This window comes from Kutzneria kofuensis, from assembly GCF_014203355.1.
GTDB classification, from domain to species: Bacteria; Actinomycetota; Actinomycetes; order Mycobacteriales; family Pseudonocardiaceae; genus Kutzneria; species Kutzneria kofuensis.
Window position 1 is genome coordinate 971,913 of record NZ_JACHIR010000001.1, and the last position, 57,339, is coordinate 1,029,251.

Sequence of the window (57,339 nt, forward strand, 5' to 3'; positions counted from 1 at the left end):
GCGTGTCGGCGACCTTGTCCGCGGACAGCCCGGTCAGCGCCTCGATCCGCTCCCGCGCGGCGTCGACCGACGAGGCCGGCAGGTCGCGCCCGGTCAGCTCGGCGCGGACGCCGTCCCACCCGATCTTGTCGAGCTTGTCCAGGCCGATGAAGAACGTGGACCACGTCTCCTCCGCCAACCCGACCGCGGCGGCCAGGGCGGACAGGAAGCGCCGGTCGGACAGCCGCACGGTGGTGCCGGACAGCCCGACGCCGGCCAGCGCCTGCGCGGTCGCCTCGATCAGTTCCACCTCGGCCAGCACCGACGGCTCGCCGATCAGGTCGATGTCGCACTGGTAGAACTGGCGGTAGCGGCCCTTCTGCGGCCGCTCCGCCCGCCACACCGGCCCGAACTGGAACGACCGGAACGGCAGCGGCAGCGTCGCCTGGTTGTTGCCGTAGAACCGGGTCAGCGGCACGGTCAGGTCGAAGCGCAGGCCGAGGTCGACCAGCTCGGCCAGCGGCGTCCCCGCCTCGACGGTGCCGGGCAGGCCGCGGCGCAGCACCTGGAAGACCAGCTTCTCGTTCTCGCCGCCCTGGCCGCCGGTCAGCCGGGTGATGTCCTCCAGCGCCGGCGTCTCGATCCGCTGGTAGCCGAACCGGTGGTAGACCTCCGTGATCGTCGCGAGCACGTGGTCACGGGTGGCCACGGCCGACGGGAGCAGGTCACGGGTGCCCCTCGCGGGGCTGTTGTCCATCTTCACCTTGCGGTCCTTAGCGAGTGGTTACGAGTCGAGCGTGGCCACGAAACGGGTCACGGCGTCGGTCTGGATGCGTTGTGCCAGCTTGCCGGCCGGCACAGTGGTGGCCAACTGATATAGCGGTCGCCCGGCGGCGTCCTCGCCGCGGGCCTCGGCGCGCAGCTGGGCCACCAGCAGCTCGGCGAACACCAGCGGGGCGGGGTCGCCGGCGCCGGACAGGCCGTCGGCGAGCTTGCGCAGCGCCAGCACGCCCTGCTCGCGGCCGCCGATCGCGTTGTACATGGCCAGGGCGACGTTGATGGTGCGGCCCTTCGGCGCGCCGGTGATCAACAACCCGATCGTGCGGTTGCCGCGCACGTCGGTGACCATCAGGTCCAGGGCGGTCAGGCCGTGCAGGTCCACGGTGCGAGTGCCGAGCGCCCGCACCGACACCCGGGAGCCGTCCAGCCACACCCGACGGCGGGCCTCCACGACGGCGAGCACGATCAGCGGCGCCGCGACCACCACGGCCGCGATCCCGCCGGCGAGAAAGCCGCCGAGCAACGCCACCAGCTCGCCGATCACCAGGCCCAGCACCAGGGCGGCGACCACCACGAAGCGGGCGCGCTTGCGCACCACCGCCACGTCCAGCAGGTCAAGCGGGATGCGCTCGGGCACGCCTCACATCCCCTGTCGCGGCGCGGCCGGCCGATCGTCCAGGCCGAGCAGGAACGGATTGCCGGCGCGCTCCCGGCCGATGGTGGTGGTGCCGCCGTGGCCGGGCAGCACGACGGTGTCGTCGGGCAGGGTCAACACCTTGTCCCGCAACGACTCCAGCATCGCGGAGTGGTCGCCGCCGGGCAGGTCGGTGCGGCCGATCGAGCCGGCGAACAGGGTGTCGCCGGACAGCACCAGCCGGCCGCCCTCCTCGGTGCCGGCGCGGAACATCACCGATCCGCCGGTGTGGCCCGGGGTGTGGTCGACCAGCAGCCGCAGCCCGGCCAGGTCCAGGGTCACGCCGTCGGTCAGCTCACGGACGTCGGACGGCTCGCGCATCTCCAGCCGGCCGCCGAAGAAGGCGGCCGTCTCCCGGCTCACGCCCTTGAGCGGGTCGGACAGCATGGCGCGGTCGTCCGGGTGGATCCAGGCCGGCACGTCGTTGCCGTCGCACACCGGCGTGACCGAGAAGGCGTGATCGAAATGACCGTGCGTGAGCAGCACCGCGACCGGCGACAGCCGGTGCTTGCGCAGCGCCTCGGTGACCGGCTCCACGGCGTCCTGGCCGGGGTCGACGATGACACAAGCCGCGCCCTCACCGGCCGCGAGCAGGTAGCAGTTGGCCTGGAGGGCGCCGGTCGGGAACCCGACGACGAGCACGGGCGGAACCTCCATCCGAGGGCGGATCGAACCCGCCAAGCCTACCGGGCGGGGACCACCACACAGCGGTCACACCCCGTCGTCCTACACTCGCGGCAGTCTTGTCGTCACTACCAGGGGAGAGCGCAGGTGCCGAGCAACGAACAGCGCCGCGAGGCCGCGAAGCGGAAGTTGGAGCGGCAGCTCGTTCGTCGAGCTCAGCGGGCCCGCCGTCGCCGTATCACCAGCATCTCCGTGACCGCGGTGGTGGTGCTGGTGGCCGCGGGCGGCATCTGGTGGGCCGTGGCCGCGAGCGGCACCAGCTCCTCCGACGCGGCGTCGTCCTCCAACGCGCCCACGACGACGTCGAAGCCGCCGATCACCATCCCGACCGCGCTGGCTCCCGCGCCGAAGCGGCCCACGCCGCTGGCGGCGACGGTGAACTGCACGTACACCAAGGACGGCGACGCGGCCAAGCCGAACAACCTGCCCAACGGCGCCAACATCTCCAGCCAGGGCACCGTGTCGGTGACGCTGAAGACCAACGACGGCGACATCCCGCTGACGCTGGACCGCTCGCTGGCGCCGTGCGCGGTGAACAACTTCGTCAGCCTGTCCAGCCAGGGCTACTACGACAACACCAGCTGCCACCGGCTGAGCACCCAGGGCCTGCAGATGCTGCAGTGCGGCGACCCCAAGGGCGACGGCACCGGCGGCCCCGGCTACAAGTTCGACGACGAGGTGTGGCCGTCGCTGACCTACGGCCGCGGCTACCTGGCGATGGCCAACTCCGGCCCGAACACCAACGGCAGCCAGTTCTTCCTGGTCTACGGTGACGCGCAGCTGCAGCCGAACTACACCGTCTTCGGCACCATCTCCGAGGCCGGCCTGAAGGTGATCGACGACATCGCCAAGGCCGGCGACGACGGCGCCTTCGACAGCAGCGCCGGCGGCGGCCACCCCAACAAGAAGGTGACCATCACCAAGTCCCAGGTCGCGGCCTGACCCGAGACGACGAAGGGGCCCCGCCGAACGGCGGGGCCCCTTTTCGTGTCTGCGTCAGGAAGCCGAGGTCACGCGGTACACGTCGTAGACGCCCTCGACGCTGCGGACCACCTTGAGCACGTGGCCGAGGTGCTTGGGGTCGCCCATCTCGAACGAGAAGCGGCTGACCGCCACCCGGTCCTTGGACGTGGTCACCGACGCCGACAGGATGTTGACCTTCTCGTCGGCCAGCACCTTGGTGATGTCGGACAGCAGCCGGTGCCGGTCCAGCGCCTCCACCTGGATGGCCACCAGGAACAGCGAGGACGAGTTCGGCGCCCACTCCACGTCCACCAGCCGCTCCGGCGAGGCGAGCAGCTCGCTGGCGTTGGTGCAGTCGGTGCGGTGCACGCTGACGCCGCCGCCCCGGGTGACGAAGCCGAGGATGTCGTCGCCGGGCACCGGGGTGCAGCAGCGGGCCAGCTTCACCCACACGTCGCTGGCGTCCTTGACGACCACGCCCGGGTCGCCGGGCGCGCGCCGCCGGACGGCCGTCGACGGCGTGGACCGCTCGGCCAGCTCCTCCTCGGCGTGGTCGACGCCGCCGAGCAGCGCCACCAGCCGCTGCACGAGGTGCCGGCCGGAGACCTGCCCCTCGCCGACGGCCCGGTACAGCGCGCTGACGTCGGCCAGCCGCAGCTCGCGGGCCAGCGCGCCCATCGAGTCGGCGGTGACCAGCCGCTGGATCGGCAGCCCGACCCGGCGCACCTCCTTGGCGATCGACTCCTTGCCGGCCTCGATCGCCTCCTCGCGGCGCTCCTTGGCGAACCACTGCTTGATCTTGGCGCGGGCCCGCGGCGAGGCGGCGAAGGCCAGCCAGTCCCGGCTGGGACCGGCGCCCTCGGCCTTCGAGGTGAAGATCTCGACGACCTCGCCGTTCTCCAGCTTGCGCTCCAGCGCCACTAGCCGGCCGTTGACCCGGGCGCCGATGCACCGGTTGCCGACCTCGGTGTGCACGGCGTAGGCGAAGTCGACCGGGGTGGAGCCGGCCGGCAGCGTCTGCACGTCGCCCTTGGGCGTGAAGACGAAGATCTCGCGGGCGGCCAGGTCGTAGCGCAGCGCCTCGAGGAACTCGCCGGGGTCGGCGGCCTCCCGCTGCCAGTCCAGCAGCTGCCGCATCCAGGCCATCTCGTCGACCTCGACGCCACGGCCGGAGTGGGTGCCCTTGGTCTCCTTGTACCGCCAGTGCGCGGCGATGCCGTACTCGGCGGTGCGGTGCATGTCGTGGGTGCGGATCTGCACCTCGAGCGGCTTGCCGTCCGGCCCGATCACGGTGGTGTGCAGCGACTGGTAGACGCCGAACCGGGGCTGGGCGATGTAGTCCTTGAACCGGCCGGGCATCGGCTGCCACAGCGCGTGCACCACGCCCATCGCGGCGTAGCAGTCGCGCACGTCGTCCACCATGATGCGGACGCCGACCAGGTCGTGGATGTCGTCGAAGTCGCGGCCCCGGACGATCATCTTCTGGTTGATCGAGTAGTAGTGCTTGGGCCGGCCCTCGACCTTGGCCTGCAGCCGCGAGGACTCCAGCTGGCTGTTCAGCTCGTCGACCACCTTGCGCAGGTAGGTGTCCCGGGACGGGGCGCGGTTGGCCACCAGCCGCACGATCTCGTCGTACTTCTTGGGCTGCAGGATGGCGAAGGCCAGGTCCTCCAGCTCCCACTTGACGGTGGCCATGCCCAGCCGGTGCGCCAGCGGGGCCAGCACCTCCAGCGTCTCGCGGGCCTTGCGGGCCTGCTTCTCCGGCGGCAGGAAGCGCATCGTGCGCATGTTGTGCAGCCGGTCGGCCAGCTTGATCACCAGGACGCGGGGGTCGCGGGCCATGGCGATGACCATCTTGCGGATGGTCTCGGCCTCGGCGGCCGCGCCCAGCTTGACCTTGTCCAGTTTGGTGACGCCGTCGACCAGGTGCGCCACCTCGTCGCCGAAGTCCTCGCTGAGCAGCTCCAGCGAGTAGTCGGTGTCCTCGACGGTGTCGTGCAGCAGGGCGGCGACCAGCGTGGTGGTGTCCATGCCCAGCTCGGCCAGGATGGTGGCGACGGCCAGCGGGTGCGTGATGTACGGGTCGCCGGACTTGCGCCGCTGGTTGCGGTGCTTCTCCTCGGCGACGTCGTAGGCGAACTGCAGCAGGCCCAGGTCGGCCTTGGGGTGCAGCTCGCGGTGCACCGCGGCCAGCGGCTCCAACACCTGCTTGACCGGTGCGGCGCGCTGCGCGGTGATCCGGCGGGCCAGGCGCGCGCGTACCCGACGCGTCGCCGAGGGTGGCCGAGCGGCCACCGGCTGTGGCGATGCCGCGGGTTCGACGTCTTGGCTCAACCACTCTCCCGGTGCGACTGGAGCTGAAACGTTCCTGCACCGAGGATAACTCTGGATCGAACCGGACGTTCCCAGGTCGCGACAAGCGTGCCGCTCGACACGACGAACGCGGCCCGAATATCGGCCCAGCTAGTCAGCCCCGTTCAGCAGACCGCACCGCCCACCCCGGCGGGATCAGTGGGTGAGCAGGGCGGTGACGTCGACGCCGGGGACGCGGGCGCGGCCCTTGAGGCCGGCCAGTTCCAGGATCACCGACACGCCGGCGACCACTCCCCCGGCGTGCTCGACCAGCTCGCGGGTCGCGGCGACGGTGCCGCCGGTGGCGAGCACGTCGTCCACGATCACCACGCGCTGGCCGCCCCGGATGGTGTCCTCGGGCAGCTCCAGGGTGGCGGTGCCGTACTCCAGGGCGTAGCTGACCCGGTGCCGCACCGCCGGCAGCTTGCCCGGCTTGCGCACGCACACCAGACCTAGGCCGGCGGCGTACGCGATGGCGGCGCCCAGGATGAAGCCGCGGGCCTCGATGGCCACGACGGCGTCGGTGCCGGCCGGGAGCCCGGCGGCCATGGCGTCCGACAGGACGCGGAAGGCCGCCGGGTCGGCGAGCACCGGGCTGATGTCCCGGAACAGCACGCCGGGCTCGGGGAAGTCGGGGACCTCCCGGATGAGCCCGAGCGCGCCGTCGAGTGTGCTGGTCAGTGCCGCCTCTTCCCGCTGGGCCGGCCGCTCTTGCCGGACGGCCGGGCCTTGGGCGTGCGCGACGGCGTGCTCGCCGCCGCGGCCATGGCCTTCTCCTTGCGGATTTCGGCGGCCAGCGCCTCGTCGTCGGCCGGGTCGAAGTCCTCGCCCGCCTCGACGCCCTGCGCCGCCAGCTGGGCCTTGCGGGCCAGGTTGGCCCGGCGGGCCGCGACCCGCTCGGCCTGCAGCTTGTACTTCGGGTCGCGCATCTTCAGGTCCACCACCAGCGGGGTGGCCAGGAAGATCGACGACACGGCGCCGACCAACATACCGGTGAGCTGGATCAGGGCCAGGTCCTGCAGCGTCCCCACGCCCAGCAGCACGACGCCGACGACGAGCAGGCCGAGGACCGGCAGCAGCGCGATCAGCGAGGTGTTGATGGAACGCATCAGGGTCTGGTTGACCGCCAGGTTGGCGGCCTCGCCGTAGGTGCGCCGGGTCAGCTTGAGCAGGCCGCGGGTGTTCTCCCGGACCTTGTCGAACACGACCACCGTGTCGTACAGCGAGAAGCCCAGGATGGTCAGGAAGCCGATCACCGTCGCGGGCGTGACCTCGAAGCCGATGATCGAGTACACGCCGGCGGTGACGATCAGGTCGTTGGCCAGCGAGGCCAGCGCGGCGGCCGCCATCGCGCGTTCGAAGTAGAACGCCAGGAAGATGGTCACCAGCACCAGGAACACGGCGAGCGCGATGAGCGCCTGCCGGGAGATCTCGCCGCCCCAGGACGAGCTGACCGCGCTGTCGCTGATGGCCTGCTGGCTGGGCTGGCCGTTCGTGGCCAGCGGCTTGAACTTGGCGAACAGCGCTTCCTTGAGCTTGACGACCTGAGTGCCGTCCAGCGGGACCGAGCGCAGTTGGACGGTCTCGGAGTTGCCCGAGCCGACCGTCTGCGCCTGCTCGGCGTCGCGGCCCAGCGTCTGCTTGTAGACCTGCAGCACGCCGTCCACGGTGGCGTTGCCGCTCTGGCCCTTCACCGGCATCTGGATCTGCGTGCCGCCGGTGAACTCGATGCCGTAGTTGAAGCCGCGGATGGCCATCGAGCCGAGGCAGATGGCGATGACCACGGCGAACGCGATGTACCAGCGCTTGCGCTTGCCGATGATGTCGAACGCGCCGGTGCCGACGTAAAGGTTGTGCAGCAGGCCGTGCCGCGGCTGCGGGGTCACGGGAGTCGGAGTCGACACGTCACGCCTCCTTCACGGCGGGGTTGGCCGCGCGCTCGGCGGCACGCAGCTCCACGCCGGCCTGCTGCACGGCACCGAGGCCGGAGAAGGACGGCTTGGACAGGGTCTTGGAGCGGGAGGCCAGGGCCACCAGCGGGTGCGTGACCAGGAAGACCACGAACAGGTCGATCACGGTGGACATGCCGGTGGTGAACGCGAAGCCGCGCACGTCGCCGACGGCCAGCGTGTACAGCACGGCGGCGGCGAGGAAGCTGACCGCGTCGGCGGACAGGATCGTGCGCCGCGCCCGGACCCAGGCCCTCGGCACCGCGGAGCGGAACGAGCGGCCCTCGCGCACTTCGTCCTTCATGCGTTCGAAGAACACCACGAAGGAGTCCGCCGTGATACCGATGGCGATGATGAAACCGGCGATGCCCGGCAGGTCCAGGCTGTAGTTGATCCACCGGCCGAACAGCACCAGCACCGCGTACACGGTCAGGCCGGAGCAGACCAGCGACAGCAGGGTCAGCACGCCCAGCGCCCGGTAGTAGAAGAGGCAGTAGACGATCACCAGGAGCAGGCCGATGCCGCCGGCGAGCAGGCCCGCCTGCATCGAGGACAGGCCCAGCGTCGCGGACACCGTCTGGTTCTCGGACATGGTGAACGACAGCGGCAGCGAGCCGTAGCTGAGCACGTTGGCCAGTTCCTTGGCCGACTGCTGGGTGAACGAGCCGCTGATCTCGGTGTTGCCGATGATCTGCTGGTTGATCTTCGGCGCGGACTGCACCTGGCCGTCCAGCGTGAAGGCGGCCTGCTGGCCGACGTTCTTGCCGGTGTAGTCGGCCCAGGTCTTGGCGCCGTCCGGCTTGAAGGTCAGCGTCACGATCCACTTGGCCTGCTGCTGGTCGAAGCCGGACTGCGCGGTCGCGATCTGCCGGCCGTCCAGGAACGACGCGCCCAGGATGTACTTGTTCTGGTGGTCGGTGTCGCAGGTGACCAGCGGCTTGTCGGGGTCGTCGTAGCCGGCCAGCGGGTCGGGCTTGGAGCAGTCCAGCGCGGCGAACGCGGCCGCCTGGGCGTTCTGGTCGGTGGCCACGGCCGGGTTCTGGCGCAGCGCCTTCGCGGTCTGGATCGCCTTGGCCTGGTTCGGGTCCGCGACGCCGCTGATGCTCGGCGGCGGGGTGCTCGCGCTCGTCGACGAGGCGGCGGTGGACGACGGCGGGTTGGTGGTCGTCGTCGGCGCGGCCTGCTTCATCGGCACCGGCGCGCCCTGCGGCTTCGGCGAGGTGGTCGTCGCCGGCGCGGAGGTGCTGGTGCCGCTCGGCGTGGTCGTGCCGCTCGGCTTGGCCGTGTTGCTCGTCGACGGCTTGCCCGAGGTGCTCGGCGGCGTGGCCGGCAGGATCATCGGCTGGTTCGAGGACGGGTCCGTCAGCACGGGCCGGAACCGCAGCACGGCGGCCTTGCCCAGGGCCTTGAGCTGGTCGCCGTCGTTGCCCGGCGCGGTGATCACCAGGTTGCTGCCGTCCTGGACGATCTCGGCGCCGGTGACGCCGTTGCCGTTGACGCGGTCGGACAGGATCTGCTTGGCCAGGGTGAGGGAGTCCTGTGCCGGTGGCTTGCCGTCCGGGGAGATCGCGGTCAGCGTGACCCTGGTGCCCCCCTGCAGGTCGATACCGAGTTTGGGCGTCGGCTGTCCATTCCCGGTGAAGAACACCAAGGCATAGAGCACGACCACGATGAGGGCGAAGACACCCAGGTAACGCACTGGGCGGATCTGCCCGGCCGGAGGTGCCACGGTCGGTCGGTCTCCTCGTGCTGATAGTCGTTGTCGGTGTGCCCCGGGCGACCCGGGGAGCCCTCACGTGGCGGTCAGAGTGCGGGCGAGGGTGCAGCGTACTCCCCGCCGTGTGAGGCGCGCGTCACTGTGCGAGGTCGCCCCTGCTCGGGCGACCTCGCATCGGCCGGACGGCTCAGCCCTTGCTCTTGCTCTCCAGCGGCGGGGCCACCTCGGCGGTGCTCGCCGGCTCGCCCGCGACCAGCTCCTCGTCCTCGGACTCCACGACGTCCGACTCGGTCGTCGGGTTCACCTTCTCGCGGACCGCGGCCCGCAGCCACGTGGTGACCACGCCCGGCGCGATCTCGATGTCGATGTCGGTGTCCGAGTCGACGCCCGCCACCGTGCCGAACAGGCCGGAGGTGGTCATCACCCGGTCGCCGACCTGGAGCGAGGTCTGCAGCTTCTGCTGCTCGGCGACCGCCTTGCGCTGCCGGCGGCTGCCGAAGAAGAGCATGCCGCCCACCAGCACGATGAGCAGGGGGAGCAGCAAAGTCTGGGGGTCCATCATTCTCCGTTCGGTGTGACGGCCCATACCTTCACAGGGCGTCACATGCTGGGGTATGCCCACTGAGTCTGCCACACGGCTTATCGCCCATACGCCGTGGCAGGGGGCTCGCCCGGCGCGTGCTCCGGCGGCGTCAGACCCATGTGGTGCCAGGCCGCGGCGGTCGCGACCCGTCCCCGCGGAGTGCGGGCGAGCATGCCGGCGCGGACCAGGAACGGCTCGCAGACCTCCTCGACGGTGGTCGGCTCCTCCCCCACCGCGACGGCCAGCGTCGCCACCCCGACCGGTCCCCCGTTGAAGCTCCTGACCAGCGCGTTCAGCACCGCCCGGTCCAGTCGGTCCAGGCCCAGCTCGTCCACGTCGTAGACGGCGAGCGCGGCGCGGGCGACGTCGGTGCTGATCGAGCCGTTCGCGCGCACCTCGGCGTAGTCGCGGACCCGGCGCAGCAGCCGGTTGGCGATCCGGGGTGTGCCCCGGGACCTCCTCGCGATCTCGGCGGCGCCGTCGCCCGGCAGGTCGATGCCGAGGATCGCGGCCGAACGGTTGAGCACCTGCTCCAGTTCCTCCGGCGAGTAGAACTCCATGTGGCCGGTGAAGCCGAAGCGGTCGCGCAGCGGGCCGGTCAGCGACCCGGACCGGGTGGTCGCGCCGACCAGCGTGAACGGGGCGATCTCCAGCGGGATGCTGGTCGCGCCGGGGCCCTTGCCGACGACGACGTCGACCCGGAAGTCCTCCATCGCCAGGTACAGCATCTCCTCGGCCGGGCGGGCGATGCGGTGGATCTCGTCGATGAACAGGACGTCGCCCTCGACCAGGTTGGACAGCATCGCGGCGAGATCGCCGGCCCGCTCCAGCGCCGGGCCCGAGGTGATCCGGATGGCGCTGCCCAGCTCGGCGGCGATGATCATGGAGAGGCTGGTCTTGCCCAGGCCGGGCGGCCCGGACAGCAGCACGTGGTCCGGCGGCTGGCCGCGCATCTGCGCGCCGCGCAACACCAGTTCCAGCTGCTCGCGCACGCGGGGCTGGCCGACGAACTCCGACATCCGGCGCGGCCGCAGCGTCGACTCGACGTCGCGCTCGGCCGGTTCGGCGAGCGCGGACAGCGGCCCGTGCTCCTCGAAGTCGCTCATCGCTTACGTCCCAACGACGTCAGCGCCTGCCGCAGCACGGCCGCCGTGTTCTGGGCGCCGTCCTTGGCCAGCACCGCGTCCACCGCCTGCTCCGCCGCCTTCGCCGCGAAGCCCAGGCCCAGCAACGCCTCCGTGACCTGCGCGCGCACCAGCTCGGCGTCCGCGCCGACCTCGGGGCCGGGCGTGCCGCTGGTCAGCGCGCCGACCTTGTCCCGCAGCTCGATGATCAGCCGCTCCGCGCCCTTGCGGCCGATGCCCGGCACCTGCGTGAGCATCGAGGTGTTGCCCTCCGCCAGCGCCGCCCGCAGCTTGTCCGGCTCCAACACCGCCAGCGTCGCCAGCGCGATCTTCGGGCCGATGCCGGACACCGTCAGCAGCAGGCCGAACAGCTGCCGCGCGTCCGGGTCGGTGAAGCCGTACAGGGTCAGCGAGTCCTCACGCACGATCAGCGCCGTGAACAGCTGCGCCTCGTCGCCGCGCCGCAGGCTCGCCAGGGTCGTCGGGGTCGCCAGCACCGCGAAGCCGACGCCGCCGACCTCGATGACGGCATGGTCCAGGCCGATGGACAGCACCGGCCCACGTACCGACGAGATCACCGGGCGACTCCCCTGTTCGCGGCCTCGGCCAGCCGGGCCTTGTGTCGACGTTGCAGTTCCGCGGCACGGGCCTCCGCCTGCGCCAGCCGGGCCGCCAGCGGCGCCCGCCACAGGTGGCAGATGCCGAGCGCCAGCGCGTCGGCGGCGTCCGCCGGCTTCGGCGCCACCGCCAGGCCCAGCAGGCGCGTCACCATGGTCGTGACCTGCGCCTTGTCCGCCGTGCCGGAGCCGGTGACCGCCGCCTTCACCTCGCTCGGCGTGTGGAAGGCGACCGGCAGGCCGCGCTTGGCCGCCAGCAACGCCACCACGCCGCCGGCCTGGGCGGTGCCCATCGCCGTGCGGACATTGTGCTGGCTGAACACCCGCTCGATCGCCACCACCTCGGGGCGGTGGCGATCCAGCCAGTCCTCCACGACCTCGGACAGCGCCAGCAGCCGATGGGCGAGGTCCTCGTCCGCCGGGGTCCGGGCCACGCCCACGTCCACGCAGCGCACCGTGCGTCCCGGCCCGCCGTCGACCACGCCCAGACCGCACCGAGTCAGCCCAGGGTCGACACCCAGCACCCGCACTTCGTCCCGCCTCCGGAATATCGCCGAACACCCGTTCGAGCGGCGACATTACCGGGCGGCGTGATCAGGCTTCGCACCAACACGCCGCTACGCCGCCGGAGCGCTGTGAAAGCGACCTTCCTAAACCCCGAGTTGAGGAATGGTCCGTTCCGAACGTCTAGCGGACCGCCGTCAGGGAGTAGGTCAGCGGGATCTTGGGCCGGTGCGCCGGCAGCCGCCACCAGCCGGTGACCGGATCCCGCTCCATGCCCGGCCACTGGTCCCAGGCCAGCACCGGGTGTTCGTGCAGCTCGGTGACGCGGAGGCCGGCCCGGTTGAGCGTCGTCACGAGCTCGCCGAGCGAATGGTTCCACTGATAGTTCACGGTGTCGGCGGCCAGCTCGGGACCGTCGGTGTAGGTGCGCGACGAGTCGTAGCTGGTGGCCTCGGGCAGGTAGTTGCCCACGATCTCGAAGTCCTGGTTGAGCATCCAGGCCAGGGGATGGAACTCCACCAGGTACAGCCGTCCGCCCGGGGCGAGCAGGTCCCGCACGATCTCGGCCCAGCGGTACAGGTCCGGCAGCCACATCAGCGAACCCTTGCCGGTGTAGACCAGGTCGAAGCCGCCGCCCAGCGCCTCGACGGCGTCGTGCACGTCGGACTGCACGTAGGTGATGTCGAGGTCGCCAGCCAGCTCCCGGGCCGCCGCGACCGAGGACTCGCTGAAGTCCAGGCCGGTCATCTTCGCCCCGGCCCGGGCCAGGCAGCGGGTGTCCGTGCCGAGATGGCACTGCAGGTGCGCGATCCTCAGCCCGGCGACGTCCCCCAGCTCCGCCCACTCGAACGGGGCCAGCCGGTCGGTGTCGTTGTGCACGTCGTAGAACCGGCTCGCCAGGTGCACCGGGGTCCGAGCTTCCCAGTTGCGGCGATTGGTCTCGACCTTGCTCCGAATGTCGGCATCCACCGCGCCAGTATCTCGACCGCCGCCAGCCAATTACGCGCCGTCGACGCCCGGCCGCCACGACTCCGGGCGGCCGCTCATGGTCAGCACCGGCTGCCACTGCGCGAAGCCCTGCGGCGCCTGGGGATGCCACGGCCAGTACCCGCCCTCGGACGGCACGATCAGCTGCACCGCGGGGAAATCACCGGTGGGGTGCAACAGGAAGGCGCTGCCGAAGTACTCCGGGTAGAAGCCGCGCGCCACCCGCTCCACGGTGATCGGCACGCCGTTGAAGAACTGCCGGTACAGCTGCCCCGGCTGGAACCGCACGCCCTGCCGCGCCTCGTTCACGTACGCGGTGACGAGCACCCGCCCCAGTTCCAGCGGCAGCCCGATGACCACGGCCTCGGCGACGCCGAAGCGCCGCCACGCGCCGACGGTGAAGCAGTACGGCGCGCCGTGCTCGTCGCCGGCCACCTCGACCACCGCGTTGCCGTGGTCCTCCGCCTGCTTGAGCAACCACTGGCGCAGGTCACGGTCGGACTCGGAGAGCTTGTTCATCGCGGAGTGAGGGGGCACGGGCGTCATTCTGCCCAGAAAGGGCGTTAACTAAAAGTGTTGCCCGGCAACTTTCGTTACCGGGCAACGGAAAGCTGTGAACCTCAGGCGTCGACCTCGGCCATGACCTCGTCGGACACGTCGAAGTTGGCGTAGACGTTCTGCACGTCGTCGCAGTCCTCCAGCGCGTCGATCAGCTTGAACATCTTGCGCGCGCCGTCGGCCTCCAGCTGGACCGTCATCGACGGCACGAAGTTCGCCTCGGCCGACTCGTAGTCGTAGCCGGCGTCCTGCAGCGCCTTGCGCACCGGGATGAGATCGCCGGCCTCGGACACCACCTCAAAGCTGTCACCGAGGTCGTTGACCTCCTCGGCGCCCGCGTCCAGCACGGCCATCAGGACGTCGTCCTCGGACAGGTCGTTCTTCGGCAGCGTCACCACGCCCTTGCGGGTGAACAGGTACGCCACCGAGCCCGGGTCGGCCATGCTGCCGCCGTTGCGGGTCATCGCCGTGCGCACCTCGGACGCCGCGCGGTTGCGGTTGTCGGTGAGGCACTCGATCAGGATGGCCACGCCGTTCGGGCCGTAGCCCTCGTACATGATCGTCTGCCAGTCGGCGCCGCCGGCCTCCTCGCCGCCGCCGCGCTTGCGGGCGCGCTCGATGTTGTCCAGCGGGACCGAGTTCTTGCGCGCCTTCTGGATGGCGTCGAACAGCGTGGGGTTGCCGTCCGGGTCGCTGCCCCCGGTGCGGGCCGCGACCTCGATGTTCTTGATCAGCCGCGCGAACAGCTTGCCGCGCTTGGCGTCGATCGCGGCCTTCTTGTGCTTGGTAGTCGCCCACTTGGAGTGGCCGCTCATGAAACTTCCTCCGTCAGACTCGACGACTCGACGACCGTTCCCACGCCGTTAGGCCGCGCGGACAGTCTCCACGAACAGGCGGTGCACGCGCTCGTCGCCGGTGAGCTCGGGATGGAACGCGGTCGCGAGCACGGACCCCTGCCGAACTGCGACGATCCTACCGGCGGCGGCGCCGCTGGCCGGTATGTCGGGCACCCGGGCGAGGACCTCGACGCCCTCGCCGACCGACTCCACCCAGGGGGCGCGGATGAACACCGCGTGCACCGGGCCGCCGTCGACCCCGGTGACCGGCAGCTCGCACTCGAACGAGTCGACCTGCCGGCCGAAGGCGTTGCGCCGGACCACCATGTTCACGGCGGCCAGCTGCTGCTGGTCGGGGCGGCCGTCGACGACCGTCCCGGCCAGCAGGATCATGCCGGCGCACGAGCCGTACGCGGGCAGGCCGTCGGCCAGCCGCTTGCGCAGCGGTTCGAGCAGCTCGAAGGTCTCCAGCAGCCGGCTCATCGTGGTCGACTCGCCGCCGGGCAGCACGATGCCGTCGACCTCGGCGAGCTCCTCCGGCCTGCGCACCGGCCGGGCGATCACGTCGCACTCGGCCAGCGACACGAGGTGCTCGCGCACGTCGCCCTGCAAGGCGAGCACGCCGATGACGGGCTGGGCGGGCACGGGTGAGCGACCTCCTGGACGGGCAGTACCTGAACCTCCAGCTTATTGACCGGCGACGGGGACCGCGCTGGAGGGGTCGGACTCGGCCGCCCGGCGCCGGCGGCTGACCGCCCACCAGCCGATCGCGATGACCGCCGCGATGCCCGGGATGGAGAAGAAGGCGACCTGCTCGGCGCCGCCGGCGAAGCCCATCATCACCACGATCAGCGCCAGGAACGCCAGCGTCAGCCAGCCGGTCCAGGGCGCGCCCGGCATCCGGTAGCTCGGCCGCTCCAGCTCGCCGCGCAGCGCCGCCTGGCGCAGCCGCATCTGGCAGAACACCAGCGTGGCCCAGGTGGCGACGACGCCGAGCGAGGCGATCGCGGTGGCGATGTCGAACGCGGCGGTCGCGCCCTTGAACTGGTTGAGCGCGACACCGGCGACGTAGACGACGGAGGTGAACAGGATGCCGCCGTACGGGACGTGCCGGCTGCTCATCCTGCCGGCGAAGGCGGGGGCCTCCTTCTTGTCGGCCAGCGAGCGCAGCACGCGGCCGGTGGAGTACAGGCCGGAGTTGCAGGAGGACAGGGCCGCCGTGAGCACGATCGCGTTCATCACGTCGCCGACCCAGGGCAGGCCCAGCGCGCTGAACACGGTGACGAACGGGCTGGTGGAGCTGCTGTACATGATCGAGGGCAGCAGCATCGCCAGCAGGGTGACCGAGCCGACGTAGAAGATCGCGATCCGCCAGACGACGCCGTTGATGGCCTTCGGCATGACCTTGTGCGGGTCCTTGGTCTCGCCGGCGGCGATGCCGACCAGCTCGATCGCCGAGTACGCGAAGATGACCGCCTGCAGCGCGATCAGCGCGACGCCGATGCCGTGCGGGAAGAAGCCGCCGTCGGCGACCAGGTTGGCCGGGCCGGCCGGGTGGCCGGCGATGTTCGTGGACGTGACCACCAGGCCGATGCCGACCAGCAGGAACACCACGATCGCGGTGACCTTGATGACGGAGAACCAGAACTCCAGCTCGCCGAACAGCTTCACCGACACCAGGTTGATCACCAGCAGCGCCACCAGCGCGATCAGCGCGGTGATCCAGGTCGGCAGGTTCGGCAGCCAGCGCTGCACGTAGATGCCGACCGCGGTGATCTCGGCGACGCCGGTCATCGCCCAGTTCAGCCAGTACATCCAGCCCGAGGTGAAGCCGGCCCAGGGGCCGATGAACTCGCGGGCGTAGGTGACGAAGCTGCCGGACGTCGGCCGGTAGAGCACCAGCTCGCCCAGTGCCCGCATGACGAAGAAGGCGGCCAGGCCGCACAGCGCGTAGGACAGGATCAGGCCGGGGCCGGCGGCGTGCAGGCGGCCGCCGGCGCCGAGGAACAGGCCGACGCCGATGGCGCCGCCCATCGCGATCATCTGCACCTGGCGGTTGCCGAGGGACTTCGCATAGCCCTCGCCGTCACGGGAAAAATCCACGGAAACGGTCCCTTCGGTACTGCGAAAGGCGCGCGGAACCGCCCCGGCTCCGGCGCTGGAGAACTCGACCCCGGGTGAGGCGGACCACACCCGATGAGGTCGGGACTCTACTGAGCGAACGGAGCAGCGCTCTATTCCGTTTGAGCAAGCCTTGATGTGACGAATGCCACCGTTTAAGCGACGCCGACCAGTCGCAGTGCCGCCGTCGTGGCCGCCGCCAACACGACCACCAGCACGAACGGCACCTTGCGCCAGGCCGCCACGCCGCCGACAAATACACCGGCGGCCAGCGCCCAGCCGCCGAATTTGCCGCCGGGCACGAACGCGTTGACCGCCACGAGGGCAAGGAGCAGTGCCGTCGCGGCCATTGACAGCAGCATTTGCACGCGGGCCGGCACGGTGATGCGATTGCGCAGTTGGGGGCCGGCGAAGCGAATCCCATAGGTGCCGGCGGCAAGTGCGAGGACGACTGCCAGCGTCATGCCGTCACCGCCTTCTTCCGGGTGGGCAGCGCCGCGATCACACCCAAAGCCGCCAGCACCACCGGAATTCCCGGCGGCAGGAACGGCGTCGTCGCGACGGCGATCGCCGCCCCCAGCAGCGCCACCCGCAGCGTGACGCGGTCCTTCAGCGCCGGGAGGACGAGCGCGAACATCGCGGCGGGGAACGCGGCGTCCATGCCGAAGCGGTTCGGGTCGCCGATGACCTGCCCGATCAGGGCTCCCACCAGCGTGCCGCTGTTCCACGTGAGAAGGAGGGCCAGGCCGCAGGTCCAGAACGCCGCCTTGGCCCGCTTGCGGTCGCCCTGGGCCATCGCGAACGCCACCGACTCGTCGACGAGGATGTGGCTGCCGATGACGCGGGTCGCCAGCCGCTCGCCGAGCACGTCGCCGATGGCCAGGCCGAACGGCAGGTGCCGGGCGTTGAGCAGCAGGCCCGCGAACACCGCCGCGATCGGGCTGCCGCCCGCGGCGACGATGCCCACCACCATGAACTGCGAGCCGCCCGCGAAGACCAGCAGCGACATCGCGCAGACGAGCCAGATCGGGATGTGCGCGGCCACCGCGATCGCGCCGAAGGACGCTCCCGTGACGAACGCGGTCAGGGCTATGGGCGAGACATTGCGGATCAACGCCAGATCTAGTTGTCTCCGGTCTAATGTTCGCCAGATCGAACGAACCATAGCCCATACTGAACAGACGCCCCGGCGTTCGTCAAGCCGAACGTCCCGACCGATGGAACGAACACGTGGATCAGGACCGCAGTTCCGCCCCGCTGGACGTGATCGCCGCCGCGCTGCGCCGGGAACGCGACCGCGTCGGCCTGTCCCTCTCCGAGCTGGCCAAGCGCGCCGGCATCGCCAAGTCGACGCTGTCCCAGCTCGAGTCCGGCGCGGGCAACCCGAGCGTCGAGACCCTGTGGGCCCTGGGCGTGGCGCTCGGCGTCCCCTTTTCCCGCCTCGTCGATCCCCCCAAGCCCGCCGTCCTCGTCGTCCGCTTCGGCGAGGGGCCCTACGTTCGCTCCGAGCAGTCCAACTACTCCGCCACCCTGCTCTCCGCCTGTCCCCCGGGCGCGCGGCGGGACATCTACCTGATCACCATGAGCACCGACTCCGGCCGCCAGTCCGTGCCGCACATCCCGGGCTCCGTCGAGCACCTCATCGTCTCCACCGGCCGCGTGCTCGCCGGCCCCGCCGACGACCCCAGGGAACTCGGCCCCGGCGACTACCTCTCGTACCCCGGCGACGTCCCGCACATCTACCAGGCCCTCGACCCCGGCACCGTGGCGGTCCTGGTGATGGAGCACGTGTGAGCCCCGGCGAGTCACGCTCTGGGAACCACCGAATGCGGGTTTCCGGCAGAACTGAGTCCCGAGGCTCAGTTCTGCCCAGTTCCTACATTTCGGTGTGCCGCAGAGCGTGACTCGCGGGGGTTTGCGTTGACAGGGGCGGAAAGGCGTGGCTAACGTCGGGGACGGAGTCGAGAGGCGCTGCAGCGGACCGTGTCCGCCACGCTCGGCTCCGTGTGAACGTCACAAGGGCGCCTCCCCAGCGGGAGGCGCCCTTCGTCGTACGGGCCGCCTCCCCGCGAAGCATGCGGAGGAAACCGGAATGAGCGGGAAACTGAGGCAGGTCAACGGAATCGACTTCGCGGTGGCGGACCTGGCGCTGGCCGAGGCGGGGCGGCACCAGATCCGGTTGGCGGAGCTGGAGATGCCGGGCCTGATGGCGCTGCGCGAGGAGTTCGGCGAGAGCAAGCCGTTGCGGGGGGCGAGGATCGCGGGCTCGCTGCACATGACGGTGCAGACGGCGGTGCTGATCGAGACCCTGGTGGACCTGGGGGCACAGGTCCGCTGGGTGTCGTGCAACATCTTCTCCACGCAGGACGAGGCCGCGGCGGCGGTCGTGGTGGGCCGCGAGGGCACGGTGCACGAGCCGAAGGGGACCTCGGTGTTCGCCTGGAAGGGCGAGACGCTGGCGGAGTACTGGTGGTGCGCGGACCAGCTGTTCACCTTCCCCGACGGCCAGCCGCCGAACATGGTCGTCGACGACGGCGGCGACGCGACCCTGTTGGTGCACAAGGGAGTCGAGTTCGAGACGGCCGGAAAGGTGCCGGCGGCCACCGAGGAGGACGGCGAGGAGTACGGCATCCTGCTGGCCACCATCGCGGCGAGCATGGAGCGCGACCCCAAGCGGTTCACCCGGGTCGCGGAGCAGATGCGCGGCGTCACCGAGGAGACAACCGTTGGCGTGAAACGGATGTACAAGCTGGCGGCGGACGGCGAGCTGCTGTTCCCGGCGATCAACGTGAACGACTCGGTGACGAAGTCCAAGTTCGACAACAAGTACGGCATCCGGCACTCGCTGGCCGACGGCCTCAACCGCGCCACCGACGTGATGCTCGGCGGTAAGCTCGCGGTGGTCTGCGGCTACGGCGACGTGGGCAAGGGCGCCGCGGACTCGCTGCGCGGCCAGGGCGCGCGGGTGGTCGTCACGGAGATCGACCCGATCTGCGCGCTGCAGGCGGCGATGGAGGGCCTGGAGGTCGTGCACCTGGACGACGTGGTGCACAAGGCGGACATCTTCATCACCACCACCGGCAACTTCAACATCATCATGGCCGAGCACATGGGCCGGATGAAGCACAACGCGATCGTCGGCAACGTCGGACACTTCGACAACGAGATCGACATGGCCGGGCTGGCCCGGGTGCCGGGCATTCGCAAGATCGAGATCAAGCCGCAGGTGCACGAGTGGGTGTTCCCGGACGGGCACGCGATCATCGTGCTGTCCGAGGGCCGGCTGATGAACCTGGGCAACGCCACCGGGCATCCCAGCTTCGTCATGTCGAACTCGTTCTCCAACCAGGTGATCGCCCAGATCGAACTGTTCACCAAGCCGGGCGATTACCAGCGCGAGGTCTACCGGCTGCCCAAGCACCTGGACGAGAAGGTGGCCCGGCTGCACCTGGACGCGCTGGGCGTGCGGCTGACCGAGCTGAGCAAGGAGCAGGCCGAGTACATCGGGGTGGACGTCGCCGGTCCGTACAAGCCGGATCACTACCGGTACTGATACAGTCGCCTCACCGCCGCTGATGAAAACGTTTACAGACGTTCAGTGGAGTGAGGCGATGAGAAAACTCCTGACCGCGCTGGCCATCGCCGGCGCGTCCCTGACGGGAGTGGTCGCGCCTGCGGCGCACGCCGCGCCGCAGGCCGACCCGACCGCCGGTCTCAAGCAGTACAGCGACACGTTCAAGGTCCAGCATCCGTACGACCTGCCCCAGTCCGCACGCTTCTCCACGTCCGCGGGCCCGGTGTACAACGCCTGGATCATGAAGGGCGACAAGCCCTTCTCACAGGGGTCGGGCACCGGACCGCGGACCGAGATGCGCTGGGGCACCAACTGGTCGCGGACCGAGCACCAGTGGTCGGCCGACGTGCTGGTCGACTCCGGCACCGAGGGCGCCTGCATCATGCAGGTCAAGGGCGACACGGGTGGCGAGGCCGTCTACCTCAACGTGCACAACAACGGAAGTCTCTACAACAGCGTCAACAAGACGCCGATCGCCACCGGCCTGTGGGGCAAGTGGTTCCACCTGAACACCGACTTCAACCCGGCCGACGGGTCCTTCCGGGTGTGGATCGACGGCAGGCAGGTGCTCTCCGGCCACTACTCCGCGCCGGCCAGCAAGGTCTGGTACTTCAAGAACGGCGTCTACAACACCAACGGGGCCAAGGCCGAGGCCCACTTCAAGAACATCACCTTCTGGCAGAAGTAGTCAGTGGTGGCGGCTGCGGGACAGGAACGCCGTCACGCCGCGCTGGAAGTCCTCATAGGACACCGCCGGCCCACTGGCGAAGCTGTCGGCGGCGGCGCGGGTGGGTGACAGCCCGACGCTGACGGCCTGTTTCGCGGCGACCAACGCGGCCCGGGGCTGGGCGGCCACGGCGGCCACCAGCTCCGCGGTCGCGCCGGACAACTCCGCCGACGGCACCCGCCGGTTGGCCAGCCCGGCGGCGACGGCCTCGGCGGCGTCCAGCAACCGCCCGGTGTACAGCAACTCCCGCGCCAGGCCGTGCCCGGCGAGCAGCGCCAGCCGGGCGGCGAAGGCCGGGCTGACAAGGATCCCCAGCCGCGCGATGGGCATGCCGATGCGGGCGTCGTCGGCGAAGACCCGCAGGTCACAGGCCAGGGCCAGCTGGCAGCCGGCGCCGGCGGCGACGCCGCTGACCTGCGCGATCACCGGCGTCGGACACTCCTCGATGGCGGTGCAGGCGGCCTCCATCGCGGCGAAGGCCCGGTCCACGTCGTCGGGGGCGGCGTGCACCCACTCGCGCAGGTCCGAGCCGGCGCTGAAGGTGCTGCCGCTGCCCCGGACGACGATCACGCGAATGTCCTCGTCCCGGGCGAACTGCCGGAACGCCGTCTCCAGCGCACGCCAATCGTCGTGCCCCAACGCATTGGCGCTGCCGCCGGAACCGAGCACCACCTCCGCGCTGCGCCCCTGGCCGCGGACCAAGACGTTCGCCGACACCGGACCTCCCCGAAGTAGCCACGGTCGCGCTGGTGGCGAACACCGCGCCGGTGGCGTTCGGCGCGCTCGCGGTGCCGATCACCACCCTGGCCACGGTGACCGGCCTGCCGCTGCACGACCTGGCGGCGATGGTCGGTCGGCAGACGCCGGTGCTGGCGCTGTTCGTGCCGATGGCACTGGTCGGCATCATCGGCGGCTGGCGCGGCGTCCGGGAGACACTGCCGGCGACGATCGCGTGCGGCGTCACGTTCGCGGTCGCTCAGTACGCGGTGGCCAACTTCTTCAGCGCTCCCCTGACGGACATCGTCGCCTCGCTGCTCAGCGCGCTGGCGGTGGTGGTCGCGGTGCGCCGCCGCAGCAAGGAGGAGAACACCGACAGCCGGGCCGAGGTGCTGCGCGCCTACGCCCCGTACGCGATCATCATCGCCGTGTTCGCGCTGGCCCAGGTGCCGGCGATCAAGGACGCGCTGACCAGCGTCACCGTCACGTTCAACTGGCCCGGCCTGCACCTGGCCACCGTCGGCGGCAAGCCGTCCACGCTGCCGGTGTTCAAGTTCGACTGGCTGGACGCGGCCGGCAGCCTGCTGATCATCGCCGGCCTCGTCACCGTTCCGGTGATCAGGATCAGGCCCGGCGCCGCCCTGCGCACCTACGGCGGGACCTACCGTCAGCTGGCGACCGCCATCGTCACGGTGATGGCCGTGCTCGCGCTGGCGTACGTGATGAACGCCAGCGGGCAGACCACGACGCTCGGCACCTGGATGGCCAATGCCGGCGGGCTGTTCGCGCTGCTGTCGCCGGTGCTCGGCTGGCTCGGCGTCGCCGTCACCGGATCCGACACGTCGTCGAACTCCCTGTTCGGCGCGCTGCAGGTGACGGCGGCCCAACATGCCGGGCTCAGTCCGACGCTGATGGCCGCCGCCAACTCGTCCGGCGGCGTGCTGGGCAAGATGATCAGTCCGCAGAACCTGGCGATCGCCGCCGGCGCCGTCGGCATGGCCGGCCGCGAAGGCGACCTGTTCCGGCGGGTCTTCCTGTGGAGCCTGATCCTGCTGGCCGTGATGTGCCTGCTCGTTTTCCTGCAGTCGACGCCGGTCTTGGCTTGGATGGTGGTGTGACACCGACCCTCACGCCACCATTCCGCGAGTTCATGCCGACCTGGCTGGCAGGGCAGCCTTGGTACCGCGGCGACGGCACTCCGGAACTCAAGTCGGTCGGGTTCTTCCGATTCGAGGACCCGGCCGGCGAGGTCGGCATCGAGACGCACGTTGTCCAAGCCGGCGGCGTGACGTACCAGATTCCGATGACCTACCGCGGCGCGCCGCTCGTCGGCGGGGCGCTGATCGTGACCGCCGAGCACAGCGAACTCGGCCCGCGCTGGATCTACCAGGCCGAGACGGATCCGGTGTGGCGCAAGGAACTTCTCCGGCTGGTCCGCTCGAACGGGGTGGCGTCAGCGAGTCGGGGTACGGCATTCGAGGCGCGCGGCACACAGCTGGCGGAGTTCGCCGACGACGAGGTGGACATCGAGCTGGCCCGCGTCCCGGAACCGGCCGGACCCGACAGCCCCGACGTCGTCGGCACCGTTACCCTCGGTGACAGCCGCCTCGCCACCATCCACCGCCCAACGTTGTGAAGGGACCATTCCTGACGTTGAACGTCAGGAATGGTCCCTTCCAAAGAACACTGGTGGACGCGGAGGGTGATTACCAGCCGCGGGTGGCCAGCTTCTGGGACTCCGGGAGCTCGGAGACGTTGATGCCGACCATGGCCTCGCCGAGGCCGCGGGAGACCTTGGCGATGACGTCCGGGTCGTCGTGGAAGGTGGTGGCCTTGACGATGGCGGACGCGCGCTGCGCCGGGTCGCCGGACTTGAAGATGCCGGAGCCGACGAACACGCCCTCGGCGCCGAGCTGCATCATCATCGCGGCGTCGGCCGGGGTGGCGATGCCGCCCGCGGTGAACAGCACGACCGGCAGCTTGCCGGTGGCGGCGATCTCCTTGACCAGCTCGTACGGGGCGCGCAGCTCCTTGGCGGCGGCGTACAGCTCGGCCTCGTCGAGCACGGTCAGCCGGCGGATGTCGGCCCGGATCTGGCGCATGTGCCGGGTGGCCTCGACGACGTTGCCGGTGCCGGCCTCACCCTTGGAGCGGATCATGGCCGCGCCCTCGGCGATGCGGCGCAGCGCCTCGCCCAGGTTGGTCGCGCCGCACACGAACGGCACGGTGAACGGCCACTTGTCGATGTGGTTGGCCTCGTCGGCGGGGGTGAGCACCTCGGACTCGTCGATGTAGTCGACGCCGAGCGACTGCAGCACCTGGGCCTCGACGAAGTGGCCGATGCGGGCCTTGGCCATCACGGGGATGGACACCGCGTTGATGATGCCGTCGATCATGTCGGGGTCGCTCATCCGGGCGACGCCGCCCTGGACGCGGATGTCGGCCGGCACGCGCTCCAGCGCCATGACGGCGACGGCGCCGGCGTCCTCGGCGATCTTGGCCTGCTCGGGCGTGACCACGTCCATGATCACACCGCCCTTGAGCATCTCGGCCATGCCGCGCTTGACCCGCGCGGTGCCGGTGGCGGGAGTGGGCTCGATGTTCAACGTGCCGACCTTTCGGGAGCGTGCGGTGGGGTACACCGCCAATGCTAGGTCGGACGTGGCCTGGTGTTTGAGGCCAATCTGACACAATTCCGGAAGGCCACTTCGCCGGCGGGCTTGTCCGACCAGCGGTTCGGGTGTGAGATCGAACACATCGAGGTGTACTCCAGGCCAATTCGGTTCGTTCGGGAGGTGACCCCATGGGGTCCAAGAACACCGACAACACCCATTCCGGCGGCGCGGTCGCTGTAGCCGACCCGGCCAAGGTCCGCAACGTCGTGCTGGTCGGCCCGTCGGGGGCCGGCAAGACCACCCTCACCGAGGCGCTACTGGCCGCCTCCGGCGTGCTGACCAGGGCCGGGTCCGTCACAGAGGGCACGACCGTGTGCGACCACGACCCCGCGGCGCAGCGGCAGCAGCGCTCGGTCGGGCTGGCGGTGGCGCCACTGGTCCACCAGGACATCAAGATCAATCTCATCGACACGCCCGGATACGCCGACTTCGTCGGCGAGCTGCGGGCCGGCCTGCGCGCCGCCGACGCGGCGATCTTCGTGGTCAGCGCGGCCGAGGGCGTGGACGCGATGACCATGGCGCTGTGGGAGGAATGCGCGGCCGTCGGCATGCCGCGCGGCGTCGTGATCGCCCGGCTGGACCACCACCGCGCCGACTTCGACGCGGAGCTGGCGTCCTGCCAGGAGGCGTTCGGCGCCGGCGTGCTGCCGCTCTACCTGCCGGTGCCCGGCTCCGGCAACACCAAGCTCGTCGGCCTGATCACGCAGCGGGTCTTCGACTACTCCGGCGGCTACCCGCCGACCGTTCAGGACCCGGACGGCGACCTCGCCGACTTCATGGCCGATCACCGCAACGCGCTGATCGAGGGCGTCATCGCGGAGAGCGAGGACGAGACCCTGATGGACCGCTACCTCGGCGGCGAGGAGATCGACCAGGATGTGCTCATCGCCGACCTTTTGGCCGCCGTCACCCGGGGCTCGTTCCATCCGGTCGTGCCCGCGTGCGCGGCGACCGGACTCGGGCTGGCCGAGATCCTGGACGGCATCGTGCGCGCCTTCCCGTCGCCGCTGGAACATCCGCTGCCCTCGGTGACCGATCCCGTCGGCGGCACCGTGCTGGACCTGACCACCGACCCGGACGGCCCGCTCGCGGCCGAGGTCGTGCGCACCGCCGTCGACTCGTACGTCGGTCGGGTGTCGCTCGTCCGGGTGTTTTCCGGGACGCTGCGGCCGGAGCGGTCCGTGCACGTGTCCGGGCACGGCATGAGCGACCGCGGGCACGAGGACCACGACGAGGACGAGCGGGTCGCGCACATCTACTCGCCGCTCGGGTCGAACCTGCGTGAGGTGCCGTTCTGCGTGGCCGGCGACCTGTGCGCGCTGACCAAGCTCGGCTCGGCGGAGACCGGCGACACCGTGTCCAGCCCCGACCAGCCGCTGCTGATGTCGCCGTGGCTGATGCCGGAGCCGCTGCTGCCGGTCGCCATCGTGGCTCGTAAGCGGAGCGACGAGGACACGCTGGCCCGCAACCTCGCGCGGCTGGTGGCCGGGGATCCGACCCTGCGGCTGGAGCGCAACACCGAGACGCACCAGATGGTGTTGTGGTGCATGGGCGAGGCGCACGCCGACGTCGTGCTGGCGCGGCTGCGCGCCGGCGGGGCCGAGGTCGACACCGAGGACGTTCGGGTGCCGCTACGTGAGACCTTTGCCAAGCCCGCCAAGGGACACGGCCGGCACGTGAAGCAGTCCGGGGGGCACGGTCAGTACGCCGTGTGCGACCTGGAGGTCGAGCCGCTGCCGCGCGGGGCCGGCTTCGAGTTCGTCGACCGGGTCGTCGGCGGCGCGGTGCCCAACCAGTTCATTCCCAGCGTGGAGAAGGGTGTGCGGGCGCAGCTCGCGAAGGGTCTGCACGGCGACCACCCGTGCGTCGACGTGCGCGTGACCCTCGTGGACGGCAAGGCCCACAGCGTCGACTCCTCCGACGCCGCGTTCCAGACCGCCGGCGCCCTGGCGTTGAAGGAGGCCGCCGCCAACAGCCGGATCTCGCTGCTGGAGCCGATGGACGAGGTCACCATCCGGCTGCCCGACGACTATCTCGGCGCCGTGCTGGGGGATCTGTCCAGCAAGCGGGCCCGGGTGCTGGGCACCGAGGCCGACGTGACGCCCGGCCGGACCTTGATCCGCGCCGAGGTGCCCGCGACCGAGCTGATCCGCTACGCCGTCGAGTTGCGGTCCCTCGCGTCGGGGACCGCGACGTTCACCCGGCACTTCGCGAGGTACGACCCGCTGCCGGACAATCTGGCCGCGAAGGCGTGAGGAGGGCGGTGCGGCCCGGCCCTTCGGGGCGCGGGCCGCTCGGCCGCAGCGCACGGGCCACACCTCAGCGCACGGGCCGCACCGTGCCGTCCCATTGCGTGGCAAGGAGATCCTCCAACAACGGTCCGAGCAGCGCCGGGTAGACCAGCTCGTCCGAGTCGGCCAGTTCCTGCGTCGTCCACCAGCGATGGCCCGTGACGGTGTCGTTCTCCAGCTGGGTGAATCCGGACGTGTCGATGGCGTCCGTGTTGGTGCGCAACAGGAAGAACCACTCCTCGCCGAGGAACCACCGGCCGTCGAAGCAGAACGTCACCCGCCGCAGCCACACCGGCCCGGTCAGATCCTCCTCGGCGCAGCGGATCCCCGTCTCCTCGGCCAGCTCCCGGACGGCCGCTTCCCGCAGCGCTTCCCCCTTCTCGATGCCGCCGCCCGGCGTGAACCACCACTGCTCCGTGTCGTTCGGCGGCGGATTCCCCCCTCGGAACAACAGCACCCGATCACGGTCGTCCACCAGCAGAATCCGCGCCGACGCCCGCGGCACCAACGCCTGCTCGCCGCTCTCCGGCGCCACCGGCTCCGCGATCTCGAAGTAACTCGGCAACGGCGCCGTGCCGGCCAGCCGCAACCAGCGCACCGATCGCTTGCGTCGCAAGGCAAGCGTGTCCCTGACCGCGTCGTTGTGCACCCGTCGGGCCAGCACCAGCCGATGCTCGGCGTCAGCCAGCTCCGTCGCGATCTCCGCTGGCAACGTCGTCCGATCCAGCTCCCCCAGCAGCCGGCTGACCTCGTTCTCCGCCGCTTCCCGCTCGGACCGCGGCGCTCGCTCCGCCACCTCCGTGGCCCGCTGCAACTTCGGGCTCGCCAACCGGGCCAGCAACGCCCGCCGCGCCAGCGCCGCGTCCAGCGCCGCCCACGCCGCGTCGGTACGGATGTGCAGCCGATCCAGCCGACTCGTCAGCCGCATCGTCCGCGCCACCAGGGCCAGCAGCACCACCAGGCCCGCCGCCACCCCCTCGATGATCACCGCTCGACCCTACTCCGCACGGGGGAAGTAGCGGCCGGACGTGGTGGTGGTGGTGTTGACGGCGTCGAACAGGGCCCAGCCGTCGAGCTCGGCGGAGGCATTGGCCAGCGGCTCCCAGCCGCCGGCCCTGGCGGCGTCGAGCAGGGCGCGAGCGACACCGGGCTGGTTGAGGTTCAGGTCGCGGCCGTCGGCGTGAAGGACCTGGCCGGAATGCATGGGGTAACCGTCGTAGACGTGATGGCCGTCGCGGGGCGCGAAGATGATGAAGAGACGCCCATGGGAGCGTTCGCGCCGGATCCACACGACCTCGCGGCAGGGGCTCGTCGCGCCCGGCTCATGACAATGGCCGACACCCCACAGATAGCGCTCAGCGCCGACGCCGAGCCAGCGGCCGGGCCTGCGACGCATGGGAATCCACCTCGCGGGGATTGGCGGACGACGCGGCCTCGTAGACGCGCAGGACCTGGTCGGCGACCACGGACCAGTCGAAGGTAACGGCCCGGGTGGAGGCCGCGAAACCGAATTCCATGCGGCGGACGGGGTCGTCGAACATGGTGGCAAGGGCGGCGGCGAGGGCGGTGGGGTCGCCGGGAGAGGCGAAGAGGGCGGCGTCACCGAGGACGCGGCGGAAGGCGTCGAGGTCGCTGGCGACGATGGGGGCGCCGGCGCTCATGGCTTCGGCCAGCACGATGCCGAAGCTCTCGCCGCCGGTGTTGGGGGCGCACACGACGTCGACGGAGCGGAGCAAGGCCGCCTTGGTGGCGTCGGAAACCTCGCCGAGGATCTCGGCACGGGGGCAAGCGGCCTGAAGAGCGGCGGCGTTGCCGCGGCCGGCGACGAGGAGGCGGAGGTCGGGGTAGCGAGATCCGAGCAGGCGCACGGCCTCCACCAGCACGGACATGCCCTTGCGGGGCTCGTCGAAACGGCCGACGAAGCCGATGGTGGGGCCGCGTCGGGGAAAGCCGGGCAGCGGGGCGGCGTCGGCGAAGAAGCGCACGTCGACGCCGTTGGGGATCTCGACGGCGTCGCCGCCGAGGTGCTCGACCTGCACCCGCCGGGCCGGCTCGGACACGGCGATCCGGGCGGTGACCTTCTCCAGCTGGGGCCGAAGCACTCCCTGGCACGCCAGGAGGATGAGCGAACGGTCGAACGAGGTGTGGAAGGTGGCGACGACGGGACCGCGGGCCAAGGTCAGGGCCAGGAAGGACAGACTGGGGGCGATGGGTTCGTGGACGTGCAGCACGTCGAAGGAACCGGCCCGCAGCCAGCGCCGGACCCGGACGTAGGCGCCGGGGCCGAAGGCCAGCCGGGCGACGGAACCGTTGAACGGGATGGGCATCGCCCGCCCCTCGGGGGCGAGCACGGACACCTCGTGCCCCAACCCGCGCAGCGCGACGGCCAACCCGGTGACATGCGCCTGGACGCCGCCCGGCACCGCGAGCGAATACGGGCAGACCAGGCCGATCCTCACTCCACCGGCTCCTCCGCCAGCCACAGCCGTTGCAGCATGTGCCAGTCCTCGGGGTGGGCGGCGATGTCGGCGGCGAACACGTCGGCCAGCGCCTGTGTGGCGGCCCCGATGCCCTCGACGCCGTTGACCTTGACCGGCGGATGCACCCGCAGCCCCCAACCGGTCTCGGTGAACCACGTGCCGACCGGCAGCAGTGTCGCGCCGGTGGTGGCGGCCAGGTACGCCGGCCCGGCGGGCATTCGGGTGGTGCCGTTGAAGAACGTCACGGGCACGCCGTTGGCGGTGAGATCCCGGTCGGCGAACAGGCAGACGACCCCGCCGGCGCGCAGCCGCCGCGCCAGCAGCTCGGTCGGCCGAACCTCGCCGCCGACGGACGGGACCACCTCGAAGCCGAGCCGTTCCCGGGCCCGCGCGAAACTCCGGTACAGCGACTCGGGCCGCAGCCGCTGCACGACAACGCTGACCTGCCGGGTGTGCCCCAGCAGCCACACGCCGGCCAGGTCCCAGCTGCCGCAGTGCGGCAGCGCGAGGATCACGCCGTTGCCGTCGGCGCACGCGGCGTGCAGGTTCTCCTGGCCGGTGGCGGTCCGCTCGACCGCCTGGTGCACGGTGTCGACGTCGCCGGGCCGCAGCCGGAACGTCTCGCACCAGTAGCGCGCGTACGACCGCATCGCCCGCGCGACGAGCTCGTCCAGCTCGGCGGCCCCGGCCCGGGGCACCACCCGCGCCAGGTTCCGGCGTAACTGCGCGACCCTGGGCCCGTTGCGCCGGGTCGCGACGTCCGCGCCCCACTGGAACGCGCCGACGGCGACCTGTTCGGGCACGAGCCGCGCGAGGACCCAGCCGGCCCGGTAGGCGGCGGTGACCAGCAGTCCCTTCACCCGGCCTGCTCCTTGGCCGACCGGTGCACGGCGACGATCCGCTGCGCGACGGTGATCACCGCCAGCAGCGCCAGCACCCACAGCGCCACGTCCAGCGCGTACGGCACGCCGAGACCGGTCAGTCCGGTGCCGACCAGGGCCAGGATCATCCGCTCGGCCCGCTCGACCAGGCCGCCGTCGGCGGTGAGGCCGGTGGCCTCGGCGCGCGCCTTCACGTACGAGATGACCTGGGCCCCCACCAGCGCGACCAGCGCGGCGGCGCCGGCCGGGCGGTCGTCGGCGACGATCAGGCACCACCAGGCGATGGACGCGAACAGCGCCCCGTCGGCGATCCGGTCGCAGCTGGCGTCGAGCACCGCGCCGAACCGGGTGCCGGCGCCGCTGGCCCGCGCCACGGCCCCGTCGAGCAGGTCGAACAGCACGAAGAAGGTGATCACGAGCGTGCCGGCGAACAGCTGGCCGCGCGGCAGGAACCAGAGCGCGCCGAGCACGGTGCCCGCGGTGCCGATGATCGTGACGGCGTTCGGCGTGACACCGCGCCGCAGCAGCCACGTCCCGACCGGGTCGGTGACGCGTGAGACGGAGGCGCGAGCGAAGATGTTCAGCATGGGGCGGCGGAGGCACCTACCTGCACTTCAGGATCGGATACGACCAGCCTAACCAGCCGACCCGAGCCGGATGCCAGCGACACCCCCGCGTCTCATTCGTCACACGGGTTGGTCGGGCAGCCCTTGCTCGCCTGTGTCGTGATCGCCTCGGAGATCAGGCCGAGCTGGTGCACCTGCTCCGGGGTCAGCCCCTCGAACAGCACGCTGCGCACCTCGTTGACGTGCCCGGGAGCGGCTGCCTTGACCGCAGCCATGCCGTCCTCGGTGAGCACGGCGAACGCGCCGCGCTTGTCGGTGGCGCAGGACCGCCTGGTCACCCAGCCGTTCTCCTCCAGCCGGGCGATGGCGTGCGACAGCCGGCTGCGGGAGGACTTGGTGAACTCGGCCAGCTCGCTCATCCGCAGCTCACGATCGGGTGATTCGGAGAGTGCGACGAGGATCTCGTAGTACGTGGTGGGCATGCCGGAGTCGCGCTGCAGTTGGCGGTCCAGACGCTCGTTGACCAGCTTGGTCGCGGACGTGTAGGCCCGCCACGCCCACTGCTCGGAATCGGACAACCACCGCGGCTCGCTCATGTCACACATGATACCCGTTGTTGAACTCTCAACATTGGTGCTAAGGTTCAGTTGAGAGTTCAACCAAGCATGGAGGACAGCACGATGACTGCCGCAACCCAGATCCCCGGATACGTCGCCGGCACCTGGACCATCGACCCGGTGCACTCGGAGGTCGCGTTCATCGTTCGCCACCTGGGCGTGTCCAAGGTTCGCGGTCGCTTCAACAACATCTCCGGCACGATCGTCACCGGCGAGGACCCGACCACGTCCTCGGTGACCGCCACCATCCAGGCGGACAGCATCGACACCAAGAACGAGCAGCGCGACGGCCACGTCCGCTCGGCCGACTTCCTGCACGTCGAGGAGCACGAGCACCTGACCTTCACGTCGACCGCGGTGCGCATCGACGGCGAGGACATCGAGATCGACGGCGAGCTCACCCTGCACGGCGTGACCAAGCCCGTCACCCTGACCGGCGAGCTGGGCGGCTTCGGCGAGGGCCCGAACGCCAAGGTCCTGGGCGTGTCCGCCACCACCGAGATCAAGCGCTCCGACTTCGGCGTCGGCGGCAGCATCCCGTCCGCCGTGGTCAGCGACAAGATCAAGGTCGAGCTGGACGTCGAGGCCCTGCTCCAGAGCTGAGCCCCGACCCCCGCGAGTCACGCTCTGCGGCACACCGAATGTAGGTTTCGGGCAGAATTGAGCCTCGAGTCTCGGTTCTGTCGGAAACCTACATTCGCAGTGCCTGAGAGCGTGACTCGCCGTTTATCGGGGCCAGGCCTTGGACAGCAGGTCCCAGGTCTCGCCGAGCAGCTCGGGGATGGTGCGGGTCTGGCCGATGACGGGCATGAAGTTGGCGTCGCCGCCCCAGCGGGGCACCACGTGCTGGTGCAGGTGGGCGGCGATGCCGGCGCCGGCGACCGCGCCCTGGTTCATGCCGATGTTGAAGCCGTGCGGGGCGGACACGCCGCGCACCACCCGCATCGCGGTCTGGGTGAACTCCCCCAGCTCCACGGTCTCCGCCGCGTTCAGGTCCGTGTAGTCGGCGACGTGCCGGTACGGCACCACCATCAGGTGGCCGGCGTTGTACGGGTAGAGGTTCAGCACCGCGTACACCAGCTGCCCGCGGGCCAGGATCAGCGCCTGCTCGTCGGGCAGGCTGACGATGGCGCAGAACGGGCAGCCCGCCGGCTCGTCGCCCTCGGGCTTGTTCTCGCCGCGGATGTAGGCCATCCGGTGCGGGGTCCACAGCCGCTGCAGCGCGTCCGGGACCCCGACACCGTGTTGCGGGACGTTGCCCTCGGTCGGGACCTGATCAGCCGTCACGCGGTGGCCACCGAGAACGTCTCGGCGCTCGGCGAGGCGTTCTCGCGGCGGGCGATCCAGTCCACCACCGCCTCCACGGCCTGCTCGACCGGCACGCCGTTGACCTGGCTGCCGTCGCGGAACCGGAACGACACCGCGCCGGCCTCCACGTCCTTCTGGCCGGCGACCAGCATGAACGGCACCTTCTGCATGGTGTGGTTGCGGATCTTCTTCTGCATCCGGTCGTCGGAGGCGTCCACCTCGACCCGCACGCCGCGGGCCCGCAGCGCCTTGGTGACCTGCAGCAGGTGCTCCACGTGCTCGTCGGCGATGGGGATGCCGACCGCCTGCACCGGGGCCAGCCAGGCCGGGAACGCGCCGGCGTAGTGCTCGGTCAGCACGCCGAAGAACCGTTCGATGGAGCCGAACAGCGCGCGGTGGATCATCACCGGCCGCTGCCGGCTGCCGTCGCTGGCGGTGTACTCCAGCTCGAACCGCTCCGGCAGGTTGAAGTCCAGCTGGATGGTCGACATCTGCCAGGTGCGGCCGAGCGCGTCCTTGGCCTGCACGGAGATCTTCGGGCCGTAGAAGGCGGCGCCGCCCGGGTCCGGCACCAGCTCCAGGCCGGAGTCCTCGGCGGCCTCGCGCAGCGCCTCCGTCGCCTTCTCCCACACCTCGTCGGAGCCGACGTACTTCTCGTCGTTGCGGGTGGACAGCTCCAGGTAGAAGTCGTCCAGGCCGTAGTCGCGCAGCAGCCCCAGCACGAAGCCGAGCAGCGACTTCAGCTCCTCCTGCACCTGCTCGGGGGTGCAGAAGATGTGCGCGTCGTCCTGCGTCATGCCGCGCACCCGGGTCAGGCCGTGGATCACGCCGGACTTCTCGTACCGGTAGACGCTGCCGAACTCGAACATGCGCAGCGGCAGCTCGCGGTAGGACCGCCCGCGGGACCGGAAGATCAGGTCGTGGAACGGGCAGTTCATCGGCTTGAGGTAGTAGTCCTGGCCGGGCTTGCGGACCTTGCCGTCCTCGTCGTACTCGGCGTCCAGGTGCATCGCCGGGTACATGCCGTCGCGGTACCAGTCGAGGTGGCCGGAGGTCTCGAACAGCGCGCCCTTGGTGATGTGCGGCGAGTAGACGAACTCGTAGCCCTCTTCCTCGTGCCGGCGGCGCGAGTAGTCCTCCATCGCCCGCCGCACGATGCCGCCGCGCGGGTGGAAGACCGCGAGACCGGAGCCGATCTCGTCGGGGAAGCTGAACAGGTCGAGCTCGCTGCCCAGCCGGCGGTGGTCGCGGCGCTCCGCCTCGGCCAGCAGTTCCAGGTGCTTGTCCAGCGCCTCCTGCGACTCCCACGCGGTGCCGTACACGCGCTGCAGCTGCGGGTTCTTCTCGCTGCCGCGCCAGTAGGCGGCGGCCGAGCGGGTCAGCTTGAACGCCGGGATGTGCTTGGTGGTCGGCACGTGCGGGCCGCGGCACAGGTCGCCCCACACCCGGTCCCCGCTGCGCGGGTCGAGGTTGTCGTAGATGGTCAGCTCGCCGGCGCCGACCTCCATCACCTCGGAGGTGTCGATATCGCTCTTGAGGTCGACGAGTTCCAGCTTGAACGGCTCGTCCTTGAGCTCGTCCTTGGCGGCGTCGACGGATTCGACGACCCGGCGGGAGAACCGCTGCGAGCCCTTGATGATCTGCTTCATACGCTTCTCGAGGTCGGCCAGATCCTCGGGCGTGAACGGCTTGTCCACCTGGAAGTCGTAGTAGAAGCCGTCCTTGATCGGCGGACCGATGCCGAGCTTGGCCTCCGGGAACGCCTGCTGCACGGCCTGCGCCAGCACGTGCGCGGCGGAGTGCCGGATCACGCTGCGGCCGTCCTCGGTGTCGGCGGCGACGGCCTCCACCTCGACGTCGGCGTCCGGGGTCCAGGACAGGTCACGCAGCCGGCCGTCGGCGTCCCGCACCACGACGATCGCGTCGGAGCCCTTGCCCGGCAGGCCCGCCTCGCGGACCGCCGTGCCCGCAGTCGTCCCGGCCGGCACCGTCACACGGGGTGCTGCTCCTGGGCCTGAGGGACGCGGCTGCGACACAGTGACTCCTTCATCTGGGACACGTCTTCACACGGGATACGGCCTTGTCGGCTCCTCATCGTATCCAGCGGCCACCTGGGCGTTTGCCGTAGCCCTCGGCTGGGCGCACAGCGGCAGTGCGACGGCCGCCACGGTTCCGGCGGTGATCGCGCCGGTGGCGACGATCACCAGGTCGGTGCTGCTGGTCAGGGCGACTACCACATATCCGGCGAGCACGGCGGCGGCCGGCGCGCAGGCCGCCGTGAGGGCCGCCCACCACGCCGGGCGGACGTCCGAGAGCGCCGTCGCGAAGGCCCCGCACAGCGCCAATGCCCCGATCGTGTCACTGAGCCGGTGCCAGCCCAGTTCGGTGGTGGTGGCCGCGACATAGGACGTGAGCACGGCGCCGAGCACCAGCGGCACCGGCCGCACGTCCACCGGCAGCACCAGCAGCAGCGCCAGCACGATCGCGGCGCACGCCGTGACGTGGCCGCCGGGGAAGCTGTTGGCGACGGGGCCCGGGCGGAACAGCAGCGACACCTTCAGCAGCTGCGCCAACGAGATCGTGCCGGCCAGCAGCACGGCCGCGGCGGCGGTCTGCCTCCAGCGGCGCTGCATCGCGCCGGTCGCCAGCACGACGACGATGCCCAGCGCGATCAACTGGGGGCTGTACGCGGCGATCGGGCCGCCGTTGCTCGGCGCCGGCAGCGTGGCGTCCTCCAGCCGGCGGCCCGTCGGGGACACCACGAACACCACGTAGGCGAGCACGAACCCGAACACGCACCCCGCGGCGGACAACAACCTCATGAGATCGACACTGCCCGTGTCCTGTGTGCGAACAGTGCGTGTTCCGTCATGGTTTCGCTACGACTTCGACAGGTTCCGCTCAGCGGGAACACAGACCGCTCGCACAGTCTGGTGTTCAGCAGGATCGCTTAGACCCAGGAGCAGGCCAGATGTCCGAGCCGAACACCCCAGACGAGCAGCCGACCGAGCAGCACCAGCGGCCCGTGGCCGGTCCCGGGGCACACCAGGAGCAGACCCCGCACCCGGCCGCCGCCGAGCCGCAAGGCCAGCAGCCGCAACCCGTTGCCGCCGACGCGCCGCAACAGCCGCAGCCCCAGCCGGCGGCTGCCGGTCAGCCGCAAGCCGTTGCCGCCGACGCATCCCAACAGCCGCAGCCGGCGGCCGCCGGTCAACCGCAGCCCGAGGCGCAGGCGTTCGCGGCCGACGCGCCACCCCAGCCGGGACAGGCTTCCTACGCTCCCCCGCCGCCCGGCGCGCCCCAACCGCAGGTGATCTACGTCCAGCGGCCGCCCGGCAAGTTCGCCGCCTTCGCGCGCCACCGCGCCACGCAGGTCGTCGCCGCGCTGGTGGTCGGCCTCGTCGTGGGCGGCGGCATCGGCGGCATCATCGGCGCGCATCACGGCGGCCCCGGCATCCACCGCCCCTACTACCAGTACGGCGGCCCGAACGGCCCCCAGCGGGGCTTCGGCAACCGCGGCCCGGCCCCGCAGGGCGACACGCAGCAGGGTAGTTACACCCGTTAACCACTCATGCGGCATCATCGCCGCATGAGCAGCACGAAGATCGTCCGCATCGGGGTGCTCGGCGCGGCGCGCATCGCGCCGAGCGCCCTGATCGCGCCGGCCCGGGACAACACCGAGGCCGAGGTGGTCGCGGTGGCGGCGCGGGATCGCGGCCGGGCCGACGCGTACGCGCGCAAGCACGGCATCGCCAAGGTGCACGGCAGCTACGAGGAACTGCTCGCCGACCCGGAGATCGACGCCGTCTACAACCCGCTGCCCAACGCGCTGCACGCCCCGTGGACGTTCGCGGCGCTGGAGGCCGGCAAGCACGTGCTGTGCGAGAAGCCGTTCACCAGCAACGCGACCGAGGCCGCGGCCGTCGCCGAGGCGGCGGACAAGAGCGGCCTGGTGGTGATGGAGGCGTTCCACTACCGCTACCACCCGCTGGCGCACCGCATCGCCGAGATCGTGGCCGGCGGCGAGATCGGGACGCTGCGCCACGTGCAGGCGGCGCTGTGCTTCCCGCTGCCGAAGTTCTCCGACATCCGGTACAACCGCGATCTCGCCGGCGGGGCCATGATGGACGCCGGCTGCTACGCGTTGCACATGGTCCGGCTGCTCGGCGGCGGTGAACCGGAGGTCGTGTCCGCGCAGGCGAAGTTGCACAAGCCCGACGTGGACCGTGCGATGAAGGCGGCCTTGGTTTTCCCGGAAGGGCACACGGGTTCCCTCACGGCCTCGCTGTGGTCGGCGGACCTGCTCAAGATCACCGCCTCCGCGGTCGGCGACCGGGGCCGGCTGGACGTGTTCAACTTCGTCGCCCCGCAGGCGTACCACCGGCTGACCGTGCGCACCGCCGACGGCAAGCGCGTCGAGCGGCTGCCCAAGCGACCGTCCTACAGCTACCAACTGGACGCCTTCTGCGGCGCGGTGCTGCGCGGCGAGCCGATCCTCACGCCACCGTCCGATTCGGTCCGCAACATGACGGTGATCGACGAGATCTACCGCAAGGCCGGCCTGTCCCCCAGATAACGCCGCAGAACTCTTGGGATGCGCACGCCATCGCCTCAGGTTCCTCATATGTAGCGGCCGCACAGTTGAGCCATGACCGAGACGCCCCGCACGCAAGAGTCCCCGGTGTTCACCGACGACACGCCGACCCCGCCGACCGGCTTCCAGAACCCGCTGTTCGTGCCGCCACAACCACAACCGCCCCGCAGGGCCCGCAAGGGCACCGCCGCCCTGGTGGGCGCCGCGGTGCTGGCGGCGGTGGTCGGCGGCGGCACCGGCGCGTGGGTCACCAGCTCCGTCACCGCACCGTCCACTGTGTCCAGTTCGGTGTCCGGCACCGCCAGCGGAACGCCCGCCGCCAACAACACCGCGTCGGGCAACGTCTCCTCGGTGGCCGCGGCCGGCCTGCCGGTGGTCGTGAAGATCTCCAACTCGCAGGGCCTGGGCTCCGGCGTGATCATCAGCTCCGACGGCCTGATCCTGACCAACAACCACGTCGTCGCCACCGGCGGCCCGTTCACCGTCACCTTCAACGACGGCAGCAAGGCCACGGCCGCCGTGGTCGGCACCGACCCGTCGACCGACCTCGCGGTGATCAAGGCGCAGGGCGTCAGCGGGCTGAAGACGGCCGTGTTCGCGGACTCCTCCACGGTGAAGGTCGGCGACCAGGTGGTGGCCATCGGCGCCCCCGAGGGCCTGCAGGGCACCGTCACCTCCGGCATCGTCAGCGCCCTCAACCGGACCGTCACCGCCGGCAGCGACAACTCCGGCAACCCGTACGCGCCGTCGGGGAAGACGACGTACAAGGGCGCGATCCAGACCGACGCGTCCATCAACCCGGGCAACTCCGGCGGCCCGCTGTTCAACATGCAGGGCCAGGTCATCGGCATCAACTCGTCGATCTACTCCCCCACCGACGGCAGCATCGGGCTCGGCTTCGCCATCCCCAGCAACACGGCCAAGTCCGTTGCCCAGCAGCTGGTGGCGAACGGCAATTAGCGGTCATCCGGCCGCCGAGGACCTATGCTCCCTCCGGTGAGCGACGTCGATGCGCTGTCCGACCGGTACGTGGGCCACCTCGCCGCGGCCGATCCCTGCCTCGCGGCCATGATGGGGATCGCCGGTCACGACGGCGAGCTGACCGACTACGGTCCCGACGGCTTCGCGGCCCGGCACGAGCTGGCCGAACGCACCCTCGCCGAGCTGGCCGCCACGCCCGTGAACTCGGATTCCGAGCGACGGGCCGCGGCGGTGCTGCGGGACCGGCTGGAGATCGACCTGGCCCGGTCCGTCGCGGGGTACGTGGACGCCGACCTGAACACCGTGGACGGCCCGCCGCAGCGGCTGCGACAGGCGATCGAGGTCCTCGACCAGGGTGAACGGACCGTCGTGGCGGACATGCGATCGCGGCTGGCCGGCATCCCGGAGGCGTTGGCGGGGCTGCGGGAGTCGCTGGAACGGGGCCGGCAGCAGGGGCGCGTGTCGGCCGTCCGGCAGGTCGTGAACACCGCCCGGCAGAGCAAGGAGTTCGCCGACTACCTGGGCACGCTGCCGCCGGCGTACCGGGCGGAGACCGAACGGGCCGGGGACGCGCTGGTGGAGTTCGCGTCGTACCTGACCGACGTGCTGGCTCCCGCCGCGCCGGTGCGGGACGCGGTCGGGCGCGAGCGCTATGCCCTGGAGGCGCGCAACTTCCTCGGCAGCGAGATCGATCTTTTGGAGACGTACGAGTGGGGCTGGCAGGAGCTGGCCCGGCTCGAGGCGGAGATGCGGGAGGTCGGCGCGCAGATCCGGCCGGGCGAGCCGCTGCCCGCCGTGCTGGCCGCGCTGGACGCCGATCCCGCCCACCGGGTCGCCGGCGCCGAGCAGTTCCGGGCGTGGATCCAGGAACTCGCCGACAAGGCGATCGCCGACCTCGACGGCACGCACTTCGACATCCCGGAGCCGTTGCGGCGCTTGGACTGCCGAGTGCCCGGCTCCAACACCGGCATCTACTACCTGGCGCCGGCCGAGGACCTCAGCCGGCCCGGCACCGTGTGGTACTCCGTCACCGAGGATGAGCCGTCGACGTGGGCCGTGCCGTCCGTGATGTTCCACGAGGGCGCGCCCGGCCACCACCTGCAGCTCGGTCTCAACGTCCTCAACACCCGTACCCTCAACCGGTTCCAGCGGTTGAGCGCCGAGCTGCACGTCGGCCACGGCGAGGGTTGGGGCATCTACGCCGAGCGGCTCATGGACGAGCTCGGCTACTACGAGCTTCCCGCGCACCGCATGGGCATGCTCGCCGGCGGGCAGCAGCTGCGGGCCGTCCGGGTGATCGTCGACATCGGCCTGCACCTGGAGCTCCCCATCCCCGCCGGCGCGGGCTTCCACGACGGCGCGGTGTGGACCCCCGACCTCGCCTTCGAGTTCGTCCGGGACCGCTCCGGCTCCATGGGCGGCGCCGAGTTCGCCCGGTTCCAGGTCGACCGCTACCTCGGGCTCCCCGGCCAGGCCATCGCGTACAAGGTCGGCGAACGCGTCTGGCTCGCCGCCCGCGCCGCCGCCCAGGCCCGCCAGGGCTCCCGCTTCGACCTCCGCACCTTCCACAGCACCGCCCTCGACCTCGGGCCGATGGGCCTCGACCTGCTCACCAGCGAGCTGGCCACGCTGCTCACGTGAAATACGTGCCGGGGGTGGTGCCGGTGACGCGGCGGAAGGCGGCGACGAAGGCGCTGGGGGTGGCGTAGCCGACGCGGCGGGCGACGGTGGCGACGGGCATGCCGGCGGCGAGCAGGGGCAGGGACGCCAGCAGGCGGACCTGGGTGCGCCAGGTGCCGAAGGTCATGCCGGTCTCGGCGACGAAGGAGCGGGCCAGGGTGCGGGCGGAGGCGCCGACGAGACGGCCCCACGCGGCGAGGTCGCGGTCGTCCGCGGGGTCGTCGGTGAGGGCCTCGGCGATGGGGGCCAGCCGGGAGGACACCGTCGGCACGTGGATGGTGGAGACCGGCACGGGCACGAGCAGGTCCCGCAGCACGGCCTCGGCGCGGCGACGGGGCGCGGTGGGCAGGGTGAGGTCGGCGAGGTAGCGGATCAGCTCGGCCAGCAGCGGCCCGACGGCGACCACGGTGGGCTCGCCCCACTGCCGCCCACCGAAGTACACGCTGTGCATGGACGAGGTGCTCGCAGCGCCGGTGCGGTGCACGGTGCCGGCGGGGATCCACAGCGCCCGGCTCGGCGGCAGAACGTAGGTGGCGTCGCCGACCTGAACGGTGAGCATGCCGTCGGCCGCCCACGCGAACTGGTTCTCGGGGTGCAGGTGCCAGTCGAACCACTCCCCCTTGGGCATGGTCACGCTGAGCACCAGCAGCGCATGTCCGTCTCGCGACATCACCTGTCACTCTACTCGGTAGCGGACAGCGGCCACCGGTCCTACCGTCGAGACATGCCGATGAATCTGCTGCACCGGAGGATCTGCTCGTCGGAGGACTGGGCCCGACAGGTCCGCGAGCACAAGCTGCCGTGGTCGCTGCGAGGGGTCGAGCTCGGCGACGACCTGCTGGAGATCGGCCCCGGCTACGGCGCGACCACCCGGGTCCTGGTGGACATGGCGCCGAACGTGACTGCCGTCGAGGTGGACGAGAAGTCCGCGCTGGACCTGCAACGGGAATTCACCGGCAAGGCGACGGTCCTGCACGGCGACGGCAGCCGGATGTCGTTGACGGACAACGAGTTCAGCTCGGTCGTCTGCTTCACGATGCTGCATCACGTGCCCACGCGGGAGATGCAGGACGGGATCTTCGCCGAGGCGTTCCGGGTGCTGAAGCCGGGCGGCGTGTTCGCCGGCAGCGACAGCCGGCTGAGTTTTCGGTTCCGGCTGCTGCACATCGGTGACACGATGAACATCGTCGACCCGGAGGAACTGCCGGAGCGGTTGCGCCGGGCCGGCTTCGAGGACGTGGAAGTCACGCTCGGCGAGGGGGCCTTCAAGTTCCGGGCCGGCAAACCGGTGGCGCCGCCGCGATAGTACGCAGTAGCGTACTAATGTGCATCGTGACGAGAACGTCCGCCGGATCCGGTCCGGCGTGGTCCGGCTGTCCCGCCGGCTGCGCGCGGAGCGGCCGGCGGACGCCCTGGCGCCGACCAAGATCAGCGTGCTGGCCCAGCTCTGGCGCAACGGCCGGATGTCCGCGGGCGATCTCGCCGACCTGGAGCGGGTTCAGCCCCAGTCGCTGACCAGGACGCTGGCCGCGCTGGAGGCGGACGGCCTGATCGTGCGCCGACCGGACGAGCTGGACCGCAGGCAGGCGGTCATCGGCATCACCGAGGCGGGCCTGGCCGCGCTGTCCGAGGACATGCAGGCCCGGGAGCGCTGGCTGGCCAAGGCGATGGACATCCACCTCACGCCGGCCGAGCGCCAGTTGCTGGCGGACGCGGCCGAGCTGATGGATCGGCTGGCCGATGACTGACAACTGGATCCGCCGCCTGCTGCCGTTCCTGAAGATCCAGCGCCGCAGCATGGTCCTGACGTTCGCGGCCGCGCTCGCCGGCGCCGGGCTGGCCGCGGTCACGCCGCTGCTGGAGCGGCACATCGTCGACGACGTCATCCTGACGCACCGCTCCGCCCTGTTACCGTGGCTCGGCGCGCTGGTCGGCGTCGGCGTGCTGACCTTCGTGGCGTCCCGGATTCGCCGCTATCGGGCGGCGAAGGTGGTGCTGGAGGTCCAGTACCAGATCCGCAATGCGGTGCACGAACAGTTGCAGCGACTGGACATCGGCAGCCACCAGGCGATGCCGACCGGCCAGCTGGTGTCCCGTATCTCGACGGACGCCGGCGTGATGGTCCGCGTGCTGTCGTACCTGCCGGCGCTGAGCAGCAACGTGTTGCTGATCGTGGTGTCGCTGGTGGTGATGATCGTGCTGTCGCCGCTGCTCGCGCTGATCAGCGCGCTCGTGGTGCCGGCGCTGGTGATCGTCGTCTACCGGATGCGCCGGCAGGTGCGACCGGCCACTTGGGACAGTCAGCAGCGCTCCGCCGAGGTTACGCAGACGGTCACCCAGACCGTGTCCGGCATCCGTGTGGTCAAGGCATTCGGCCAGGAGGACCACGAGCTGGACCGGTTCGTCGAGGCCAGCCAGAAGCTCTACGGCGCCCGCATCCGGTCGGTCCGGCTGATCGCCAGGTACCAGCCGCTGCTGCAGGCGATCCCGGCGATCGGGCAGGTGCTGCTGCTGGCGCTGGGCGGCTGGCTGGCGCTGCACGGCAACATCACCGTCGGCACCTTCCTGGCGTTCGCCACGTACCTGGCGCAGGTGATCGGACCGGCGCAGATGTTCGCGGCGATGATCAGCGCGACGCAGCGGGCCGGCATCTCCGCGCGGCGGATCTTCGACCTGCTGGACTCGGTGCCGGCGGTCACGGACAAGCCGGAGGCCGAGCCGCTGCCGCCGGTCCGCGGCGACATCGCCATCACGGACGCCAAGTTCGGCTACCTGAGCTCGGAACCGGTGCTCGACGGCTTCACTCTGCGCGTGTCGCCGGGCGAAACCGTTGCCCTGGTGGGCACTTCCGGCTCCGGGAAGTCCACTGTGGCCATGCTGCTGGCGCGGTTCCACGACGTGCAGGCCGGCAGCATCAAGATCGACGGCCTCGACGTCCGCGACGTGACCGTGGATTCCTTACGCAGCCAGGTCGGCATGGTGTTCGAGGAGAGCTTCCTGTTCTCCGACACAGTTCGGGCGAACATCGGCTACGGCCGGCCGGACGCCACCGACGAGGAGATCGAGGCGGCGGCGCGGGCCGCCGAGGCGCACGAGTTCATCTCGGCGTTGCCGCAGGGCTACCAGACGCAGGTCGGCGAGCGCGGGCTGACGTTGTCCGGCGGCCAGCGGCAGCGAATCGCACTGGCCCGGGCCTTGCTGACGGACCCGAGGATCTTGGTGCTGGACGACGCCACGAGCGCCGTGGACGCCCGGATCGAGGAGGGCATTCACGCCACGCTGCGCCGCGTGATGGTCGACCGCACCACACTGCTCATCGCGCACCGCCGCTCCACCCTCCACCTGGCCAGCCGGATTGTCGTGGTGGACAAGGGACGTGTTGTCGCGCAGGGCAGCCACGAGGAGCTGATGGCAGCCAGTCCGCTGTATCGGGGGCTGCTCGCCGGCACCGACGAGGACATCGACGTCGAGGTCACCGAAGGCGTCACCTCGGCGGCCTGGCAGGCCGAAAGCGGCAAGCGCAAGCAGCTGGCGATCATGGAGACGCCGTCCGAGATGGCCGCCGGCCTGGCTGCACTGCCGCCGGCCAAGGACCGCGCCGAGATCGACACCGCCGGCGACGACGAGCCGCGCTTCTCCTTCCGCCGCTTCGTCTGGCGGCACCGCACGGCGCTCGGACTGGGCCTGTTCCTGGTGTTGCTGGACGCCGTCGCGACGGCCGCCGGCCCGTACTTCTCCCGGGAGGGCATCGACAACGGCGTGCTCAGCGGCTCGGGCGGCGCGCTGCTGCTGTCGGCCGGGATCTTCCTCGCGGTGGTGCTGGGCGATCTCGCGGTGTCGGTGGCGATGACGCTGGTCAACGGCCGCACCGGCGAGCGGCTGCTGATGGCGTTGAAGGTCCGTGTCTTCAAGCGGCTGCTCCGGCTGCCGGTCTCGTTCTACGACCGGGAGATGGTCGGCCAGGTCATGACCCGCATGACCACCGACACCGACTCGTTCTCCTCGCTGCTGCAGAACGGTTTGCTGCAGGCCGCGGCCAACGTGCTCACGTTCACCGGCGTGCTGGTGGCGATGGCCGTGATGAACATCGAGCTCACCGGGGTCGCGGCGCTGGTCCTGATTCCGTTCGTGCTGGCCACGACGCTGTTCCGGCGGTTGTCCAGGAGCAGCTACGTGCAGGCGCGGGAGAAGATCTCCGACGTCAACGCCGGCCTGCAGGAAACCCTGGCCGGGGTGCGGGAGTCGCAGGCGTTCGGCCAGCAGAACCGCCGGCACAGCGAGTTCAAGCGGCTCACCCGGGGCTACCTGGACGCCCGGATGAAGTCACAGCGGCTCATCTCGGCCTACTTCCCGTTCCTGGAGTTCCTGTCCGACCTCGGCGCGGCGCTGGTGCTGGGCGCGGGCTACTTCCTCATCGCCCGCAACGAACTGACGGCCGGCGAGCTGATCGCGTTCGTGCTCTACCTCGGCCTGTTCTTCTCCCCCATCCAGCAGCTGTCGGGCGTGTTCGACGACTGGCAGCAGGCGCGGGTGTCGATGACCCGGATCAACGACCTGCTGGCCGAGCCGGATCTCACGCCGACCGCCGCGGAGCCGATCCACCCCGGCCGGCTGACCGGGCGGATCGTCCTGGCGGATCTGTGGTTCCGCTATCCGGGCATGGACACCGACGTGCTACGGGGCGTGGATCTCGTTGTGGAGCCGGGGGAAACGGTCGCGCTGATCGGCGAGACGGGCGCCGGCAAGTCCACTGTGGTCAAGATGCTGGCCCGGTTCTACGACCCCGACCGCGGATCGTGCACGATCGACGGCGTTGACCTGCGGAAGCTGGATCCGCAGGAGTTCCGGCGGCAGCTGGGCTACGTGCCGCAGGAGGCGTTCCTGTTCCCCGGCACGATCCGGGACAACATCGCCTACGGCCGGCCGGACGCCACCGACGCGGAGGTCGAGGCGGCGGCGCGGGCGATCGGCGCGCACGAGTTCGTGGCCAAGCTGCCGGGCGGCTACCTGCACGAGATCGGCGAGCGGGGTGGTTCGCTGTCGGCCGGGCAGCGGCAGCTGCTGTGCCTGGCCCGCGCCCAGCTCGTCGACCCGGCGCTGCTGTTGCTGGACGAGGCTACCGCGAACCTCGACCTGGCCACGGAATCCGTGGTCTCCGCCGCGATGTCCACGCTGGCGCGGCGGCGCACCACGATCCTGGTCGCGCACCGCCTGCAGACCGCACGCAGCGCCGACCGGATCGTGGTGATGGACGCCGGGCGCGTGGTCGCCGTCGGCACGCACGAGCAACTGCTCGCCGACAGCGACCACTACGCGCGGCTGTGGGAAGCCTTCGCGGTCACACCAGCGTCGCGTCCAGCGTGATCGTGGTGCCGGTCAGCGCCTTGCTGACCGGGCAGGTGTCCTTGGCGGTCTGGGCCAGCTCGGCGAACTTGGCCGCGTCCAGGCCGGGCACCTTGGCGTTGACCGTGATCGCGATTCCGGTCAGCGCGAAGCCGCCGGCCGGGTCCGGACCCAGCGTCACCTCGGCGCTGACGTCGATCGAGTCCGCGGTGACGCCGGCCGCGCCGAGCACGCCGGACAGGTTCATGGCCAGGCAGGAGCTGTGCGCCGCGGCGATCAGCTCCTCCGGCGAGGTCTGGCCGTCCGGGTTGCCGGTGCGCGTCGGGAACGACACGTCGAACTGACCGGCGTTCGAGGAGTCGAACGTGACGGTCCCCTTGCCGTTCTGCAGTCCGCCTTCCCAGTGGGTGGTGGCGTCGCGACTGGGCATTGTGGTGCCTCCCTCAGTGGTGGTTGCACCGAGAGCCTAGCGCACACTTAAATTGTCCGCAATGCATCGGGGGAAGTTCCGGCCGTGGTGGGGCCGCGTCAGAAGACCAGCACCTCGAAGCCGACGTGCATGATCGGGAACAGGTCGTCGATGGACGGGTTGGTCATGCGCACGCAGCCGTTGCTGGACGGCACCGGCTCCACCGGCTCGCCGCCGTGCACCGCGATGCCGTCGTAGTTGATGTAGCTGGGGCGGTAGAGCCTGCCCAGCGGCGCGTACTCCCAGAAGTCGATCTGGTTCACCACGTGCATGTCGCCGAGCGGGGTGATCCGGTTGCCGGTGCCGTCGCCGGTGGACACGTCGTAGATCTTGCCCACCTTGCCGTCGGTGACCAGGTAGCCGACCTGGTGGGCGATGTCGACCTCGAGGTGCGTCCCGGGAGTGTCGTGCTGCGGCGTGATCGTCCTGGGCGAGCGCAGCGCGGCGGCGGTCGCGTCGTCGACCACGCCGGTGCGAGGGAGCCCCTGCACCTTCTGGAACGCCACGATGGCGTGCTTCGTCTCGTCGTCGAGCTCGCCGTTGGCCTGCCGCGCCTGGTAGCCGAGCGTGTTCAGCATCTGCTGCGCCTCGGCCGTGGTCGGCGGGGCGGGCTTCGGCGTCGTGGTGGTCGTCGCTGTGGTCGACGTCACAGCGTGCGCCGCCGGCACGGGCGCGGACCGCGCCTGGCCGCAGGCCGCGGCCAACAGCACGACAGAGCCTGCGACCAGCACTTTCGCGGTTTTCGACATGAACACGGACCCCTTGGGCGAACGGACGGCGTCACTGGGGATTGGCATGAGTCTCCCGCCGCGCAACTTCTTCCGCCACTCGCTCGTCGAGAACGGAGTGGAGGACATGGAATCGCTGTACCGGGAGCACGTGCACGCGCTGCTCGGGTACGCCGCACGCCGGCTCGGCGATCCCAACGAGGCCGCCGACGTGGTGGCGGCGGTGTTCCTCGCCGTGCTGGAGCGGCCCGGCGGCTACGACCGATCCCGCGGCACGCCCCGGGCCTGGCTGTTCGGCATCACCGCCAACCTGATCGCCTCCCGTGGCCGGCGACGCGGCGCGGAGTACCGGGCGTTGCAACGCGTCTACGGTCATCGCACACTGGCCGCCGACGACTTCGCCGAACTGGAGGCACGCGTGGACGCCGCCAACGCCGCGACCGCCGTGCTGGCCGGCCTCGACGACCTACCGCCCGCCGAGCGGGAGCTGTTCCTGCTGGTCAGCCTGGACGAGCTGACGCCGGCCGAGGCGGCGGAGGTGCTCGGCATCACCGCGTCGGCGGCGCGAATGCGGCTGGCCCGGGCGCGGCGCAAGCTGGTGCCCCTCGTCGAGGAGGGGTCGTCATGCCCGACCTGACCCCGTTCGAGCAGCGGTTGCTGGAAGGTCTGCGCCAGGTCGAGCCCGTGAAGCGTCGACGCCGGTGGCTGCCCGCGGCGGGGACGGGCGCCGTGGCGGCGACCCTGCTCGTGCTGACAGTCGTCCGACCGCCGGCGCCGACGGACGGCCCCCTGGCGACGCACGTGCAGGCGGCCAGCGCGCCGTCGGCGATTCGGCATCTGCGCTGGATCGGCCCGCACATCGGCACGACCGCGGCGTGGACCGACGAGGTGTGGATCGACGACGTCCACCACACCGTGCGGCTGAAGTCGCCGGCGTTCGACCAGACGTACACCGACATGCAGCCGCCGATCGCGCTGGACAAGCCCGGCATGCCCAAGGAGTTCGCCCTGATGTCGCCGGACGTGCTCGTCGCCGACCAGCGCACCCTCGTGGCGACCCTGCCGCACACCCCGGAGGGGCTGACCCTGGTCGCCAACCAGGTCGCCGACGGCGCCGGGCAGCGGCCCGAGCAAGTGCTGGCCGACCTGCTCACCAAGCCGGGACTGAGCGACGACATGCGGGCCGTGGCCGTGAAGGCGCTGCTGCACCTGCCGGACGTCGGCCTGCTCGATCCGCAGAGCCAGGACTACACCGGGCGGCCGGGGGCGTTGTTCGTCGCCAACAGCGGGCCGATGTCGTTGCAACTCGTCATCGACTCGCACACCAACACGTTGCTGGCCATGAACAAGACGACGATCATCACCCAGTAGCGTCGAGCGTCCACTGCTGGCCGGAGCCGACCGTCAGCTGCACACCGTCCGCTGTGGACGTTGCCGACAATCCCCTGTTCTGGTTGGAGATCGTGCCGTTGGCGATGGTCCACTGCTGGGCGGCGGAGCCGTTGCAGCCGCGTTGCACCATGGCGGTTGTCGTGGCATCCAGGCACTTTCCGCTCTGGACGGAGGTGATCGTGCCGTTGGCCTGCACGGTCCAGCGCTGGTTGGGGTCGCCGGTGGTGTGGTACTGGATCACGGCGGCGCCGTCCGAAGTGGACGCCCCGGCGACGTCGGCGGCGGAGCCCGAGTTGGCCGCCTGGATCACGTAGTTGTGGCCCGGGACAACGGTTGTCGGCTGGCTGAAGGTGAACGTCGTGATGCTGCGGGCCGGTAGCGTCGCGGTGGCCGTGCTGCCACTGACCGTGGGAAGACCCACGCTAGCGAGGTCCTCGGTGGCACTCGTCCGGTAGGCGCCGGTGGCCGTGAGCTGGCCGTTCGTCGCGCCGAAGTGCAGCGGGAACGTGGTGGCGGCGGTGTTGTCGTTGATCGCCACGACCGTCCACGTGCCGCCGGACTCGAACGCCACCGGCCACACGCCCGACGGCATGCCCGTGATCGGGAACCTCACGGCGTTGGGGCGGACGAACCGGCTGAAGTTGGCCAGCGCCCAGAACCGTTTGGTGACATAGAGGTTCTGGTTGCCGTTGCTGGCGTAGTTCGGGTCGTAGTAGATCAGGCCGTCGTTCCAGCCCTGGCCGTTCCTGGTGGTCGGGCAGCTCGGCGCGGCGACCGGGTCGCAGCCAAGCACCGGCGACAGCGCCGTCCACCAGTCGAACTGGGCGTCGTTGGCCTCGGTCAGGTCCTGGTGGATCAGGTCGGCCATGCGCAGGCCGCCGTCGATCGTCGGGTCGTAGCCCTGGCCGTAGCCGCCGCCGTTGGAGCAGCAGATCTCCGTGGCCCACAACGGTTTGCCGTAGTTCTTGGCGCTGGAGCGCAGCGTGTTCAGGGTGGCGTTGGTCGGGAAGTCGTACGTGTGGTGCGCCAGCGCGACCAGGTAGCGCTGGGTGTTCGCGTCGCCGGCCCAGGCCGGCAGCTCGAAGATGTCCTGCAGCGCCCAGCTCGTCTCGTCGGCCAGGACCTGGGCCGGCGAGCCCGCGTTGGCCAGCGCCGCCCCGACCGCCCGCACGATCGCGCCGCGCTGGCCCGTGCCGACCGACATGCCCTCCTGGCCGCAGTCGCCGAAGCTGTTGTCCGGCTCGTTCATGGGGCTGACCTGCGAGAACGTCACGCCCTGCTGGTGGAAGTGGGTGACGACGTCGGCGAGGAACTGGCCGTACGCCGCCTCGCTGCCACTCTTCAGGGAGCCGCCGCAGCTCTTGCCGTTGGTCGTCCACACGGCAGGGGCGCTGTTCACGAACGCCTGCAGGTCCGGCACCCCGTGCTGCGCCGCCTGCTGCACGAACGCCGTGCCGCCCGGATCCTTCGACCAGTCGTAGACCCCTGGGCTGACCAACGGCGTCTGCGGCGCCCGCGGCGGGTTCGTCACGCCGACCCCGCCGCCGCCCACGTTGTAGCGGTAGACACTGAGGTCCAGTCCCTCCGGCCCGAACAGCAGGTCACCCACCCGCTGCCTGACCGCCGGGGCGAAGTTGGCCAGGTCGTTCACCCACCAGGCCCCCGAGGCGCCGAAGCCCTGCACCGACTGCGTCGGTGTCCCCGACACCTCCGCCGCCGCCTGCGGCGCCGCCACCGCCGGCGCCCCCGCAACCGTCATGACCAGCGCCGTCGCCAGGATCACCCCTCGCATGCCGTTGACGTTAGGGACTGATCACGGGCCGCCGGAAGGGTCGGCCGTTGCCAGTTGACGCTGCGCTGCCGCAACCGCCCACCCCGGCGAGCGGGGGTTATGCGGCGGCGGGTTGGGGTTCGGGCTTGGCCGGGGCGGGCTTGGTGAAGGGGATCCGGGCCCGGCCGATGAGGACCTTGGCCAGCGGTGTCCGGATCACGATCTCCACGAACACCAGGGACGTGACCACGGCGAAGACGTAGGCCGAGAGGGTGAGGGGCAGGCCCTGGGGGAGGTGGTTGGGGAACCACATGTCGAACTCGTTGAGGAACACCCACAGCATCGCCGGGTGCACGAGGAACACGCCGAACGAGCGCTGGGAGGCGGCGGCGATGATGCGCTGCCAGCGGGAGCCGGTCTGCTGCCGGGCGGCCCAGCGGGAGCCGATCAGGTACAGGGCCAGCACGACGAAGCCGTACCAGGGCAGCATCTCGGGCTGGAGCACGCCGGTGGCGTCGCCGGGGGTGTGGCCGTACGCGAGGTTGACGCCGTACCAGGTGAGGGCGAAGGCGGCGGACAGGCCGAGGCCCCACCAGATGAACCTGCTGTGCGCGGTGATCCACGCCTGGAACGACTCGTAGTGGAACGCGGCGACGCAGCCGGCCAGCAGGAAGAACTGGTAGCTGAAGACGATGGTGCCGTCGTTGGCCCACAGCTGGCCGAGCACCGAGTCGGGGTCGGACGGCGCGGGCAGGTAGGTCTCCGCGAGGGCGATGCCGACCTGCAGCACGAGGGACCCGATGAGGATCTTCTTGTGGTGCCGGACGGTGGCCTTGAGCACGGCGAGCACGGCCGGGAACAGGATGTAGAACTGCAGGGACACCAGCAGGAAGTACAGGTGGTACCAGCCGATTCCCTTGTAGATGCAGCCCCACAGGTCGTCCAGGAACTCCGACAGCGGCAGCGGGGTCATGCCGACCTGCTGGATGACGCCGAAGTAGAACGCGGTCCAGAGCACGTACGGGATGCCGACGAGCGACATCCGGCGCCGCCAGAAGGTGCCGCTGGCCAGCGGGCGCTTCCGGTACGTGTAGACCAGGACGAACCCGGTGAGGAAGAAGAACACGGACCGGGTGAAGTGCAGCAGGGTCAGCGCCCCGTAGGCGGTGACGCTGGCGCCGTCGTTGGTGTACGTGATGACGTGCACGGCGATCACGCTGGCGAAGGTCAGCACTCGGACCAGGTCCACCTGGTTGAGGTGTCCCTTGCCCGCCGCTGCCGTGGCCTTGGCCGGCGGCGCGGCGGGGAGCATCTGAACGCTCATCGGGCGTGTCCTCCCTCGTCCCACTCGTGATCGGTGACTAGCTTGCAACCTCGACCTGAGAGTGGGTTAAGGATGGGTGTCCCGTTGGCTGTCGATAACCTTTCGACGGCCCGACCAGCTCGCCCATGATCCGCGCGCATCCCTTCCGACCAGGGGATTCACCGCCGCCCCTCGGGACCGGGCCGGACAGGTGACCTTCAGCATCTCGACAGCTGACGCCCAGGTTTCCCGGTGGGGACCACGCCGCGCGCCGCGTGTCGGTTCACCGTAGCGAACGGGATCCCCGACACGAGCGGGTGACCAGGGCGGCCGCGTAGGCGAGCAGCCCGAGGCCCTGACCCCATGGCTGAACGCGGTCGTCACGGATGACGGAGTACCCGAACGGAATCAGTTGTAACACGGTTCCCGCGCTGGTCCTGGTGACCGAGCCGTCCTCCGTCACGTACGGGTGCAGCCCGCCGAGGGCCCGCCACCCGGCCGACCGCAGACGATCGGGGGAAATGCCCAGGGCGGCGGCCCGGAACAGGGCGGCGGCGATGCCGGCTGTGGCGGAGGTCTCGACGATTCCGCGCGTTTCCGGATGCCCGTCGACCAGAACGTCCCACACGCCGTGCGCGGGTTGGGTGGCGGCGAGCGCGGTCAACTGGACGGCCAGGCGTTCACGGACGTGATCGAGGCTCGGGTCGGCTTCGAGTATTTCGACGCCGGCGAGCGCGAGCCAGGCATTGGCCCGTCCCCAGAAGCACCAGATCGTCTCGCCACGGTGCGAGCCGTGCGCGAACAGGCCGCTCGCCGGGTCGCCGAGCACGTCGGCGTGCAGCAGCCACTGTCGGGCGGCCTCGGCGACGAGTTCGGGCCGATCCAGCGCGCGTGCGCAGTGGACGAGAAACACGCCGGCCATGAACGCGGTGTCCGCCCACACACCGCCGGGCCAGTGCTCCAACGGCCCCGGGCCGGTCCGCTCGGCCAGCCAGTCGAGCAGCTGCCGGCACGTGTCGGCGTAGCGGCGATCGCCCGTCTCCCGGTACAGCCACGCGCAGGCCGCACCGGGAATGATGGAGTTGACGTGGTCGGGCTCGATGCCCCGAGCAACGTGCTCGTCGACGAAATCGATCACGAAGGGCGGCAGGGGATCACCGGCGGCCTCGGCCATGCGCACCATGCCGAGCAGCACGACGCCTTCGCCCCAGAACCACCGGCGCAGGCCCATGTCCACGGCGCGGACCGAAATCCGCCGCCCGGTGTCGGCGAGTACGTCAACTGTCAACACCGAAGGGTCCACCGGCGGCAGCAGCGGTGCGCCGTGCTCGGCGGAGCTCGGGTCGAGTCCGGTCACGGCCCCTCCCAGTCCAGCGAGTGCTCCCGGTACGTCACGCCACCCGCCCAGAATTCCGGCTCGGCCGGGTACTCGTCGCCGACCACGCACACCCACGCGGCGCCGAGGCCGTTGGGCCGCAACTCTTGGTAGGCGTCCGGGCCCACGGTCACGATCCTGGCCCCGTCCTCGCAGGCCAGGGCCACGATCCCGCCGCCCTTGCGGCCGATCGTCCACACCCCGCGCTGCTCCCACGAATCCAGGGTGGACAACGGGAACCAGGCGTGGGTGTAGCCCATGGGGTCGTCCGGCGGGATCCGGTACAGCGCCAGCACGACGTCCCGGAACTGCCTGGCCCGGGGCAGGATCCGGTTGCCGGCCCAGGCGTTGGGCCGGGCCGACGAGCTGGTCGACGAGTTCGGCGCGTGCGTGACGTAGACCTGCGTCTCCGGCCCGAGCGTCGCACCCCAGACGTGTTCCTGCAATCCGGGCAGGCCGGACCGGTAATCCTCCACAGTGGACAGCATCACGTCCGGCGTCTTGTACACCACGACGTCCGAGTGGTACGGCCGCGACAGCAGGTCGTGCTCGAACCGGTACTCCCCCGACGAGCTCAGTCGCACCAACTCCGCCGTGGCCGGCGCCGGCGGAATCCGGTACTTCGAGGCGGTGGCCAGCGCCGTCGCGGGCAGCACGGCCGCGTTCAGCGCGCCCATGCCGTAGCAGAGCCACAGGATCGGCGCGGTCTCCTCGAACCGGGACGACCGCACCGTGTTCACGTACGACCGGCCGTGCGCGGCCCCGTTGATGCCCCGCCATGACGTCCGAACCAGCCCGGTCAGGATCCGGTCCAGCAGCTCCCGGGCGTCCGCCACCAGCGAGGAGTCCGTGGCGAACTCCACAAGGGACACCAGCGCCAGCGCGTCGATCGCCAGGTACGCGTTGGAGTTGAACTCGCTGAACCCGCCGGCCAGCCGCCGCCTGATCCACTCCGCCGCCAGCTCACCACCGTGCGCCGCGTGTTCAGAGCCTTGCCACCCGGTGTTGCCGAACTCCGAGTCCGGGAACAGTTCCCCGGCCAGCAGCTCCGCGGTGTGCCAGACCAACTGGTGGTTCTCGGTGAAGTAGCACATCGCGTCCAGGCCGGGCTGGTCGATCCAGTACTTGAAACCCAGCAGCGCCGTCCGCACCTCGTCCCGCAGCCCCGGGTCCCAGTGCTCCGGAGCAACCCGATGCAGCAACGTCAGCAGTCCGACCGCCTCGAAGTCGGCGCAGTCGGCCCGGTTCCGGATCATCCACAACGACCGCTCCATGGCGACACCGCGCACCCGCCCGTCGGCGAGGGCGGTCGCCGCACTCGGCGTCGTCGACCGCACGTGGTCGAGCAGCTCCGACCGCCACTGTTCCGCCGTCCCAACGGGTTCCGCCCGATACGACGACGGCAGCACCGCGACCGGGAACTCCCGGAACACCGGCGAACCGTCCACCGACACCCGCAGCACGACCTCGCCGCTGGCCAGCATGGACGCCGACCCGACGGCCCCCTCGGCGTCCTCACCCAGCCGCACGGTCGCGCGGCCGCCGACCAACGTCACGACCTCACTGCCGACACGAAGCCGGGCCCCCGGAGGACCGGTCAGCTCCACTTCACCGTTGACAGTTCCCCACGTGGGCGTGCCGACGGCGGACAGGATCCGCTCCGCCCGAGCCGAAGCCCGCTCGTCCGCGCCGGGGCTGGGTATGACCACCCGCACCGGCAGCCCGCCGACCCGCAGCCGCACCACCTGGCGGCACTCGCGAAAGCCGACCTGCCAGGACGTCACCACGACCTGCGAGATCCCGGACGGCAGCCAGACCCGCACCTCGTGCTCGGCCGGCTCCATATAGGTGACGGTGTCGGCGTGCAGCAGTAGTTCACCGTTGACGTGCAACAACACGGGACCCGTGCTGGCGACGCGCAGGGTCCGCCACTCGGCCTGGTCGACCTCGAAGGCGGTGCCGGCGACGGCCGTGCGGTAGGTCGGCGTGAAGCAGAATTCACTCCAATCGACCAAACCATCCACTCCGGTGTGAATGCGACGAAACTCCGGACCTTCGACGACGTCCGGCGGCGGCTGGTCGACCGGCAGCGGTCGGGAGAGATAGAGGCGGCGCTTGAGCGGGGTGACGTCCGGACCGTTCGTGAGGACCCATCGACCTTCCGGTCCCCAGGGCGATCCCGTGGCGGCCAGACCGAGATCCGAATCGGGCACGGGGGCGGTCACGACCGGCCGCACCACCCAGTCCAGTACCGAACCCGTTACTGACAGTCGATGTGTGGTGCGTCCATCCGAGGGCACAATGAGGAATTCTGTCCGACTAGGACGAACACTGAGTGACGAGCGGGCCAACAGTGCTGGACTCGTGTGTCAGCGCGCCTAGGATTCCCAACGATAGGAACCGCCGATCACCAGGAGCGACCCCCGTGCGCACTCCCCGTCCCCTGCCGACGGCGATCGCGTTGGTCGGTGTGGGAGCGGTCGTGGCGGTGGCGGTGTGGCGGCCCTGGGAGGGCTCCCCGGCCGACGCGGCCAGCGGCCCGCCGCAGATCACCGTGTCCCGCAGCCAGTGCGGCCAGGGCTGGGCCGACCCGAAGACCGGCCGGCAGACGTTCACCCTGCACAACACCGGCGACGCGGCGGCCGAGGTCGACCTGGTCGAGCTGGGCAGCAACAAGGTGTACGGCGAGGTGGAGGGTCTGGGCCCGAACACGAGCGCGCCGATGGACGTGCAGCTGGGGGCCGGCCAGTACGCGTTCCGTTGCCTGATCGAGGACACCGACGCCATCACCGGCCCGGCGGTGCAGCTGCGGGGCGACACGAAGGGCGGCCCGGCGGCCGTTCCCGTCACCAAGAACGACATGCTGCCGCTGGTGAAGCAGTACGAGGCCGCGGTCGCCGGCGGCGTCGCCGACCTCGCCGCCAAGACGGACAAGCTGCGTGGCGACGTGGACGCCGGCAACCTGGACGCCGCCCGCGCCGACTGGCTGCCCGCGCACCTGGCGTACAACTCGCTCGGCGCGGCCTACGGCGCGTTCGGCGACTTCGCGGACAAGATCGACGGCTCCGACGCGGGCTTCCACCCGCTGGAGAAGGGCCTGTGGCACAACGCTTCCGCCGCCGACCTGAAGCCGATCGCCGACCAGCTCGCCGACGACGTGCACGGGCTGCAGGCCGACCTGCCGAACGAACAGGTGGATCCGAACGATCTCGGGCTGCGAGCGCACGAGATCATGGAGAACGCCCTGCAGTTCGAGCTGACCGGCGAGAACGACCAGGGCAGCGGCACGTCGCTGAACACCGCGCTGGCCAACCTGGACGGCACCGCCAAGGTGCTGGCCATCCTGGACCCGGTGCTCAAGCCCCGCTACCCGGACCTGCCGGCCGTGCGGAAGTGGTCGGACCGGACGCGCACGCTGCTGACGGCGCACCAGAACACCCCGGTCGGCCAGCTGGACCGGACCACTCGGGAACAGATCAACGGCGCCGTCGGCGAACTGCTGGAGAAGCTCGCCCCGATCGCCGTCATCTGCGAAGTACGGAGGGGCTCATGACCGGCGTCGGCCGCCGTTCCTTCCTTCGCGGCGCGCTCGTCGGCGCGGGCGCGGCGGCGGTGACCGGCCTGTCGGTGTCCGCCGACGCGGCCACCTCCGCAGCGTCGACTCCCTCCGGCGTCGCCTTCCACGGCGTGCACCAGGCCGGCATCGACACCCCGCCGCAGAAGCAGGCGATCTTCGCGTCCTTCGACGTGATCGCCGCCGACAAGGGCGAGCTCACCGAGCTGTTGAGGACGCTGACCGACCGGGCCCGGCTGCTCACCGCGGGCGGGGCGCTGCCCCCGCTGGGCATCACCGCGCCGCCGGCCGACTCCGGCGTGCTCGGCCCGGACATGCCCGGCGACGACCTCACCGTCACGGTCGGCGTCGGCGCCTCGCTGTTCGACGACCGGTACGGCATCTCCGACCGCAAGCCGGCGAAGCTGACGGCGATGAAGGAGTTCCCCAACGACAGCCTCGATCCCGCGCTGTGCCACGGGGATCTGAGCCTGCAGCTGTGCGCGAGCGAGACCGACACGGTGCTGCACGCGCTGCGCGACATCGCCCGGCACACCCGCGGCGCGATGCAGCTGCGCTGGCGCGTCGACGGTTTCCAGAACCCGCCGCGGCCGTCCGGGACGCAGCGCAACCTGATGGGCTTCAAGGACGGCATCGTCAAGCCGGCGCCGGCCGACTTCGACAAGCTGGTGTGGGTCGGCCCGGGCAACGGCGAGCCGGCGTGGACTGTTGGCGGCAGCTATCAGGTGCTGCGCCAGATCCGGATGCTGGTCGAGTTCTGGGACCGGGTCGACATCACCGAGCAGGAGAACATGTTCGGCCGCCGGCGGGACTCGGGCGCGCCGCTGGACGGCACCGACGAGACCGACGTGCCGGACTACGCGTCCGACCCGACCGGCACGGCGATCCCGCTGACCAGCCACATCCGCAAGGCCAACCCGCGCACCCCCGACACCGCGTCCAGCCAGTTCCTGCGGCGCGCGTACAACTACGACAAGGGCACCGACTCCGTCGGCGACCTGGACATGGGGCTGCTGTTCTGCGGATACCAGCAGGACATCGCCCGGCAGTTCGAGGCCGTGCAGACCCGGCTGGTCGACGAGCCCCTCGTCGACTACATCCGGCCGGTCGGCGGCGGTTACTTCTTCGCGCTTCCCGGAGTACGGGACAGCGGCGACCACTTCGGACGGTCGCTGCTCGCATGAGTCATTCAGGAGGGAAAGGCATGCGTAGACGCCGTGTCCTGGCCACGGCAGCCGTGGCTGCGACGGGGCTGTTGCTGGCCGCGTGCAGCGGCGGCGACGCCAATCAGGTGGCCAACGCCGCCGAGTCGTACCAGCTGGTCCACCCGACCACGCCGATCCAGCACGTGGTGGTGATCTTCGGCGAGAACATCTCGTTCGACCATTACTTCGGCACCTACCCGAACGCCACCAACGCGGACGGCACGCCGTTCCAGGCGGCCCCGGGCACCCCGCACGTCAACGGCCTGTCCCACCAGCTGCTGACCAACAACCCGAACGCGTACAACCCGAAGCGGCTGGCCCCGTCGCAGGCGCTGACCTGCGACCAGAACCACAGCTACGGGCCGGAGCAGAAGGCCGTCAACGGCGGCAAGATGGACAAGTTCGTCGAGAACACCGAGACGGACAAGTGCACCGGCCAGCCCGTGCTGTTCGGCGAGCCCGGCCTGGTGATGGACTACTTCGACGGCAACACCGTCACCGCGATGTGGAACTACGCCCAGCACTACGCGCTGAGCGACAACTCCTTCGACACGGTGTACGGCCCGTCCACGCCGGGCGCGATCAACCTGATCTCCGGCAACACGCACGGCGTGCAGGCGTACGACCCGAAGACGGGCCA

Annotated in this window: 56 protein-coding genes and 1 pseudogene (2 of these 57 running past the window's edge); 20 read left to right on the top strand and 37 right to left on the bottom strand. The window is 70.7% G+C overall.

Annotation, left to right across the window (positions count from 1 at the left end):
• The 3 genes in view from hisS to BJ998_RS04400 are tightly spaced (at most 27 nt apart) and all read right to left on the bottom strand, a layout consistent with a single transcriptional unit that may run on beyond the window.
• A protein-coding gene (gene hisS, locus BJ998_RS04390; RefSeq protein WP_221338437.1) for a histidine--tRNA ligase crosses the window boundary here: on the bottom strand, positions 1–736 show its 5' portion. Its footprint begins 515 nt before the window's first position; only the first 736 of its 1,251 coding nucleotides appear in the window; its start codon is at positions 734–736; its stop codon lies beyond the left edge, outside the window.
• Positions 737–763: 27 nt separating this feature from the next.
• On the bottom strand, positions 764–1,396 hold the full coding sequence (locus tag BJ998_RS04395) for a hypothetical protein (protein ID WP_184858698.1): 633 nt from the start codon (positions 1,394–1,396) through the stop codon (positions 764–766).
• Between the two features lie 3 nt (positions 1,397–1,399).
• The gene (locus BJ998_RS04400) at positions 1,400–2,095 is read right to left on the bottom strand and encodes an MBL fold metallo-hydrolase (RefSeq protein ID WP_184858700.1); all 696 of its coding nucleotides are present in this window, start codon (positions 2,093–2,095) and stop codon (positions 1,400–1,402) included.
• 129 nt (positions 2,096–2,224) lie between these two features.
• On the opposite strand from BJ998_RS04400, the gene BJ998_RS04405 reads away from it, so the two are divergent.
• A complete protein-coding gene (locus BJ998_RS04405; protein ID WP_184858702.1) occupies positions 2,225–3,079 on the top strand; it encodes a peptidylprolyl isomerase in 855 nt (284 codons plus the stop codon).
• A gap of 54 nt (positions 3,080–3,133) precedes the next feature.
• Here the strand turns inward: BJ998_RS04405 and BJ998_RS04410 are convergent, their stop codons facing one another.
• The 15 genes from BJ998_RS04410 to BJ998_RS04480 all read right to left on the bottom strand — a co-directional run bounded on the left by BJ998_RS04410 (position 3,134) and on the right by BJ998_RS04480 (position 17,562).
• On the bottom strand, positions 3,134–5,434 hold the full coding sequence (locus tag BJ998_RS04410; protein WP_184858704.1) for a RelA/SpoT family protein: 2,301 nt from the start codon (positions 5,432–5,434) through the stop codon (positions 3,134–3,136).
• Between the two features lie 174 nt (positions 5,435–5,608).
• Positions 5,609–6,133, bottom strand: coding sequence for an adenine phosphoribosyltransferase (locus tag BJ998_RS04415; protein ID WP_221338440.1), 525 nt, complete (start codon positions 6,131–6,133; stop codon positions 5,609–5,611).
• Positions 6,130–7,356 carry a protein translocase subunit SecF gene (gene secF / locus BJ998_RS04420; RefSeq protein ID WP_184858706.1) on the bottom strand — a complete coding sequence of 409 codons (1,227 nt, stop codon included), beginning with the start codon at positions 7,354–7,356 and terminating at the stop codon, positions 6,130–6,132. Before secF ends, BJ998_RS04415 begins: the two co-directional genes overlap by 4 nt.
• Position 7,357: 1 nt before the next feature.
• Positions 7,358–9,130, bottom strand: coding sequence for a protein translocase subunit SecD (gene secD, locus BJ998_RS04425; RefSeq protein WP_184858707.1), 1,773 nt, complete (start codon positions 9,128–9,130; stop codon positions 7,358–7,360).
• A 175-nt stretch (positions 9,131–9,305) separates the two neighbouring features.
• Positions 9,306–9,677, bottom strand: a complete 372-nt coding sequence (gene yajC, locus BJ998_RS04430) for a preprotein translocase subunit YajC (protein ID WP_184868422.1) — start codon at positions 9,675–9,677, stop codon at positions 9,306–9,308.
• A gap of 80 nt (positions 9,678–9,757) precedes the next feature.
• A complete protein-coding gene (gene ruvB / locus BJ998_RS04435) occupies positions 9,758–10,807 on the bottom strand; it encodes a Holliday junction branch migration DNA helicase RuvB (protein ID WP_184858709.1) in 1,050 nt (349 codons plus the stop codon).
• Entirely contained in the window at positions 10,804–11,403 is a 600-nt protein-coding gene (gene ruvA / locus BJ998_RS04440) for a Holliday junction branch migration protein RuvA (protein ID WP_184858711.1), read from the bottom strand. Before ruvA ends, ruvB begins: the two co-directional genes overlap by 4 nt.
• Positions 11,400–11,972 carry a crossover junction endodeoxyribonuclease RuvC gene (gene ruvC, locus BJ998_RS04445; RefSeq protein ID WP_184858713.1) on the bottom strand — a complete coding sequence of 191 codons (573 nt, stop codon included), beginning with the start codon at positions 11,970–11,972 and terminating at the stop codon, positions 11,400–11,402. Before ruvC ends, ruvA begins: the two co-directional genes overlap by 4 nt.
• 157 nt (positions 11,973–12,129) lie before the next feature.
• Positions 12,130–12,915: a class I SAM-dependent methyltransferase gene (locus BJ998_RS04450; protein WP_184858715.1), complete on the bottom strand. Its 786-nt coding sequence runs from the start codon at positions 12,913–12,915 to the stop codon at positions 12,130–12,132.
• A 30-nt stretch (positions 12,916–12,945) separates the two neighbouring features.
• Positions 12,946–13,479, bottom strand: coding sequence for a DUF4262 domain-containing protein (locus BJ998_RS04455; RefSeq protein ID WP_184858717.1), 534 nt, complete (start codon positions 13,477–13,479; stop codon positions 12,946–12,948).
• A 74-nt stretch (positions 13,480–13,553) separates the two neighbouring features.
• The gene (locus tag BJ998_RS04460; protein WP_184858719.1) at positions 13,554–14,306 is read right to left on the bottom strand and encodes a YebC/PmpR family DNA-binding transcriptional regulator; all 753 of its coding nucleotides are present in this window, start codon (positions 14,304–14,306) and stop codon (positions 13,554–13,556) included.
• 48 nt (positions 14,307–14,354) lie between these two features.
• On the bottom strand, positions 14,355–14,972 hold the full coding sequence (pdxT, locus tag BJ998_RS04465) for a pyridoxal 5'-phosphate synthase glutaminase subunit PdxT (RefSeq protein WP_184858721.1): 618 nt from the start codon (positions 14,970–14,972) through the stop codon (positions 14,355–14,357).
• Positions 14,973–15,014: 42 nt separating this feature from the next.
• Positions 15,015–16,370: an amino acid permease gene (locus tag BJ998_RS04470; protein WP_184868423.1), complete on the bottom strand. Its 1,356-nt coding sequence runs from the start codon at positions 16,368–16,370 to the stop codon at positions 15,015–15,017.
• Positions 16,371–16,603: 233 nt separating this feature from the next.
• Entirely contained in the window at positions 16,604–16,912 is a 309-nt protein-coding gene (locus tag BJ998_RS04475) for an AzlD domain-containing protein (protein WP_184858723.1), read from the bottom strand.
• Positions 16,909–17,562, bottom strand: a complete 654-nt coding sequence (locus BJ998_RS04480) for an AzlC family ABC transporter permease (protein WP_312889924.1) — start codon at positions 17,560–17,562, stop codon at positions 16,909–16,911. Before BJ998_RS04480 ends, BJ998_RS04475 begins: the two co-directional genes overlap by 4 nt.
• 116 nt (positions 17,563–17,678) lie before the next feature.
• Between BJ998_RS04480 and BJ998_RS04485 the strand changes: the two genes are divergently transcribed.
• The 3 genes from BJ998_RS04485 (at position 17,679) to BJ998_RS04495 (ending at position 20,710) form a co-directional block, all read left to right on the top strand.
• Positions 17,679–18,242 carry a helix-turn-helix domain-containing protein gene (locus BJ998_RS04485; protein ID WP_184858727.1) on the top strand — a complete coding sequence of 188 codons (564 nt, stop codon included), beginning with the start codon at positions 17,679–17,681 and terminating at the stop codon, positions 18,240–18,242.
• Between the two features lie 298 nt (positions 18,243–18,540).
• Positions 18,541–20,001, top strand: coding sequence for an adenosylhomocysteinase (gene ahcY / locus BJ998_RS04490; RefSeq protein ID WP_184858729.1), 1,461 nt, complete (start codon positions 18,541–18,543; stop codon positions 19,999–20,001).
• A 58-nt stretch (positions 20,002–20,059) separates the two neighbouring features.
• Positions 20,060–20,710 (top strand): polysaccharide lyase family 7 protein, encoded by a 651-nt coding sequence (locus tag BJ998_RS04495; protein WP_184858731.1) that lies wholly within the window; start codon positions 20,060–20,062, stop codon positions 20,708–20,710.
• Here the strand turns inward: BJ998_RS04495 and BJ998_RS04500 are convergent, their stop codons facing one another.
• The gene (locus tag BJ998_RS04500; RefSeq protein WP_184858733.1) at positions 20,711–21,466 is read right to left on the bottom strand and encodes an enoyl-CoA hydratase/isomerase family protein; all 756 of its coding nucleotides are present in this window, start codon (positions 21,464–21,466) and stop codon (positions 20,711–20,713) included.
• 26 nt (positions 21,467–21,492) lie between these two features.
• On the opposite strand from BJ998_RS04500, the pseudogene BJ998_RS04505 reads away from it, so the two are divergent.
• Positions 21,493–22,584: pseudogene (locus BJ998_RS04505) on the top strand (L-lactate permease); the annotation flags it as partial.
• A complete protein-coding gene (locus BJ998_RS04510) occupies positions 22,581–23,102 on the top strand; it encodes a maltokinase N-terminal cap-like domain-containing protein (protein WP_184858735.1) in 522 nt (173 codons plus the stop codon). The pseudogene BJ998_RS04505 and the gene BJ998_RS04510, both read left to right, overlap by 4 nt.
• A gap of 70 nt (positions 23,103–23,172) precedes the next feature.
• Here BJ998_RS04510 and pdxS read toward each other — a convergent pair whose 3' ends face one another.
• Entirely contained in the window at positions 23,173–24,072 is a 900-nt protein-coding gene (gene pdxS / locus BJ998_RS04515) for a pyridoxal 5'-phosphate synthase lyase subunit PdxS (protein WP_184858737.1), read from the bottom strand.
• A 197-nt stretch (positions 24,073–24,269) separates the two neighbouring features.
• Here pdxS and BJ998_RS04520 point away from each other — a divergent pair, with 197 nt between their 5' ends.
• On the top strand, positions 24,270–26,396 hold the full coding sequence (locus BJ998_RS04520) for an elongation factor G-like protein EF-G2 (RefSeq protein ID WP_184858739.1): 2,127 nt from the start codon (positions 24,270–24,272) through the stop codon (positions 26,394–26,396).
• Between the two features lie 64 nt (positions 26,397–26,460).
• Here BJ998_RS04520 and BJ998_RS04525 read toward each other — a convergent pair whose 3' ends face one another.
• The 6 genes from BJ998_RS04525 to BJ998_RS04550 form a co-directional block, all read right to left on the bottom strand.
• Entirely contained in the window at positions 26,461–27,420 is a 960-nt protein-coding gene (locus tag BJ998_RS04525; protein WP_312889925.1) for an NUDIX hydrolase, read from the bottom strand.
• Between the two features lie 9 nt (positions 27,421–27,429).
• Entirely contained in the window at positions 27,430–27,828 is a 399-nt protein-coding gene (locus BJ998_RS04530) for a hypothetical protein (RefSeq protein WP_184858741.1), read from the bottom strand.
• Positions 27,788–28,891, bottom strand: a complete 1,104-nt coding sequence (locus tag BJ998_RS04535; RefSeq protein ID WP_184858743.1) for a glycosyltransferase family 4 protein — start codon at positions 28,889–28,891, stop codon at positions 27,788–27,790. The genes BJ998_RS04530 and BJ998_RS04535 overlap by 41 nt, the downstream gene beginning before the upstream one ends.
• Positions 28,888–29,772, bottom strand: coding sequence for a phosphatidylinositol mannoside acyltransferase (locus BJ998_RS04540; RefSeq protein WP_184858745.1), 885 nt, complete (start codon positions 29,770–29,772; stop codon positions 28,888–28,890). Before BJ998_RS04540 ends, BJ998_RS04535 begins: the two co-directional genes overlap by 4 nt.
• Positions 29,769–30,380 carry a phosphatidylinositol phosphate synthase gene (pgsA, locus tag BJ998_RS04545; protein WP_184858748.1) on the bottom strand — a complete coding sequence of 204 codons (612 nt, stop codon included), beginning with the start codon at positions 30,378–30,380 and terminating at the stop codon, positions 29,769–29,771. Before pgsA ends, BJ998_RS04540 begins: the two co-directional genes overlap by 4 nt.
• 92 nt (positions 30,381–30,472) lie before the next feature.
• Positions 30,473–30,955, bottom strand: a complete 483-nt coding sequence (locus tag BJ998_RS04550; protein WP_184858749.1) for a MarR family winged helix-turn-helix transcriptional regulator — start codon at positions 30,953–30,955, stop codon at positions 30,473–30,475.
• Positions 30,956–31,039: 84 nt separating this feature from the next.
• Here BJ998_RS04550 and BJ998_RS04555 point away from each other — a divergent pair, with 84 nt between their 5' ends.
• A complete protein-coding gene (locus BJ998_RS04555) occupies positions 31,040–31,579 on the top strand; it encodes a YceI family protein (protein ID WP_184858751.1) in 540 nt (179 codons plus the stop codon).
• Between the two features lie 123 nt (positions 31,580–31,702).
• Here BJ998_RS04555 and BJ998_RS04560 read toward each other — a convergent pair whose 3' ends face one another.
• The 4 genes from BJ998_RS04560 to BJ998_RS47065 all read right to left on the bottom strand — a co-directional run bounded on the left by BJ998_RS04560 (position 31,703) and on the right by BJ998_RS47065 (position 35,588).
• Positions 31,703–32,263: an HIT family protein gene (locus BJ998_RS04560; RefSeq protein WP_312889926.1), complete on the bottom strand. Its 561-nt coding sequence runs from the start codon at positions 32,261–32,263 to the stop codon at positions 31,703–31,705.
• Complete coding sequence (thrS, locus tag BJ998_RS04565; RefSeq protein ID WP_184858753.1) at positions 32,260–34,278, bottom strand: threonine--tRNA ligase; 2,019 nt, start codon at positions 34,276–34,278, stop codon at positions 32,260–32,262. Before thrS ends, BJ998_RS04560 begins: the two co-directional genes overlap by 4 nt.
• Before the next feature lie 69 nt (positions 34,279–34,347).
• Complete coding sequence (locus BJ998_RS04570; protein ID WP_184858755.1) at positions 34,348–35,106, bottom strand: phosphatase PAP2 family protein; 759 nt, start codon at positions 35,104–35,106, stop codon at positions 34,348–34,350.
• A gap of 128 nt (positions 35,107–35,234) precedes the next feature.
• Positions 35,235–35,588: a hypothetical protein gene (locus BJ998_RS47065; RefSeq protein WP_184858757.1), complete on the bottom strand. Its 354-nt coding sequence runs from the start codon at positions 35,586–35,588 to the stop codon at positions 35,235–35,237.
• A gap of 6 nt (positions 35,589–35,594) precedes the next feature.
• Between BJ998_RS47065 and BJ998_RS47070 the strand changes: the two genes are divergently transcribed.
• From BJ998_RS47070 to BJ998_RS04595, 4 genes are all read left to right on the top strand, one after another.
• Entirely contained in the window at positions 35,595–35,849 is a 255-nt protein-coding gene (locus BJ998_RS47070; protein ID WP_184858759.1) for a hypothetical protein, read from the top strand.
• Positions 35,850–35,873: 24 nt separating this feature from the next.
• Complete coding sequence (locus BJ998_RS04585; protein ID WP_184858761.1) at positions 35,874–36,860, top strand: Gfo/Idh/MocA family protein; 987 nt, start codon at positions 35,874–35,876, stop codon at positions 36,858–36,860.
• A 72-nt stretch (positions 36,861–36,932) separates the two neighbouring features.
• Positions 36,933–37,838: a S1C family serine protease gene (locus BJ998_RS04590; protein WP_184858763.1), complete on the top strand. Its 906-nt coding sequence runs from the start codon at positions 36,933–36,935 to the stop codon at positions 37,836–37,838.
• 36 nt (positions 37,839–37,874) lie between these two features.
• Entirely contained in the window at positions 37,875–39,500 is a 1,626-nt protein-coding gene (locus BJ998_RS04595) for a DUF885 domain-containing protein (RefSeq protein WP_184858765.1), read from the top strand.
• On the opposite strand, the gene BJ998_RS04600 is transcribed toward BJ998_RS04595, so the two are convergent.
• Positions 39,493–40,209: an AraC family transcriptional regulator gene (locus tag BJ998_RS04600; protein ID WP_221337873.1), complete on the bottom strand. Its 717-nt coding sequence runs from the start codon at positions 40,207–40,209 to the stop codon at positions 39,493–39,495. The two genes, BJ998_RS04595 and BJ998_RS04600, sit on opposite strands and share 8 nt — an antisense overlap.
• Before the next feature lie 54 nt (positions 40,210–40,263).
• Between BJ998_RS04600 and BJ998_RS04605 the strand changes: the two genes are divergently transcribed.
• The 3 genes from BJ998_RS04605 to BJ998_RS04615 are packed head-to-tail and all read left to right on the top strand — an operon-like array spanning position 40,264 to position 44,903.
• A complete protein-coding gene (locus BJ998_RS04605) occupies positions 40,264–40,845 on the top strand; it encodes a class I SAM-dependent methyltransferase (protein ID WP_184858767.1) in 582 nt (193 codons plus the stop codon).
• Positions 40,846–40,864: 19 nt separating this feature from the next.
• On the top strand, positions 40,865–41,287 hold the full coding sequence (locus BJ998_RS04610) for a MarR family winged helix-turn-helix transcriptional regulator (protein WP_184858770.1): 423 nt from the start codon (positions 40,865–40,867) through the stop codon (positions 41,285–41,287).
• Positions 41,280–44,903 carry an ABC transporter ATP-binding protein gene (locus BJ998_RS04615; RefSeq protein WP_184858772.1) on the top strand — a complete coding sequence of 1,208 codons (3,624 nt, stop codon included), beginning with the start codon at positions 41,280–41,282 and terminating at the stop codon, positions 44,901–44,903. Before BJ998_RS04610 ends, BJ998_RS04615 begins: the two co-directional genes overlap by 8 nt.
• On the opposite strand, the gene BJ998_RS04620 is transcribed toward BJ998_RS04615, so the two are convergent.
• Complete coding sequence (locus BJ998_RS04620) at positions 44,878–45,312, bottom strand: OsmC family protein (RefSeq protein WP_184858775.1); 435 nt, start codon at positions 45,310–45,312, stop codon at positions 44,878–44,880. The two genes, BJ998_RS04615 and BJ998_RS04620, sit on opposite strands and share 26 nt — an antisense overlap.
• A gap of 98 nt (positions 45,313–45,410) precedes the next feature.
• Entirely contained in the window at positions 45,411–46,100 is a 690-nt protein-coding gene (locus tag BJ998_RS04625) for a L,D-transpeptidase family protein (protein ID WP_184858776.1), read from the bottom strand.
• Positions 46,101–46,146: 46 nt separating this feature from the next.
• On the opposite strand from BJ998_RS04625, the gene BJ998_RS04630 reads away from it, so the two are divergent.
• Positions 46,147–46,716, top strand: a complete 570-nt coding sequence (locus BJ998_RS04630) for an RNA polymerase sigma factor (protein WP_184858778.1) — start codon at positions 46,147–46,149, stop codon at positions 46,714–46,716.
• Positions 46,704–47,450, top strand: coding sequence for a hypothetical protein (locus BJ998_RS04635; protein WP_184858780.1), 747 nt, complete (start codon positions 46,704–46,706; stop codon positions 47,448–47,450). Before BJ998_RS04630 ends, BJ998_RS04635 begins: the two co-directional genes overlap by 13 nt.
• Here the strand turns inward: BJ998_RS04635 and BJ998_RS04640 are convergent.
• The 4 genes from BJ998_RS04640 to BJ998_RS04655 all read right to left on the bottom strand — a co-directional run bounded on the left by BJ998_RS04640 (position 47,440) and on the right by BJ998_RS04655 (position 54,145).
• Positions 47,440–49,263 (bottom strand): glycoside hydrolase, encoded by a 1,824-nt coding sequence (locus tag BJ998_RS04640; RefSeq protein WP_184858782.1) that lies wholly within the window; start codon positions 49,261–49,263, stop codon positions 47,440–47,442. The genes BJ998_RS04635 and BJ998_RS04640 overlap by 11 nt on opposite strands.
• 97 nt (positions 49,264–49,360) lie before the next feature.
• Positions 49,361–50,566: an acyltransferase gene (locus BJ998_RS04645; protein WP_184858784.1), complete on the bottom strand. Its 1,206-nt coding sequence runs from the start codon at positions 50,564–50,566 to the stop codon at positions 49,361–49,363.
• 262 nt (positions 50,567–50,828) lie between these two features.
• Entirely contained in the window at positions 50,829–51,902 is a 1,074-nt protein-coding gene (locus tag BJ998_RS04650) for a glycoside hydrolase family 88 protein (RefSeq protein ID WP_184858786.1), read from the bottom strand.
• Positions 51,899–54,145, bottom strand: coding sequence for a hypothetical protein (locus BJ998_RS04655; protein WP_184858789.1), 2,247 nt, complete (start codon positions 54,143–54,145; stop codon positions 51,899–51,901). The genes BJ998_RS04650 and BJ998_RS04655 overlap by 4 nt, the downstream gene beginning before the upstream one ends.
• A 200-nt stretch (positions 54,146–54,345) precedes the next feature.
• Here BJ998_RS04655 and BJ998_RS04660 point away from each other — a divergent pair, with 200 nt between their 5' ends.
• The 3 genes in view from BJ998_RS04660 to BJ998_RS04670 are tightly spaced (at most 20 nt apart) and all read left to right on the top strand, a layout consistent with a single transcriptional unit that may run on beyond the window.
• Positions 54,346–55,473, top strand: a complete 1,128-nt coding sequence (locus BJ998_RS04660) for an EfeM/EfeO family lipoprotein (RefSeq protein WP_184858791.1) — start codon at positions 54,346–54,348, stop codon at positions 55,471–55,473.
• On the top strand, positions 55,470–56,678 hold the full coding sequence (gene efeB, locus BJ998_RS04665; protein ID WP_184858793.1) for an iron uptake transporter deferrochelatase/peroxidase subunit: 1,209 nt from the start codon (positions 55,470–55,472) through the stop codon (positions 56,676–56,678). Before BJ998_RS04660 ends, efeB begins: the two co-directional genes overlap by 4 nt.
• 20 nt (positions 56,679–56,698) lie before the next feature.
• Positions 56,699–57,339: the beginning of a phospholipase C gene (locus BJ998_RS04670; RefSeq protein ID WP_246488518.1), read on the top strand. Its footprint extends 964 nt past the window's final position; 641 of the gene's 1,605 nt are visible here — the first part of the coding sequence; it begins with the start codon at positions 56,699–56,701; the stop codon falls past the right edge of the window.

Coding starts and splice junctions, on each gene's coding strand:
- BJ998_RS04530 (WP_184858741.1), bottom strand. CDS start 27,828: ATGCGTCGCAGGCCCGGCCGCTGGCTCGGCGTCGGCGCTGAGCGCTAT.
- ruvB (WP_184858709.1), bottom strand. CDS start 10,807: ATGAGCGACTTCGAGGAGCACGGGCCGCTGTCCGCGCTCGCCGAACCG.
- BJ998_RS04630 (WP_184858778.1), top strand. CDS start 46,147: ATGAGTCTCCCGCCGCGCAACTTCTTCCGCCACTCGCTCGTCGAGAAC.
- BJ998_RS04460 (WP_184858719.1), bottom strand. CDS start 14,306: ATGAGCGGCCACTCCAAGTGGGCGACTACCAAGCACAAGAAGGCCGCG.
- BJ998_RS04640 (WP_184858782.1), bottom strand. CDS start 49,263: ATGCGAGGGGTGATCCTGGCGACGGCGCTGGTCATGACGGTTGCGGGG.
- BJ998_RS04615 (WP_184858772.1), top strand. CDS start 41,280: ATGACTGACAACTGGATCCGCCGCCTGCTGCCGTTCCTGAAGATCCAG.
- BJ998_RS04620 (WP_184858775.1), bottom strand. CDS start 45,312: ATGCCCAGTCGCGACGCCACCACCCACTGGGAAGGCGGACTGCAGAAC.
- BJ998_RS04635 (WP_184858780.1), top strand. CDS start 46,704: ATGCCCGACCTGACCCCGTTCGAGCAGCGGTTGCTGGAAGGTCTGCGC.
- BJ998_RS04455 (WP_184858717.1), bottom strand. CDS start 13,479: ATGACGCCCGTGCCCCCTCACTCCGCGATGAACAAGCTCTCCGAGTCC.
- BJ998_RS04625 (WP_184858776.1), bottom strand. CDS start 46,100: ATGTCGAAAACCGCGAAAGTGCTGGTCGCAGGCTCTGTCGTGCTGTTG.
- BJ998_RS04555 (WP_184858751.1), top strand. CDS start 31,040: ATGACTGCCGCAACCCAGATCCCCGGATACGTCGCCGGCACCTGGACC.
- ahcY (WP_184858729.1), top strand. CDS start 18,541: ATGAGCGGGAAACTGAGGCAGGTCAACGGAATCGACTTCGCGGTGGCG.
- yajC (WP_184868422.1), bottom strand. CDS start 9,677: ATGGACCCCCAGACTTTGCTGCTCCCCCTGCTCATCGTGCTGGTGGGC.
- BJ998_RS04550 (WP_184858749.1), bottom strand. CDS start 30,955: ATGAGCGAGCCGCGGTGGTTGTCCGATTCCGAGCAGTGGGCGTGGCGG.
- BJ998_RS04570 (WP_184858755.1), bottom strand. CDS start 35,106: ATGAGGTTGTTGTCCGCCGCGGGGTGCGTGTTCGGGTTCGTGCTCGCC.
- BJ998_RS04600 (WP_221337873.1), bottom strand. CDS start 40,209: ATGTCGCGAGACGGACATGCGCTGCTGGTGCTCAGCGTGACCATGCCC.
- BJ998_RS04605 (WP_184858767.1), top strand. CDS start 40,264: ATGCCGATGAATCTGCTGCACCGGAGGATCTGCTCGTCGGAGGACTGG.
- BJ998_RS04590 (WP_184858763.1), top strand. CDS start 36,933: ATGACCGAGACGCCCCGCACGCAAGAGTCCCCGGTGTTCACCGACGAC.
- BJ998_RS04495 (WP_184858731.1), top strand. CDS start 20,060: ATGAGAAAACTCCTGACCGCGCTGGCCATCGCCGGCGCGTCCCTGACG.
- BJ998_RS04585 (WP_184858761.1), top strand. CDS start 35,874: ATGAGCAGCACGAAGATCGTCCGCATCGGGGTGCTCGGCGCGGCGCGC.
- BJ998_RS04520 (WP_184858739.1), top strand. CDS start 24,270: ATGGGGTCCAAGAACACCGACAACACCCATTCCGGCGGCGCGGTCGCT.
- BJ998_RS04475 (WP_184858723.1), bottom strand. CDS start 16,912: ATGACGCTGGCAGTCGTCCTCGCACTTGCCGCCGGCACCTATGGGATT.
- BJ998_RS04470 (WP_184868423.1), bottom strand. CDS start 16,370: ATGATCGCGATGGGCGGCGCCATCGGCGTCGGCCTGTTCCTCGGCGCC.
- pgsA (WP_184858748.1), bottom strand. CDS start 30,380: ATGCTGAACATCTTCGCTCGCGCCTCCGTCTCACGCGTCACCGACCCG.
- BJ998_RS04645 (WP_184858784.1), bottom strand. CDS start 50,566: ATGAGCGTTCAGATGCTCCCCGCCGCGCCGCCGGCCAAGGCCACGGCA.
- efeB (WP_184858793.1), top strand. CDS start 55,470: ATGACCGGCGTCGGCCGCCGTTCCTTCCTTCGCGGCGCGCTCGTCGGC.